Here is a 43665-nt window from a genome sequence, read left to right as displayed (position 1 = left end):
GATATTGCGGATTGAAAAAGTGAAGTAGGTTGCCGTTTAAAACCGAATAGTCGGCTCAGTCAATAAAAACACCCATTTACTGCGTTAAATTTTTGAGGGATAGCTTAGGCTATCCCTCAAAAATTTGCCTTGTAACTGGATATTTTTATTGATTTTGACTTTGTGATAACAATCGAACTCAGGTTAATAAAAAGTTTTTCAAATGTAGCATTTACATTTGAGGACATCCATGATGTCCAATAAAGTAATGGAGAATAGTAATTTGTCACTTCTTACCTGGTGTGTACCTTTTCTGTAATGTATTCAACAAAACAGGTCCTATCCTGTATGGAGCTATAGCGCCTACTTGGATTGAAAAACCATGATACAGCTTTCCGATTAATTCATAAAATACGAACTGTAATGCGTAATTGAGATAATTGGTAAATCTGTTGTTTGAAAGATATTCTGCTTGAGAAGCATAAATGTTCTCATTTAATCATTATCCAAATAAGGTGTAATTTCCAAACTGATCTGTCGGTGAAGTCTTTTTCAATACTGAAGGCGTATCATTCAGCACTTGATTGACCAAAGGGGAAACAGAGTAACTGAGCATTTCAGCAGCTTGGTATGGTTTGAGCATTTTGAGCAAATCCTCTTCGGAGGTATAGGGGTCTAGCCATTTTTTCTCGTTTTCTTTTGTTAAGATGACAGGCATCCTTTCATAGACATCTTTTACCAAGCCATTTGGTTCAGTTGTCAATATGAGGAAAGTATGGTTTAATTCCCCTTTTTCATTTTCAAACTCTTCCCATATCCCAGCAAAGGAAAAGAGACCTTCATCCAGCAAGGTAAATCTGTAGGGTGTTTTGGTCTTTTTCCCAATTCTTTTCCACTCAAAAAAGCCATCAGCAGGAATCAGACATCTTCTTTTTTCAAAGGAAGACTTAAAGGAAATTTTCTGGTTGATGGTTTCAACCCGGGCATTGATCAATTTCTGGGAAACAGGTTTGTTTTTTGCAAAGTCTGGTGTGATCCCCCAATAGAAAAAAGAAAAGCCTTTGGGGCTTTCTGAAGTCAAAACGGGCAAGAGTTGGGTGGGAGCTATATTATACCTTGGTTTGAAGTCACCGAGCATTTCTGCCTGGAACCTTTCTTCAAGTTCAGTTTTACTTTTATTGAGTGAGTATCTTTCGCACATGAATTTGATGTTTTGATAAATTTAAAGATCTGATGTTATAAATTCAAATGCCCTTTTTTCGGACCAATAGATTTCCTTGAGTTTTCTTGGGCTAAAACCGACATGGCCACCATGTTTGGGGAATTCCATCCATATGTTTGGCAATGAATTCCCAAGACTGGCAGGAAAGCATTCTTTGCTTAAAAACGGATCGTTTTGTGCATTTAAGATTAATGTAGGGATATTGATTTTGTCAAGGAAGTGCAGCGATGAATTTTGTTCGTAATAATCGTGTGCATCTTTGAATCCATGGATTGGTCCTGTGAAATGATCATCAAAATCTTTCAGTGTTTTTATTTTTCTAAGAAGATTGGCTTGGATTTCATTTGGGAATAAAAGGGATTTTTTGGCAATCTTTTCTTTTAGGGTTATCAGAAACCTTTTGGAATAAACCATATTTTCCCTGGAAGATATCTTCGTACATGAACTTTCTAGATGTAGGGGAACAGAAATGGCAACAGCTTTCTTTATTTTGGTCTTGCTTGTATGATTCTCCCCAAGATATTTGAGGGTGAGGTTCCCACCAAGACTAAACCCTATCAAATAGACTTCTTTGTATGCTCTATTGGCATGATTGATCACAGTATCAAGGTCATAGGTAGCTCCAGAGTGGTAAAAGATCGGTTTTTGGTTCATTTCTTCGCTGCATCCCCTGAAATTCCAGTTGACTACATCAAAACCTTTTCCGAAAAATTGATTGGCCATTCCCAGCATGTAGGGCCTCTTGCTATTTCCTTCCAGGCCATGGCTGATGATGAGTAGTTTGTCGTTCCCATTTTTCAGCCAGTCCAAGTCCAAAAAATCCCCATCTTCCGTCCTAATCCTTTCTCTTTCAAATGGTAATGAAACGACACTTCTAAATAGCCCAGGTACGATTGTTTGTAAATGACCATTGAATAACCATTTTGGATTGCTGTAATCTATCTTTTTAATTAAGGGCATTTTTATACTTTCTCGGTAATTTGATTTTTCTAATCATGAAAATACTATTATTAAATTTGAATAAAGACAATTTAAGAACTATTTTTGACCTGCTTAAAAATTGACTAGGATACTAAAAAGCTTATGGCCGAAATAATAAGAATGCCCAAGATGAGTGACACCATGGAAGAAGGGGTGATCGCAGCGTGGTTGAAGAAAGTAGGAGATGAAGTGAAACCAGGTGATATTTTAGCTGAAGTGGAGACTGACAAAGCTACAATGGAACTAGAATCTTATGAAGAAGGGGTTTTGCTTCACATCGGAGTAGAGGAAAAAGACGCAGTACCTGTAAATGGTGTGATTGCAATCATAGGTGAAAAAGGGGAAAATATCGATGACCTCTTGAAGGAAGCAAATGGAGAAGGAGGATCATCTTCCGCTCCAAAAGAGGAAAAGAAAGAAGAGAAAAAAGAAGAAGTAGCGGAGAAAGAGGATACGGAATCAAAAAGCACTCCAAAGGAAGAAGCTATCGATACCTCAAACATCAATGCCCAACTGATCACCATGCCAAAAATGTCTGACACGATGACAGAAGGTGTGATCGCTACTTGGTTGAAAAAAGTGGGTGATGAAATCAAAGCTGGAGATATCATTGCAGAAGTAGAGACTGACAAGGCTACAATGGAGCTTGAGTCTTACGATGACGGTATTCTTCTTCATATTGGTGTAGAAGCTGGTGAGGCGGTTGCCATCGATGGTGTGATCGCAGTGATTGGAGAAAAAGGAGCTGATTATGAGACTTTGATCAAAGCACACAAATCTGAAGGTGGCGCTTCCAAAGAAGCACCTAAGGAAGAAAAGAAAGAAGAGAAATCACCTGAAAAAGTTGAGGAAAAGAAATCTGAAGAGCCTGCAAAGTCCAGTGCCTCAAGTAATACCAGTACGGAAGAAGGCAGGTTGAAAGCTTCTCCACTTGCAAAGAAATTGGCTTCGGACAAAGGGGTGGATATCTCTTTGGTAAAAGGCTCTGGTGAAGGAGGGAGGATCGTGAAGAGAGACGTGGAAAACTTCGATCCAGCTTCAGTAAAAGCCCCAGCTGCTACACAAGCTACAGCCTCTTCGGCTCCTGCACTTGGTCAGGAATCTTTCAAAGAAGAGAAGGTTTCACAAATGCGTAAAGTGATTGCAAAAAGATTGGCTGAAAGTAAGTTCAATGCGCCGCATTTCTACCTTACCATGGAAATCAACATGGACAAGGCGATCGAAGCCAGAAAAAGCATGAACGAGATTGCTCCAGTGAAAATATCCTTCAATGATATGGTGATCAAAGCAGCTGCTGCAGCTTTGCGTCAGCATCCGAAAGTGAATTCTTCATGGTTGGGAGACAAGATCAGATACAATGACCATATCCATATCGGTATGGCTGTGGCTGTAGAAGAAGGTCTTTTGGTGCCAGTGATCAGGTTTGCTGATAGTAAATCACTTTCCCAGATATCCAATGAAGCCAAGTCTCTTGGTGGAAAAGCGAAAAACAAAGAATTGCAACCGAAAGATTGGGAAGGCAATACTTTCACCATTTCCAATTTGGGTATGTTTGGCATCGACGAGTTTACCGCAATCATCAATCCACCAGATGCCTGTATCATGGCAGTAGGAGGGATCAAAGAAACCGTGATAGTCAAAAACGGTCAAATGGTAGTTGGAAATCTGATGAAAGTAACCCTGTCCTGCGACCATAGGGTAGTAGATGGAGCTGTTGGTTCAGCATTCCTCCAGACTTTCAAAGGCCTCTTGGAAGATCCAGTAAGAATATTGATCTAATAAAATAGATAATCAATATATGTCAAAAAGTCCTGTTTCGCAGGACTTTTTGGTTTTTGTATGGTTATTGAAAGAAATACAATTGAAATAAAATCGAAATAAGATTGCTGCAAAACTGATAAACCACCATGAAGGAATGGTTTTCATTTTTATATTAGAAATCATGTTTCTTGATTTTCTAATCTTAAATCTTACTTCCTGTGTCTTACGTCTAAAAAAAATGGAAAAATTAAAATCAACCACCGTAGTGGCAATCAAGCATAATGGAGAAGTTGTGATCGGTGCCGATGGTCAGGCTACACTTGGAAATACTGTAGCCAAAAGTACAGTAAACAAAATCAGAAAACTCCAGGGAGGGAAAATTGTAACTGGATTTGCTGGTTCTACTGCGGATGCATTTACACTTTTGGAAAAATTTGAGGAGAAGCTGGGGGCTTTTGGAAACAATATGAAAAGGGCAGCAGTGGAACTCGCCAAAGAATGGAGAACAGACAGAATGCTTTCCAAATTGGAAGCCATGATGATCGTAGCAGATTCTCAGGATATATTGATCATCTCGGGAACAGGCGATGTGATTGAGCCTGATATGGAAATCGCCACGATAGGATCCGGAAGCATGTATGCACAGTCTGCTGCCAGGGCCTTGAAGAAGTTTGCTCCACAATTGACTGCAGAGGAAATGGTCAGGGAAAGTTTGGGGATCGCTGCAGATGTCTGCATCTATACGAACCATAACTTGGTGGTCGAGAAAGTCAATGGCTAACAATTGAAAGTCCCTTTGGGAAAAACAGCTTAGGTTTTTCCCAAAAGGACTTGTTCATATTAATGAGGTATTGTATTAAATCACTATATTTAATATCAAATCAAGAAAAATCATGAAAGTAGATTCACTCAAGCTTGGACTTATTGAAAGATTAATGAAGGTGCAAAAAACATCAACTCTCGTACGTATGGAAGAATTGATTACTAGAGCTGAGATGGAAGATAGGGCGGAGGAATCTTTAAATTCCATTTCTAATAAAGAAATAATTTCGATAGAGGAGTTCAAAAAAGAGAATCATAAATGGGTGAAGGAAAACCGTACAAAGTAGTGATTACGAAAGTTGCAATGCAGCAATATCAAAATCGAGTTTTACCTTATATTTTTGACAACTTTATTTTTGATCGTGCTCTAGAGATTGATGGAAAAATTATTGAAAAAGCAAGTACATTAAAAAATCATCCTAGTAGAGGTAGTCTTGAAAAATATTTAGCCGCATTTAAACAAGGGTTTAGATTTATCCTATTTAAAGAAAATAGAGATTTTGAGCTAAAAATTGTTTATTTCATTGATGAAACAGAAAATACAGTTTACATAACTGACTTTTTTCCTACCAAGATGCATCCTAAAAAGTTAATAAAATGATTTGTTTCATTTTCAAGTAGTTGATAATTTGAATTCCTTTTTGGTTTTGTTTAAAACCTATCAATTGCTCTTGAAGAGAATTGAAAATAAACTCTTTCGTCTTATTTTTAGAATTAACGTCTATTTGGTAAATTCCAGAAGGTAGGCTGAAATCAGTTTTAAAAATCTTTTGGTTATCCATTTAATTTTTCAGCCTTTTCAAAACTTCGTATCGCTTTTATAGGTTAACATGTTAGCAAACAAAAAGCATCATGGAAAAAGCAACTGCCAAGAAAACCACAAAAATAGATATCAAAAGTAAAATCGTATCGGGCTATGTTCATCATGTTTTGGAACATGGGCAAGAACCGGTATCTGTTTTCAAATTTGCAAAGGATCTCAAGATGAAAGAAGAAGATTTTTATAATTACTTCACATCTTTTGAAGTCATCAAAACAGCGGTTTGGATAAAGCTGTTTGACGATACTGTGGAAGGTGTTGAGGGGCAGGAAGTATACAGGGAATATTCTTCAAGAGAAAAGTTATTGGCCTTTCTGTTTACTTGGATTGAGGAATTGAAGAAAAATAGATCCTATCTATTGGCATTGTATGGGAATAAAAAGGATGTAAAAAGCCTACTTCCGACTGAGGTGAAAGCTTTCAAATCAAAGTTCAAAGATTTTGCCAATGGGATTATTCTGGAAGGAAAAGAGACCGAGGAAATAGCCAGCAGGCCAATTCTCAGTGACAAGTATGACGAAGCTTTGTGGTTTCAGGTGTGGTTTGTTTTTCAGTTTTGGCTGAATGACACATCACCATCATTTGAGAAGACGGATGCTGCTATAGAAAAGTCCGTGAACTTGGCTTTCGATCTGATGGGAAAAAGCGCCTTGGATACCTTTATAGATTTTGCAAAATTCATGTACCAAAACAAATAGTATGATTATCAGCAATTCTAAAATGAGGTTTAAGCATAGCCTATAGATTTGCTGGGAATCGTCAATTGAACACAGATGAAAATGTTGGTTTCGAAATGCTTAGCCTCTAGGTTTTGGCAAGTTTTGAAACAGCTTATACATAATCAATTTTAAAAGCATGGATAGCAAGTTAAAAGAGCAGCAGAGTATTCCTACATCAAAAGTACAGAGGGCTGCCAAGTTCATCAGTACGGGTGCCAAAGTAGGAGGCAATTATGTGAAGCATTATGCCAAAAAGGTGGTGAACCCATCCATGACTAAAGATGAGCTCCACAATAACAATGCAAATGATATTTATAACTCTTTGAGTGAACTCAAGGGATCGGCATTGAAAGTGGCGCAGATGATGTCTATGGACAAGAATATTTTGCCTAGGGCTTATCAAGATAAGTTCACCATGGCTCAATACAGTGCACCGCCATTATCCTATCCATTGGTAGTGAAGACCTTTCAAAAATACTTTGGCAAAACCCCAGAAGCTATTTTTGATACTTTTACAAAATCTGCCGTAAATGCAGCTTCGATAGGCCAAGTGCACCAGGCAACACAGGGTGATAAAAAGCTCGCCGTAAAGATCCAATATCCCGGAGTGGCAGATTCGGTAAGCTCGGATCTGAAGCTGGTGCGCCCATTTGCATTGAGATTGCTCAATATGAATGAAAAAGAACTCGATCACTATATGGAAGAGGTAGAGGAGAAGTTGTTGGAAGAGACGGATTATACCTTGGAAGTGCAACGCTCAAAGGAGATTTCAGAGGCATGTTCCCATATTGAAAACCTCAATTTTCCAAAATACTACGAGGAACTAAGTGCTGACAGGGTGATTACCATGGACTGGATCGATGGGAAGCATATCAAAGAATGGCTCGAAACCAATCCCACTCAGGAAGATAAAAATAGGATTGGACAGGCTTTGTGGGATTTCTATCACCATCAAGTGCATAACTTGATGCAAGTGCATGCAGATCCCCATCCTGGGAATTTTATTATCCAAAATGACGGAAAATTAGGCATTATAGATTTTGGGTGTGTCAAAGTCATTCCAGAAGATTTTTACAAAGGCTACTTTTCTCTGATCAAAAGGGAACTCCTGATCAATGAAGATGAACTCAACGAGATTTTCTATGGGTTGGAATTCATAAGTGATAAGGATACCGAGGAAGAAAAGGTATACTTTAAAGGCATGTTCAAAGAAATGATTTCCCTACTCGGTAAACCTTTCCATGTGGACACATTTGATTTTGCCAACAACAACTATTTCGAACAGATATTCCAACTGGGAGATAGGATTTCCAATGATAAGATGTTCCGAAAGTCAAGACAGGCACGAGGGTCTAGACATGGGCTATATATCAATCGGACATATTTCGGTATCTACAACTTGCTCAATCAACTCGAAGCGAATATTGTCACCACAAAACCTGCTTGGTTGGAGTAATTGGGATGGTTTGATTTGGGGGGAAATAGCGACCTCCCCAAACCTGCAACCCTTTTTTTGAAAAAAGAATCTGTGACCCTACACTTTCAAGAAATAGGGCAAAAGAGAAAGGTGAAAGTTTGCCCCTTTCACCTTTCTTTATACTGAATTGCTTTTTCAAATTACATTTGGCGATTTGCTTTTGGTATTGGCCATTCCGACAAATGCTGTATTTTATTGTACAAACCCTTCTTTTCTCAATTCTAGTTTGAGAACATCAACATATTCTTTTGCAAAAGCTTCAATGTCATTTGGATTGAGAGTCTTTGACTGGGCAGACCAAAGTAATTTTAGGGTTTCAGCATCATAGAGATTAGTTTCCATAAAGTACTTTTTGTCGGTCTTGTAGTAGCCCTGATTCCAACCTGCTCCATACCAATGGTTGAAATAGCCGCCAAAGTTACCATAATATCCAAATCTGCCTATAGGTGCAAACCCAGGTCCCATGGGACCTCCTTGAACAAACCTTTCTTCTTCCTCGATATCTATCAATGTAATGGTCAGGATTGCTTCTGAGTTGTATGCCTGTATGGCTTCAAGAATTTGGTCTTTACTGGGTTCGTTGGAATCAAAAAAATCAGGAGAGAGCGCTTCTATACTTCTGGTTGTCACAATATTCCTGTTTTGAAGCCTAGATGCAAATTCATTTTCAATATTTTGCCTGATCTGTAAATTCTCCGTGAGGGCGGCGACAAACAGACTCTTGTATTCTGAATGGGCTTCATCTGACCTCCAGCTTGCCGTGATTTGTGTAGTCGGAGAACAACCCCATATCAAAATCACATTTATAAGGGTAATGATAATTGGCTTTTTCATGATGTCTTTGATTGATGAAACATGTGTTTTTCAATAGTGGTGGTGCATTGAAAATTGCAAAAGCTGTTCCAAAGTGGAATAACGGTTTATTTGGTGTGAAAGTGATGAAGGTTCTCAATGGTCCATTCTTTGAATGTTCTTGGAGGAGTCCCTAGGATTTGCTCCACTGTATTAGTTACTGTATAACCCACTGAAGGAGTGTTGCCATACCATTCATAAAGATATTCCATGGTTTCTTTGGGAAGCCCCCAATCTTTCCAACGTTTCTTTGTTTGATGCTCGTCCAGTTCAATAAATTTTACTTCTTTATTCAAAGCAACTGCAATTTCCTGTACCTGCTTTTTGGGCGTAAGCGTATCAGGGCCGGTCAATGTGTAGATTTGCTTTGAATGACCTCCAGTTGTAAGGATTTTACACACGACCTCTCCAATATCAGTTTCATTCACGACAGCAGTAGGCCTATCTCCAAATGGCTCTTTGACCTCACTGGATTCTTTAATAGATTCAGCCCAACCCAAAGCATTTGCCATATACTCTTGTGGCTGCAGTATTGTCCATTCTAGATTGCTTTTCTTTACTTCCTGTTCAATTGAGCTTTCGTTCCCCTCGCCATTCCACAGAACTGTTACACGCTTCACACCTGCGTTTTCAACCATTTCTATTATTTGTTTTCCACTGGAAAGGGGATTGTAATTTTCATCACCAAATGAAATCAGATGGATTCCCGTTATACCAACGAGAGCTTCTTTCAAAGTGTGGGGTTTGTTCAAATCCCCCTCAAAAACCTCAATATTTTTGCTGTGTTCAGTAGCATTTCTTGTGAGGATTCGCACTCGTTTTCCCAAGCGAAGTAGTGCATGGACTACTTGCGTTCCTATGGTTCCTGTTGCTCCTGTTACCAAATAAGCTTCTTCTTTCATATGACAATTATATATAGGTTATACACCAAGCATTTTCAATCTTGAAATAGCAGAATTGATGTCTTTAAAATCATTTTGACTCAATAAACCAACTTATAGGAAACATCGAAAGTTCCTGTTGATATGGTGCAATTTACCTATGACTATCTATTCTAATGACGGGACTGAGGAGATCATTTAAATGTGATAAAACGTAAAAATTTCATAAATAATCCATCTATTTTTATTTTCTTGCCGAAATTATCTGTTGATTTGACCTTACTTTCACCCACATTGCAAGCTTAAACATTGAAGACACTCATCCTTAGTTACTTTTTCGTATTGATTTCGGCCTACGCTGTGTTGGCACATACACCAGAAGAAGAATTGAATAATCATTTGGCAAAATATGCCCAATATGCTGCCACAGATCCTGAAAAAGCATGGTTTCATGCCAGAAAAATGTTGGAATTAAGCCAAGAATACAATTTGCCTGTATTCACGGCAAAGGCATACTATGCAATGGGAAACCTGTATTTTAAACAGGGAAAATATGATTCCACTGTAATCAGATTGAAAGCTGCAATCCAGCTGTTGGATAGCTCCAATGTCCAAAATGGAAAGGCGGTGGCCTTCAGCTTGATGGGCTTGGCATACAAGTATAAAGGCGATCTAAGCAATTCCATGCACTACCTACAGGAAAGTCTGAAATGGGCTCAGGAACTCAAAGAGGAGAGACAAGAGGCTAATGCTTTCCAGAATATTGCTTTGGTCTATTTCCAGCAAAAAAAATACATGGAAGCAGCCAATAACCTGGATCTTGCTGTCCAAATCTACCATAGGTTGGATGATTATGCAGGCATAATATCGACCAGGTTCAATTTTGCCAATATTCTCAAAGAACAAGGAGAGTTTGAAAAAGCCAGAGGCTTCTATCAAGAGGCTTTAGAGTATTATTCAAAAACTGAAAACTTAACAAAACAAGCCCATATCGAAATGAACTTGGGGCAGATGCTGGTAGAAGAAGGAAGGCACAATGATGCATTCAATTTGTTGCTAGAGACAAGGGGAAAACTCATCACCCTAAATTACACTGCAGACCTTGCCATTGTACTCAACGATTTGGGACTTTGTGCCAAGGCTATGGGAAGAAATGAAATTGCCTTGGGTTACTTTCAACAAGCTCTTGCCAAAGCCAATGACGATCTTTATTTTAAAGCTGACCTTCTCCAAAATATTTCGAACCAATATTTGAAGATGGGAAATTATGAAGCAGCCTTGGATTACTATAGCCAAAGTGTTGACAGTAGGGAAGCCTATAACTCATTGGAAAAAGAAAAGCACTTGGCAGAAATCCAACTTCAATACGAGGACCAATTGAAAGAGAATAAAATATTGTTGCTTGAGCAGGAAAAGTCACTTCAGGAAGCTGAAATTCAGAAGTCAGCCCTCTCATTGAAAAGGCAAAGGGTTATCCGTAATTTCATGATTGCTGTTTTGATGTTGATCGTCATCGGGCTTTTGGTTCTAAGGTATTTTTACCGACAGAAGATTGTTGCCCAGCAAAGGTTGGCAGAGCAACAAGAGGAGAATACGAGAAGGAAAACATCTGAAATTATCAAGGATTTTAGATTGAAAGCCATAGAACGCTACCAGGAAGGGCAGCAAGAAGAAAGAAAAAGGATCGCACGTGAGATTCATGATGGTATCGGGAGTGATTTGGCCGGGATCAAAATGGCTTTGGAGCATCATCTTGATGGAGCTCCGGAAGATACCCGGACCCAAAGGATATTGTTGGGGCTTCAAGATGCCTGTAAGGCTGTGCGATCGATTTCGCATCAATTACACCCACCTGCATTTACCCAGACAGACTTCTGCCTGTATTTGTCTGATTTTGTAGATGGGTTAACCGAAAATCTGTCGATAGAAGTGGATAAGATTTTTTACCCAAAACATGAAATAGACAAGCTTCCTGATGAGCTGCTTGCAGAAGTATACAGGATTGTGCAGGAATTATTCAACAACAGCATCAAGCATGCACAAGCTTCAATGATAGAACTTCAGCTAAATTTGCATGAAGCCTACCTAAATATCTTTGTCAGTGACAATGGGGTGGGGATGATTCCGAAAGTTGGGCAAAAAGGCATCGGCATGAGAAATATTAGGGAAAGGGTAGAAATGCTGAAAGGTAAGGTTGAGATAGACAGTTCACCAGGAAATGGAACCTCAATAAATATAGATCTCCCAGTTAACAGATAGATTTCCAAAAGAAAAATGAAAGAGTCTTATAATATAATAATTGCGGATGACCATGTCATGTTTCTCGACGGACTGCATAACATCCTCACTGAAATCCCCCAGATCAAAACCATCCACGTGGCCACCGATGGATTGCAAGTCATGCGTCTTTTGGCTCATTTTGACGATATTGATTTGGTGATCAGCGATATCAATATGCCGAAAATGAATGGGTTGGAATTGCTGTCTACAGTAAAGGAGAAATATCCGCGGGTGAAGTTCTTTTTGCTCAGTATGTTGGATGATATCAGGACGATCAATAAGGCTATCAGAAAACAAGCAGATGGGTATCTCCTGAAATTTGCAGATAAAGAAGAACTGAAATCGGGAATTGCTGAAGTATTGTTGGGGCAGCAGTATTATTCACCTGCAGTGAAAGCAAAATACATGGAGGGGGTTTTCAACAACAAATCCAACCAGGAAATCAAATTATCCAAAAGGGAAAAGGAAATACTAAAACTGCTGGCAGATGAATTGACTTCCAATGAGGTTGGGGAGAAACTTTTTATCTCGGTCAATACAGTGGAAACACATAGAAAAAACATCTTGCTGAAAACAGGTTCTAAGACAACCATTGGAGCAGTTAAGTTTGCCATAGAAAATGGCTATTTTGATTGAGAAAATATAAAGCCAAATCCCCAAGCCAAGCAGGTAAGGTCACGGAATACCATGAGATTTAGAATTCACGGGACTCGGTTAGCTGGCAGATTTTAGTTTCCAATAAATTTGTTTCCATAATCTTAATAAATAATTTATGGGACTTCAGGAAAAAAAAGCTGCTCAAACCATCAAGGATGAATATCTTGGTGCGTATCAAAAAGAACTTAATGAGATCGTAGGCAAAGAATTGCCTATTGAAATCAATTGGGATTCATTCAATCTCAATGCAATCAAATTTATCCCAAGTGTTTGCCTACAGAGAACTGTGGATGCATTTAAGGGACTTTGTTCTGACACTTTTGGCAAAGAAGCTGTTCAGGAGAGTATCAATTCCATCTCGGTAGACAATATTCCAGAAGAAGGAGCCGATACGCAAAAAAGCCTAAAGCTTGAAGATGGTGTTTTCAAGATCAAAGCCAGCTATGGTGGTCATTATAGCGGATTTTATACCGATGATGATATCAGAAAATATTTAGAAAACACTTTGTAAGGGAAAAGAGCTTGTCTCAAAAATCAATTTCGGTATTTTCTTGCCCAATATTGTTTTATGAAGCATTCCGGGTAAGGAAAAAGAACGATGGAAAAGGTGAAAGAAGTTGCTTCTTTCACCTTTCTCGTTTTTCCCGGAAGTATAGATTCACAGAATATTGTTTAATTGAAAAAAAGTGGCGTCTACTTATGGTACTGCCCCTTTTTGCTTCAGTTTTTTGGGCTATTCAATCAATACTTGCTTGTCGATAGTCAGCTCTTTCACCTTAAACACAAAGTTTGTGCTGTTGCGATAGTTAACCCCTTTCATATAGCTTTCATCTATGTTTTGGATTTGTGCCTTTTTGAAAGCCAACGTTTTCACGACATTTCTTTTTTCCAAATCCGTCACGGTAATTTCTCCATTGAGAATATCAGGATCTTGTGCTACCCATGCAAGGAATTTGCCGTCAGCCAAGCTGAAAAGACTCGCAGAAATGATCACTTCTTTTTCGGATTTGATGCTGTCAGAAGTAGCTGTTGCGGTTGTGAAGTAATAGTTGAAATGGTTGAGTTCATACTCCAGTTTGTTGTTGCCTTTTTCGTCCTGTAGGCGAAGCATGATTTTCATGTTGATTTCTTGCTGTGCCCAAGCAGACTGTGCCGCCAATGCAAAGATAAGACAGGCAATCATTTTAATAGTTTTCATAATAAGGATTCGATTTTAGTTTGTAATTTATTTTGGATGGTGTCTGGTTTGTTGGGATTTTTGAAAGGTATATAAATTGACAGCTTTCTCCCTTCCAACACTATGTTTTCCGATTCTTTGGCTATGCCAATTTGGATGGTGTCTACACCCTCCGAAAGTGCCTCCATCCCCAATGGGTCTTTACAAATTTCCACTATGGTGTCAGCCATGAGTTCTAAGATTGCTTTGAGTTGAAATCTTTCCAATGCAGTGTGCTCTGGACTTTGCTCTAGGGTGATTTGTAGTGGTGTTTTGGCTTCTTGGGATAAAAGGCTGACCTTTTCCTGTACCAAGGCCTTCAATTCAAGGTTGCTCGGCGCCTGGTTGTTTTCCAGAAAGAAAGCCAAGTTTCCATCAGAGAGTGCCCAAAGGTATTTGGAAGATTGGTGGATGTTTAGGTTTTGGATTCCGGCAGTGCTGATATATTGTAAGCTCACTTCTGCATCTACAATTTCAGCAAGTATGAGCAACCCTTCATTTGGATTATACTTTACCAAATGGCCTGAGAAACTATTCCCGGCATGGTTGTAAATGGTAATGGATGGCAATTCTTGACTTTCGGTGATACTTTCCATCAGTTTTTTGAAAACCATGTCAAGAGATAGAATAGGTAAGTTTAACAAGTCGCTGTATTTCATATGGTCATGTTTTTTTTGTTGTCATATAGCCTGTATTGAGCAGGTCTGCCTTGGCCAGCAGGCAGGCTCTATTTCATCTTTTATATTTCTATAATCTACTCCACAAAGATGCTAAGCAAATAATGCTATAAGTTCACTGGATTCCGGTATATCCTGAATTCATGGTCAGCGGGTATGTATGCAAATTATGCCTTGATTAGATTTGGCATTCTGTTGCGAAATCGAGCAGATAAATTAAAAAATATAGGTATCCGCTAATTTGCCAGAAAATAAATAACAAAGGCATAATGTTGAGGATAATCGTCGACTCTTACGTGTCATGGCGTAGTTCTTCCGTTTAACTCCAGGCGTTATTTGTCTACTGGCTTCATTGCGTATAATCCTATAAAAACATATAAATCAGATGACTTACGGATATACAATTCTCGGCATGGTAGTCTCGATATTGATTGCGACATATGCATGGTTGATGTATGTGTTTATAGCCAGTGCTGGTAAAACTCCAATGAAAAGGTGGCATGGGCAGATCACCAACTCCGGGATTTATTCTATTCCTGTATCCGGTGTGGTTGCTGCCATTTTAACATATCTGTTTTTCAGGCAAAACTTTTCTTCTTTCGGATACCTGGCAGTCTTGCTTCCTGCGGCTGTTTTGGGGATGTATCTGGCTTTTCTTTTTTATTTGGAAAAATCCCGGTGAAGTGATCAAATGCTGTTTACTCACGGAATTCCGGTATATCTACAATTCACGGCCATCGGTTAAAAGTTAACAATATACTGTAGGTAGTTTTGTACCAACCAAATACATAGAAGACCATGGAAGAGAAAAAAATCAATAAACTGGTAGCCAATATTCTCAAAGCGAAAGGTTTGAGTGAAGAACAATTGGAGACTTTGGAAAATGTCGGTATTTATGGCAAAGAAGATTTTGAGATTGTCAGTGATGCAGGCACTTTGAGCGAGATTCTTTCTTTGGATATAGAAGTCAGTCAAAAAGTGATGGAGTGGGCAATGGGCAGATCCCTGACAATACAATCAGGTACGCAAGCCATACCTACCCAGCAGGAAGCAACTACCCCTATCATCGTGGAAGGTTCGGATGTGGTGAAGTGTGTGCATTGTGGTACACGCCAGCCCAAAGACTATAAGACCGGGGACTTGTGTCTTTCTTGTGGCAACCAAGCTGAACCGGTACTCAACTGTCATTGGTGCCTGTCTACTGGGCCGGGAAAATTCTGTCGCTCATGTGGATCTGAATTTGTAACCTCCTCAGATTATGAGATTGCTTTGTTGCTGAAGAGGGAAGGGGAATCCAAAAATAGTATTGTCAACATGATCAAATCACTCACACCTCAGGAAAAAGAGAATATGTGGGCTAAAATAAGGAAATCAAGATAAAATGGCATCAGCGATTTATTGCGATCAGTGTCAATGCAAGCAACCACATGATTGGCAGGCAGGTGATGCCTGTATTTCATGTGGAGGTGTGGTGAGAAAAGAAGTCCGCTGTACTTGGTGCGTACAGTTGACTCCCCATGCAAAGTTTTGTAAACACTGTGGTAGCGAAGTCCATGAAGATAGGTTTTTTGGGCCGGCAAGAATTCTAAAAAGTCTGGGAGTAGATCAGTTTGAGCTACCCGCAAAACTCAGGGCACTGGATGAAACCAAATTAAACCAGTACCAGCAACAGTACAATCAGCATTATGCACTTATTGAAAAAACTGTTCAAGAACTAGAGCATCTTGAAGATCTTTTATTGATAAAAGGTAGGGCTAAGTACCGCAGGGTAGAAGAGGAGTTGCTTGAGAAAATCCCGTTTAGCCAGGATCAGATCGATAAGTTCCATGAGTATGAAGGCAAATACTTGGATAAATCTCCTGACAAGCTAATGATCACGGCAGACCATCCATCCAGGTCGGGTGCAGAACTTTCTTTGGTTGCCGATTTGAGAAGGATGCCACCTTATGGAAACTATTATAGTTCACAGTTTTTTGTCGGAATAATCATAGAATATTCCATTTGGAACAAATCATGCCATCCCCAAGAATTCGCATTGGTGCTGTCGCATCCAAATTGTTTTTTCCATAATTTCAGATGGGATCTTTTTTTGGATCCGGACAACCATTTCTTAGAGCCAGGAAAAACCATTCTGGAGATGTTGGTTCCCTTGTTGGTGCAGGCAATGGAAACCTCCTATTTGCAACCTTATGCGGCAGTAGCACTTACAAATTTATTGATCAATACCAGAAATACAGATTGGCCTGAATTTGAAAGGTATGAGTATCTAGCAAAAGAGGCTTCAGATCATCCTGATGTAGCATTGCAACTTTCAGTAGCATTGCTGTATAACGACCTAGACAAGGTTTCTAAAATTGCCAAAATTGATTCTGATTGTGGTGGCTATGCTTTTGAGTGGTTGCTGGATAGACATAGACCGGAATTGGAAACTGTAGCAAATGATGCAGTATTAAATGATTTTCAGCTCAAGGTAATCGAGAAGAAGCAGAAAATAGATGTTTCAGAACATAACTATGACCTGCAGGTATGGGAATTTGACAAAAGCCAACTGATCAAGAAATGGAACAATAAATTTTCTAAATCTGTCCTTACCGGTGTCTCAAAAGAAAAAATCCGTGAATGGGAGACTCAAAAAGAGATGGAGTTTGCACAAATGGAAAGCAAGAAGCCATTTGATGCGAATTACGAGTCGGATTATAAAGTTTTGTCAGCTTTGTATGTCCAGCGCTTGTTGGATTATGGGAAGTTTTCCAATGATACATCTCTTGATGAAAATGATATCCCGTTGTATATTCGGTTGGTTTTGTTTGTTCTTCAGTATGGATCTTTTACGCAGGAGCAATTGGATACCCTTTTGGGTTATGGGGAAAAAATAGGCAGGAATGAACTTTCTGGAATCATTTTGTCCTATCCACCACAGAAGGATCTGAATTACTCCAAGCTATATGCCATCGTTTTTGATGATGTTTCCTGTTACTCAGACTATGTTGCAGGGTTTGACAGGATGACATCTTTGGGGGAAATAATTGATTCAGGACACTATCCACACCCACATACCATCAACAGGCTTTTTGGGTTTTTGGATATTCATATCTACCAGATTGTATCCAAGGACGGAGAAAACCGCAATAAGGTAATCGATTTCTTCAAAATCCTTTTTAAAGCAGAAAATATATTGTCATACACTGCGGCGAAATATTGGTTTGGGAAGACTTTTGACAACAGCAATGCCACTATGTCCGAATGGTTTGCATACACCGCCGTTGCAAAAGGTTTTTTTGCTACAAATTCGTTTTACTACCTCGAAGATTCTGGAAAACCTAAAAGTTTTGCCCTTGGAGATGGCTTGATTGAAGATTTCTTTGACAATAGTTGGAGAAAATTCATCGATACTTACCAGGAGTATTCTTGTGCCATAAGCCAGATGGGGTCAGGGCCGGTTGATTTGCTGGTGAATTGGGTAAATAGCAATCCTAAGTTGCTGGCTGACCAGTTCTCAAAGAACTTGGATTGGGCTATCGAAATGATTGCGTATCAGCGGGAAGCCTTCTTTTCCAATAGTCCAGTTATCATGGGTATCCAAGATAGTGCTGGGAATTTTCCCTTGATCGAAGCTTTGGGCCATATAGAATGGGGGATGGGGGAAGTTGGCCTGTACTCACTGCGTCCAGGAGTATATGAATATGAGCAGCCTGAAAAATGTCTCATCAGGTTTCATGATTGGCTCAGTGCAGAGAATGGCAAAAACCTTTATAGTCCAAATTTTGAAAAGTATGCCAAGCAATTTTTCAATTTCAGTGAGACCAAGAGGATTCCAGTATGTATGATCGGGTTTTGGATCAAAAACGGTGCGCCTACTTCTCATAATAAGGAAATACAGGATTTTCTCAACGAAAGGTTTGCGGCATTGGTTGCTAGCCATGGTGGTAAGGAATTCCCGAAAGTACTGAAAGATGGGAAGCTTTTCCAGTTGAGTGGACACTACATCATTGAAGAAGTCATGCAGGGATTTGAAAATACCATTTCCTATGCAATAGTGAATTTCAGATATGGTCTTGAAATAAAGGCCAACAGGTTTTTGATCCATGCCTTGTGTGATTACCTACATGGGCATCACAAAAAGGAGAAGCTGGAAGCAAAAGAATTGGAGCTGTTTGTGAATGTGTTGATCTATATGGTAAGGCATACTGACAACAAGCCCCAGACATTGGATAACTGGGCCAGCTATGTACTGAAGGTACTGGTCTCTATTGGAGGATACATCAAGGATAAAAACAGCCTGTTGAATGCCTTGCTGGAATTTCAGGATATCCACTACAGTGTACAGGAATTGTTGTATGATAGTTCCAAGAATGCAATGACCCAATACTTGGAAGACGAACCCGAGAATGCTTGCATTACCTATTATCATTATGTGGAAACAGCCATTTTGGAAAACAAAAAGGCTTTGTATTGGGTGTTTGAGATGCTGGAGGAAAGAAAATCCCTACTCTTGGATGCCATATCCCTCAACCAACAACATACTATAGTGTTTGTTGAAAAGGTTGTCAGGCTCATGTCACTTCCTTCAGTGCTTTTCAAAGACAACAGCATTCTGAATGGCAAAATCCAAAAGAAGCTTGATTTGCACCTGCTAGATTTGCTGGACTGTTTACCACAGGATAGCGCAAGTGAATACCTAGTTGATCTATTGAATACAGCCAAGGAAGATGGGGTTTTCAGTGGGTCGGTTCGCATAAAAGTCAATGATTGGATCGAAAATTCAGGACAACCTGATGATTTGGAAGAAGAGGAGGTAGTAGAGACCTCAGCAAATGTATGGGACTCTGGACATACCCCTGATTATGCGGGTGAAGAAGTTGAAGAAATGCACTTTGGCGTAGAGCAAATAAGTTCTTTTATGGCAACCTTTAGCGCAACTTCAGAAAAATTGAATTCCCTGATCGACCACTTGCCATATTATAAAAAAGACAAATCCAATAACCCTATTTTCCTTTCCGTGCTGATAATGAAGCAGGCCGAAATTATGGAGTTTATCGGCAAAGACATGGCATTGGGGTTGAAGCTGTATCAGAAAATTTATGAAATGCTTTTGGATCCTGTATGTGCTCCTGATGGTCCATTTTCGACTTATAGTCAATTGGGGGCGATCATCTTCCAGCAATACCTACAAGGTTCAATCTTTTCATTCCAATACGAAATGGCAATCCAGGCAATGTTGGAAGCAGGAAATTACTCCCCAGCACATTCTGAATTGCTCAAGGGAATAGTCGAACAGCTTCGCCAAAACCAGACTTCCAACACATGAAAGCGAACCTGCCTTCCCGAAGCAGACAGGTTCGGGACAGGCTATCCCGTATCCTTCGTCACGGGAAAAGTTATGACCATTGAAAAACAATTATAATCATATGAATCAAGAAACGCTAGAAAAGAAATTGTATCAAGGGTTAAGCCTTTCAGCATTGATGCTCAACGCACTCGGTGGTCAAAGTGACCTTTCATTGTCGGGGTTTGAAAATCCTGATCGGGCGGTTTTCAACCATTTGATGCGGTTTCTGAACAGCAAGGGGATCTTTCATGAACAAAGTGCCAGAAAAGTATTGATAGAAATATTGAATGACAATGGTCCAAACAATAAGTTCATGGATCAACTTCGTGTTTATGATACTTTTTCCGAAGCGGATTTTATGACTTATATCGAAGCTACTCGGGACTCATTTTCCAGCAAAAGTGCACAGATCGTATGGATCAATAGGGTGAAGCTGAGAAAGGTTGGCATCAGGGGGTATGACATCAGTTTGTACATTTTGCTCAGCAGACTCTCTTTTACCTGTGGGTTGATTTCAGACAAGGAGCTGACCAGGAGAGTACTGCACATTCTTCCCATTGCCGCTTCCCTGTTTTCGAATTGGCAGGAATACAATGACAATGTCATCTTGGGCAACCATTACACTACCCCTACCATGCAGCTGGATTCAATGGAAATATTGCCCTCCAACAACCTTTATGCTGCTTGGCACAGAATGATGCAACAGGAAGGAATAGTGCATCCATTTAAATTTTGAAAATTAATAGCAAAACCATGTTCAACAACTATATCGCCTTGGCTTATAAAGCTTTCGAAAAATCAGATTATGGAGCTATGAGGCATGCTTTGGAAGATGCAGAAAACCATGTGCAGGAACAGGATGCAAGCCAAGAGGTTCTTTTGTCCCGTGCCTGGCTGAAATGGATCGGAAAGCAATGCAAAGGCCAAGAACTTTTGGATAGCTCCAGGATTCAGATCAATAGATTATTGACACATGATGCCTTAGAGGGTGATGATTTCCTTTTTTTGATAAACGAAGCTTGTGAAATATCCCTTGAGCTGATTGATCAGGGTTTGCAATACGCCCCTGATCATGTTGGATTGACTAAATGCCTTGGGGATTATTATGTGCAAAGCCTAGATTATGCCAATGCCATAAGTTGTTTCCAAAAAGCACTGCTTTGTATTCCTGATGATACTACTACAATCTTAAAATTGCAAAAATGTTGGTATATCCGCATTCAGGAGCTAGAGAATTTGTTCTTGGAGGATGAAAGTAAATCGGTGTTTTTTGAATTGCTCCCCTTGTACAAGCAGACTTACCAACCTGATAAGATATCCAAATTGATCACAGAGATGGAAAGCCATGCTTGGTTGTCAGACAATGAAGTATCGGACCTTTGGGCGATCTGTAATCTGCAGCAAAACAGGATGGATCAAGCCATGAAAATATGGGGAGTTCTGGAGAAGCAAAAATCAATCAAGCAAGAAAGTGCATTGATCCTTTCCAAGATATATTTACAGACAGGGAATCCCAAAAAAGCTTTGGATTTACTTGGTTTATTTGCTTGGGAATTTGGACAAAACAATGTAAAGACATTGGATAAGGTTATGCCTTTGGATCATGAAGCTATAGCGAAGCAGACTTTTGTTTTGAATGCGGGGATATTGATGGCGACCGTATTGATAAATACAAAAAGCATAGGGGAGGCTGATGCCATCATTGATGACATGCTGAAAACTTTCCCGAATGAACCTAGGCTCTGGTTGCTGAAAGCCGAAATCCAAAGTGAGTCACAAAACCATGAAAAGATTTTTGACAGCTTCGCACAAAGCAAACTGAATAGTGGAAGTCCTCTCCAAATAGATGAGATGAAGGCATTGCATTTTTTCAGAATGGGAGAATTCCAAAAAACCGTTGATGTGATGGAAAGCCTCAAAAGATCCAGTCAGCCCAGTGCCCAAGGTAACTACATCTTAGGTTTGGCATATGAAGAGCTTGGGGAAAAAGAAAAGGCAATAGTGCCTTTGAATAGCTGTATCGGACAATTTACCACTAGAGTAGATCGCTTGCAGGCATTACATTCCCTGCTTTTGATTTATTTGGACAAAAAATCTTTCGATGATGCCATCAGGATTCTTCAGGCAATGATAGCATATTTCGAGGATGGATCGGAGAATCATATAAAATTCTCCTTAATGCTCGCCGAAATTTACTATCATAACAAGGAGGCTACCAATGCTTCCAAACTATTGATTTCCCTTCACAAAAAGGAACCCTTGCAACGGCCTTATTTGAGTTATTTGGAAGTATTGTTTGCGCATGATTTTGGAAAAGAGTCTGGTGTGGAAATGGAGCCCGTAAGTGAAAAATCACTGATTGAAGACCCAAAGGATGCCTTTAAGCACTATCATAATGGTATGGTATACTCCTCGCTGGAAAATAATATCAAAGCCTCTAAAAGCTTTGAATTGGCTGCCGATGGAGATGTGGCTTTGAAGTCATACTATAGGGTGTCAATGCATAAGGCCTATCTTGAATCCTCATTTGATGATTGTATCAGGATCTATCACAAGCTAAAAACTGCATTCCCCATGGACTTTGAAGACCATTATGATGCTATTTACACCTTTGCCATTTTTATGATGGAGCAAAATGAGCAAGTCATTCAAGAGTATAACAAGCTGCTTTATACCTACCCAAAATTGTATTCGGGTAAAGACCTTGTCAAAATATGGTCAAATACCCTGAGTAAAGCTTACTTCAAACTTGGGCAGTTTGAAAAGGCCAAAAGGTATATCGGGATGAATTTAGGCAGGTTGGAATCTTTGGATGAGTATTTTATGATCATGCTGAAAGACATTGCTGCAAATACTTCTGAAGACAAGAAATTGGAGTACTACTTTTTGCTCGACATACTCCATACTTGGAATTACAAGTTGACAGATCAGGAAAAATTGGATTATAGCCGGATCAAAGCTGAACTTCAAGCCGCTGTTGTTTCCCCTAATTGATATGTGTTTATTTTTTATATTCAAAAGAAACAGGCCAATCAAACTCATTTTTCATGGGTGATTGGCCTGTACTTTTAATCTGCCGCAAACTTATTTTTCGATTGAACCTGAATAGATGGTCACACCATTTTCATTGATTGCATCAAACTTCAGTTGGTTTTGCGCTATTGAAAACAGCATAAATCCCGCTTGGGAAGCTGAGAACTGGGTGTAGGGGAGCTTTTCACTGGGGGTGACCTCCGAGCCGGAACCCGATATGACTTGGTGGATTCCATCTTCAATAAGGTATTGGAGACTATGGTCATGTCCACTCAGGTATAGATCCACGTCCATTTCCTTTAAGTACTCTTTGAGTGATCTCCTGATAGCCAAGGTATCATAATTTTTCACCCTTCCGCCACTGTACATCGGATGATGGCCGATGACAATGACCCATCTGGCAGAATCCCCTGCGGATTCCACCTCCTGTTTCATCCATTTTTTCTGCGCCAATGAATCTGTTTTAGCAACATTCGGGCCGTAGATAGGGTTGGAATAAAACTCCGGGATAAAGCTGTTGGTGTCAATGAACAAGAGCAATGCATACTCCTTGGAATCCCTGATAGGTACTTTTTTGGAATAATACCTGGCAGGCATATTCCATCTTCGCGAAATGGATGAGTAGGCTACCTGTGCATCCGGATCTCCCAAATAGTCATGGTTGCCCAAGATGGAATACCAATCCAACTGAAAGTGGTAGTTCTTGTACACATCCTCCAAAGTATGTTTCCAAAGTGGATCATGGATACTCCGTACCCCGTTTGGATAGAAATTGTCTCCTGTGGATATCAAAAATGCAGGTTTGTGCTTTTTGATTTGATGCAGAAGTTGATCCGCTACAGTGAGCTGGTGATCGTCTCCATTTCTCCCCCAATCTCCAATGGCGAGAAATTTCACAGTTTTCGAATCAGTCCTGATTTCCTGCGCTTGGAGTGGCAAGCACAATGCAAATAATAAGACCGATATCAATAGCCCAAGCAAGTTGGTTTTCAATGTTTTAATATCAATACCCATCGTTTTGGACTAATTTTGGATTGGAAGCCAATTCATTCTGCGGAATTGGGAACACCCTTCTGTATACTTCATTGTTGGTTTTGACCGGAAGGCCCGTGGCGGCATCCCTTCCCCAAGGAGATTCCCATTTTCCGAATCTGATGAGGTCATTTCTTCTCCATGTTTCATGGGCCATTTCCCGGCTACGTTCTTCGAATAGGGATTCGATGTTTACAGTATTGTATGGTTCTGTTTTTCTGATCGTCCGAACTTGGTTGACCAAATCCAAGGCGCTTTCCCCCAGTGGATCAGATCCGCCACTGAGGATTGCTTCAGCTTTTATCAAAACGAAATCTGCATATCTGAAGAGGACGAAATCATTTCTTGAATCCCTGCTTGAAGTCCAAGTGCCATCTGGAGTATATTTTACATTTCTGGCACCTTGGGCAATCTGCTGTGGGCTTCTGCCTCTATCGAAGGTCTCTATGTTGACAAATGCGATCTCCGGGTCCAGGTCGACATGGTAGGTGCCATCCATGACTGGACTCCCATCCAGGTAGTATTGAAGTCCTGCCAACCAAGTGTCCTGTCTGGTGTCGGATTCTTCATCGTATAGGTAATAGAAATCAGCCCAAGTACTCAGGCAATTTCCCACACTGATCGTGGTAGGAAGCCCATAGTTTACCCTCAAAAGTGGGTGCAGCGGAAATCTGCCCAATCTCATGCCGTTGGCACCAAAATTCTGGTCAAAAGGTACTGCAAAGATGATTTCCCTGATATGCGGTCCGTTGTCCACATCGAAGATCTTCATGAAATTTTCTTCCAATGCAAAACCTACAGGCGCTCCATTTGATTGTGAATTGAGTATTTCGTTGCAGGCTGCGATTGCTTCTGTGTATCTCGCTGACCCTGTATATACTTCAGCGTTGATATACAGCTTTGCCAAAAGCGCTTGCGCCATCCAATAGGTGGGTTTCCCATAATTGCTCATCGTGTTGTCCTTGGTAAGGTGTGGGATGGCTTCCTTGATTTCATTTTCGATGTAGTTGAAAACTTCAGCTCTTGGGCTTTGGCTTGGAAGTTCTACCATTCCATAGGGAGGTGCGATGGGAACGTTCCCAAAATTATCCATTGCATAGAAGTAGAAAAGCGCTCTCATGGCTTTGATCTCTGCGATTGTTTTTTCTTTGAATGCACTTTCAGGTGCATTGGACAATGCTTCCAGAATTTCTCCACAAAGGCTAATCCCTCTATAGCTCCACCACCAAATCCCTCCCAAAAATGGGTGTGTTTCATCCCATGTATGTAGGTTTAGTTGAAGATACCTGCCACCATCATAGTAATCGGCACCACGTGCTGTAAGTACCGCCTCGTCAGTGGTAAGTTCTTGCATATAGAAATGCTCAAGTGCTACATTGCTTCGTAAATGGACATAAACTGGACCGGTGACGGCAGCAAACTCTGATTCTGTTCTTGGAAATACATCTGAAGTATAGCTTGAGGCAATGGGTACATCAAGATCAGTACAGCTGAAAGCCAACAGAAGCATTGGAAGTATGAATAGTAAGTTGATTGATTTTTTCATGATTTTCAGATTTTAGAAGTCAAGTGTTAGTCCCAAAAGAAACCCTCGAGTTCTTGGATAGAAATTATTGTTGTCAAATCCCGGAGTAAGTCCGCCCAAATTGACCTCTGGATCGATCCCCGAGTATTTGGTCAATACAAAAAGGTTTGTCCCAGTCAGGTAGACATTCAGGTTTTTTACCTGGGTTCCTTTGATTGGGAAGTTATAGGCGAGGGTGGCATTGTCCATTCTTAAGAAAGAACCGGATTCTAGGTATCTATCCGAATAGAAATTGTTGTTGACATCAGACATTGGTTCATTCTCTGCTGAAACAGGAATATTTCGTAGGTATGCCTGGCTGGTAGAGCTAAGGACAGCCCTGGTAGAATTCAGGATTTGGTTGCCATAGACCCCCCTTAGGAAAACGTTGAGTGACCAATTGCCATAAGTGAATGTATTGCCGATTCCGTAAGTGAATTTTGGCTGGGCATTTCCCATGAGCCTTGCGTCTGCCGGTGACCTTGGCGCAGCAGTAGTGCCTCCATCAGCCGTATAATAGGTAGATACCCCATTTTCATTTCTTCCGGCAAATTCAAAAAGGTTATATTGCCCTATTGGGTAGCCTTCTTTGATGATCTGTGTGAATACCCCACTTACACCTGCACCAGATCCTGGAGCGGTAGCTATGGAATCAAGCTGGTATTCAAAATTCGAAAGCTTTTCGACTTTGTTCTTGTTGTGGGCAATATTGGCATTGATATTCCAAGAAAATTTCCCGCTTTCAACAGCTGTTGTCTGAAGGGCGAACTCAATTCCTTTGTTGGATATTGCCCCAACATTTGCAGTCATGGTAGAGTGGACAAATAGGGTAGTGGATACCGGGTAGTAGAAGATCAAATCTGAAGTGTATTTTTCATAGACATCCAAGCTACCCGTGATTTTGTTGTTCAATATCCCGAATTCTGCACCTATGTTCAACATGGAGGTTTTTTCCCACTTCAAGTCTGTATTGATATTGGCTACAGAGCCCAATGCTTGCTCATAGTTTCCATTGTTGTAATATGTGCCTGTACTTCCATATCTGAAAACCGACAACAATGGATCAAAACCCAGTGAATTTCCCGTAACACCATATCCTGCCCTCAATTTCAGGCTCTGGACAAAAGATTGGTTCTTGAAGAATTCTTCCTCATGTAGCAACCAGCCTACAGATGCTGCGGGGAAATTTCCCCAACGGTTATCGGGACTGAAAGCAGATGAACCATCTCTTCTGATAGATACCTGAAACATGTATTTATCCAAATAAGAATAATTAACCCGGGAGTAAAATGAGATAATCCTCAATGGCAATTGGCTGAAGTTACCGAAGTCAACTCTCAGGGTATTTGTTCCCAAAGCTAGGTTGTCAGCTCCAGTTACATTGGAGACAAAGCCATTGTTGGTAGCTTGGAATCCATCGTTGTTTTCATCATTTTGCCATGAATATCCACCCAATATTTTCAATTCATGCGCCATGTTGCTGATAGGGGTGTAGTCAAAGAATGATTCCAAGACCTTTCTATTGTTTTGGGCACTGTATCTTCTTGCCAATCCACCTACCTGTTCACCAGTATAGGAAGTTTGTAGATAGCCTATGGGAAGGATAGATTCACTGTTTTGGTACAGTTTCCCTTCGAACTTCTCCAATTGGTAAGATCCGGTAAGGTTGATGTTCAGTTTTTTGCTGATGTCGAACCTTGCACCCAAATACCCCATCAAGGTATTGATCTGCTTTTCTTCCTGGTTTTGTTTGATGATAGCCAGTGGGTTGAAATAGTTGGAAGTATGGTCAATCGTATTTTCCTTGAATGTTCCGTCTTCGTTTCTGATCGTCACCGTAGGGAGGTAAGAAATCATCTGTCTATAAAGCTGATCATTGACAAGGTCTTGTTTTTCAAGGGAATTGGTTACTTGGAAGTTCAATTTCAAGCGGTCATTGATCCCTTTTTGTTCCAAGGAGAATTGGGCGATGACCCTCTCCCTAGCGGTACCCAAAATAATCCCTTCATTTTCGAAGTAATTCAGACTGGCATTGAAAGATGCCCTGTCTGTTCCGCCACCATAGCTCAAGGTATGGTTTTGGCTTAGGCCTTGGCGCATGACCACGTCCTGCCAATTGGTGTTGACAAAGGAAGTATCGCCGTTGTTGAGTGTATAGTTGTTGTCATTCGGGAAAAGTTGTTGTCCGTTTTTTTTCAAATAAGCCCTCAGTTGGTCTCCGGTCATCATTTGAAGCTTGTTTGAGGCATTTTCGATTCCTGCATAGGCATTGTATGAAAATCCATAATTGGGTTGGGCACGTTTGGTGGTGACGATGATGACCCCATTTGCTGCCCTGCTACCATAGATAGCGGTGGCGGAGGCATCTTTCAAGACCTCGATCGAAATGATATTGTCAGGAGCGACAAGGTTGATAGATGCGCCAGGTACTCCATCGATCACATAAAACGGCTGCTGTGCCGCACCTTCCCTCAAGGTGGAAGCTCCCCTCAATACGACGGAGGCATTTGAATTGGGATTGCCATCTCTGGAGATAACCAATCCCGGTACTTTGCCCTGCAACAGCTGATCTGGATTTCCCAATACCCCTCTGTTGAATTCCTTTGGGGAAACACTGCTGATCGAGCTGGTTAGCTTTTCCCTACTTACCTCACCATAGCCAATGACAACAGCTTCGCTTAGTACATTGTCTTTGGGCTGGAGGGCGATTGTCCAATTATTTCTGGTACCAACTTCCACTTCCAACCTGTCATATCCTAGCATGGAAAATACCAGTATATCAGTATCGGAAAGGTCGGTGAAGTTGAAGTTTCCATCAAGGTCAGAGACTTGTCCACGGTCTTTGTTTTTGACCAAGATATTCACTCCAAACAATGGTTCCCCAGTCAATGCATCCTGTACTTTTCCACTGATGTTTTTGATGGCTTTGGTGATGGGAGCGACAGTTTTTGATGCTGCTTTTGCAGGTTTGATCAAGTAGATGTCATTCTTTTTTTCCAACACCAAATCATGCTGCATGAGGAGGTTTTTGATGACTTCTTCGGAATCTTCACCATCCAGCTGGGTAGATGATGCCATTTTTCCCCTCAATAAATTGGCATCATAAATTATGTTCAGGTTGTTTTTTCGCTGAATAGATTTCAACAGTTCAATCAGGGGAACTTCTTTGTTGGTGTTTTGTGCGATTTCCAATGGAGCACCCTGTCCAAATAGTTGGATTGACTGGCAACATAGGAATATGCACGTGATTCGGATGATCAAAGAGGATCGCATGACGTTTTTCCTCTTTATGAAATTTTTCATTAGTTTAGCGTTTATATAGTGTGTAATAAGATGATTGGGAATAGCTTGTCTATCCAAAGATTTCTTTCCCTATACCCGGGCCAACGGGTATAGGGTTATTGGATTCGGTAGCTGTTTTCTCCTGTTTTTACGATAGTTGATTGGTGGTTTTTCAATAGCTCATTCAGTGCGGTGATGATAGCTTCATAGGCAAGTTTGCTGTTTAGGGTTGCGGAAATTTTTATGTTTTTGTCCAAATCGCATTTTATTTCTATTGGGTAGTAGTTTGATAGGATTTCGGCTATTTGTTTGGGACTGGCATCTTCGAAGACCAATTGTTTGTATTGCAAATCCTCGAATGATGAGGAGGTAGCGGTAATGAATGATTGCGTTTGGCGGTTATAAGTGAGCTGATCTGAGGTCCGCAACAATGCCAATTGCCTCTTGCCTTCCGACACAGCTACGAGTCCGGTAGCTACAGTCACTTTCGATTCATCAGAATCATGAAATGACAGGATGTCAAATGATGTTCCCAAGACTTTGATTTCCAAAGCTCCCGAATGGACCAAAAAGGGTGATTTAGGATTTTTCCTGACATCAAAAAATGCATTTCCTTCAAGTTCCACCAATCTGTTTTTGTCAAATGATGAGAGGTATTTGATAGTTGAATTGGGTTTGAGGAGGATTCTGCTGCTGTCCGGCAAATAGAATTCCTTGAATTCACCAAAAGTGGTGGAGGTTTCGATCCAAGATTCCTCTTGGTTGAAATATAGCCAAGCCATAGAAAGCATCAGAAAAGGGATCAATCCGGCAGCGATTTTCCATGCCCAATTGTTCTTTTTCTTTTCGGTCCGTGAAATTGAATCTTGTTCAATTTGGTTCAGGAATTTTTGCCTTGCCTTTATCTTGGCGAGGTCTAGGTTTGGGTGTATTGCAGGGTTGTCTCCAGCCAAGTTGTCCAGCCATTTCTCTATAAGCTTACTGTCTTCAGCTGAAGTCTTACCATCCAGGTATTGGGAGATGATCTTTTTTAGTTTTGGAGTTTCCAAGGGTTTCGCTTTTGTAGGGAAGTACCACTTGGCTTGAAAAATAACTATGCAAAAAAACGAATTAACAATTGTTTAGCATTGGGGAAGATTTGTTCTCAGGGAATTAACAGTTTGATAACAGCAGAGCCTATTTTCTTGCTTGCAGAGGCGATTTGATTCCGGACTGTCTGTTCCGAAACGGTAAAAATATTGGAGATTTCCTTTACTGAATACCCTTGGATTTCATGGAGGATGTATACTTCCTTTTCCTTGTTTGGAAGATGGCCTAAGGTCTTGATGATGGATCCCATCAGTTCGTCATGCAAGAGTTCCTTGATCGGGCTCTCAGATTTGCTGGTGAGGCGGTACAGGCTTTCGATGTGTTTTTTTCTGATCCCCTGATCCCTGAATATTCTGAGGATTTTCTTCTTGATACAGGAAAACAAAAACACATCTAGGCTATTTGTGATGTGAAAGTTCTCGTGTTTATCCCAGATCTCCAAGAAAAGCTCCTGCACGATATCCTCTGATGCTTGGCGGTCTTCCAAAAGCTTGTAGCCATAATTCACCAAGTCTTCCCAGTAGGTATCAAAAAGCTCCTCAAATGCCCTTGGGTTGCCCTGTTGAATTTGATGGATAAATAGGGGTGTCGTTTTCATTTTGACTTTGGAATCCCTCAAATTTAGGCATTAATAGCACTGAATTTATTTGGAGGAATGCGAAGTCATGATTATTTGATCTGGGATTAACATTGAAATAACCTTCTAATTTTGTAGCAGTCCCATTCTTTTGATTTCAGTCTGTCCTAGGCAAAAACTGTTGATTTTAAAGTCCGCAATGTCAAATTCCGCTTCCGGGTTTTCATTGGTAAAGGCAATTACCGTCATTCCTGCATTTTTTGCGGCCAACATCCCTGAATGGGAGTCTTCGATCACAATACAATCTGCCGGATCTGTATTCAATTTTTTAGCTGCATTGAAATAGATTGTGGGATCTGGTTTTCCTTTTATTTCGAATTCCGCAGAAAGTACCGCATCAAACAAACCTTCAATCCCCAGTTTTTTCAATACTGTGGGGATGATTCTCTGTGGTGAATTTGTAGCCAATCCGATTTTATAATGCTTCTCTTTGAGCAATTCTATAAAATCCTTAACACCTTCAATCTGGCAATCCTCTGTTTCAATCAACTCGATGACCCTTGAGATGACCATCTGTTCTACATCCTTATGATCTTTCCCCTCCCATGGGGATATGTGATACCAAAAATTTGTGACTTCGGATGTAGTCATCGATTTTGTCAAGGCTGATTCTACTGCTGTCACATTGACACCCAATGAAGTGAATACTTCATACTCTGCCTGTTTCCAAAACATTTCGGAGTTGATTATAACTCCATCCATATCAAATATAACTGCTTTAAAATGTGTCATTTATTGGGGTTTAAAATATTCCATTGCCTCCGGGCCTTGTGCATAAGCGATAACGAAACCAATTATTATTCCAACGATAATTATGGCGATATATCCCAAAAGTATCAGAATCATAGAAATGCATACTTTCCAAATGATATTCCTGAATGGTCTGTTTGGGTAAAATCCTTTATAGAACCAAATTAGTATAAAAGGCATAATCAACATTTGTAGGCTGGAAACCAGCACTATATTTTCGGGATCTATTTTATATATAAAAATTATTGGGAAGACAACAATGATGCTGAATATTGTGAAATATGAAAGGATATAAGAATTCATGACTATATGCTCATAATAATTTTGCCCCCATTTTTTGAATGCGATTTTTGTGAAAACGGCAAAAATGGGAAGGAGCAATAGCATTATAAGCGAATTGTAACTCGAAAAGAACGAGAGGTAGTCGTTCATGAACTCCGAGTTCATATTAGGTGTAGCGCTATAATACACCCTTAACTTATCCATCAATCCAAGGATTCTGAGTGAAATAAAAGCATTAATACCACTCAGGACAAATGCCAACATGAGAGGTTTGTAATGCTTGACTCTTTTGCCATCCAAAAATTCCCTGGCAGTTTTTCCGGGGTTTTTGATGATTTCAAATATTGAATACAAAAAGCCCTTGTTTGTATGGAGGATAGTTTCTTGTATTTCTGTCCAGATGTATTGTCCATCAATTCTTTGGTATTGTTTCTGTCCACAATTACTACAGAAATTTCCCGTCATGGGTATGTCACAGTTATGGCAATTGTTTTCAGTTTCCATAGTTTTTTGAATGATGGTAAATTGGATACTTGATTTTTTAGATTTGAACTTTGCAAAGAAATGGCAAGTAAAAAGAATAAGCAAGCCAAAACTAAAATGGTGATGGCATAATATCGGATAATCTTAGATTTTCACCTAAGCGTGCGAAAATGTACTGGAATCGGTAATTTTTTTTTTGATATTATAGATTTATACCCAATATTTAAACCGCCAAGTGCAGCATATATACAATTAAGTTTTATGTCAGGTCAGGAAGAAAAAGCAAAGACTTTGTGGGAAGAAATCAAAAAGGACAACAAATTGGCTTTATCGACCCTGTATGACGAAAATTTTCAGATACTATACGAGTATGGTTATAGGATTTGTCATAAAAAGGAGCTCGTTGAAGACACCATACAGGAACTTTTTATACGGCTATGGGCAAAACGACATGAAATTGTTATGTCCGGATCAGTCAAATCCTATCTTTTGGTGTCACTCAGAAATTCGATTTTCAATGAATTAAAAAAGGAAAAGAAACTCCCTTATGTTTCTTTTGGGGAAATTGAGTTTGATTTTAAGGTCGATTATACTGTGGACAGTGAATTTTTCAGGGACAACATTCATGATGAGCAAGTAGCGCTGCTGTTGGAAGGGTTCAACAAATTGACGGGAAGACAAAAAGAAATATTGTATTTGAAATTTTTTCAGGGATTGGGACAGGAAGAGATTGCCAATATTATGGGGATCACTGTCAAAGCCTCTTATAAGCTATCTGCCAGAGCCTTGTCTACGCTGAAAAACCTGATGGGTGTTTCCGTTCCAATATTGATTGCAATACTCGAAAACTGGAAGCGTATTTGATTTGCAAAAGTCTCTTTTTTCAGTAACTTAAAGAGCTATTTTTAAAAAATACAAAACCGTAAAAATGTATTGTGTAGGTTAGTTATTGGATCATTGGATTTATATAAAATGTAATATGATTATCCGCAATGGCACCAGTAGTTTAAATTATGCATATGTAATCATGCGGATAATTGTCAACTACGCCACGGCGCACGAGTGTCGACGGTTGACAGTCAACTTGCCCTGGAAACAATATGGATACATTATTTTAAATGGCTACTGGTAAGAAAGCGGATATACATTTAAAATATTTTTAAAAATAAATTTATCCAATATTTCAGTATAATATACTGAATTGAAAATTTATATTGCATGTAATTTTGATTAAATATAAATTTTCATAATAATATTTTATATAACCAGATAAAATTAGTCTTATATTTTTTAGATTTTAGAATAACATAAGTTTTCATGGGGTAATTTTGAAAGATTGATTGTCCTATAGATGAAAATAACCAAAACACCCAGTTCACGTGAGCAAAGACTTTAATACATATACTTTTCAGGATTTTATTGATGATCCGACATTCGTCGCGTGGGTAATCGATCCAAGTGGGAAAGAAGGGGAGATTTGGGATTTATGGTTTCAGGGAGATCCAACTAATTTGCCTGAAATGGAGCGTGCAAAAAGAATGGTTTTGGGAGCCAATTCATTTAGGAGGATTGAGGCTGATAATCGTGCTAAAAGCAAAATCTGGGAAAATATAAGATATACGACTTGGACAGAGGACCAGAAAATTGCCCGAAGGAAAGACCAAGTAAATCGTTGGATGCGTGTTGCAGCGGGATTGGTGATAGGCATGGTATGTCTATTCTTGGCCCGAAACATTGCGGAGCAATACACTAAAGTGGAGATAAGGACTGGCTATGGGGAGTTGAAGACCATCTATTTGCCTGATTCATCCTCGATTATGATGAATGCGAATACAGTGGTTTCCTATTATAAAAAATGGAATCCAAGGAGGGTGAGGGAGGTTTGGGTAGAAGGAGAGGCTTTCTTGGATGTTGTTCATTTTCATGATGGGATAGCTGAGACAAAAAGCGCAGACAGGTTTGTCACACACATGCCATCGATCGATGTAGAAGTACTCGGTACCTCTTTCAATGTAAAGGAAAGGAAATCAATCGCCGAAGTGAGTTTGAAAGAAGGCTCGGTGGCAGTATCACAAGCAGGGGGAAGAGAGTCTGGAATGAATTTCATCCTCAAGCCAGGGGAAACAGTTTATTTCAACAAAGAGACAGCTGTATTCGAAAAAGGAAAAACAGAATTGCAGCGGAATTTGGCTTGGAGGGAAAGGCTGATCAAACTAGAAAATACACCTGTGAGAGAGCTGATTTCCCAATTGGAGGATTTCTATGGGATTGATTTCCTTGTGCTGGACAAAACTATTCTTGAAAGGAAGGTGGATGGAGAATTTCCCCTTACAGATACTACGGATATAAGGTTTATTCTTTCGAGCATTCTTGAAAAAGAGGTTGCAGTGCGAGGAAACCAAATTATAATCAGATAAAAATTAATCACCACTAACTAATACACTATGAGGAAAATTTACACAATTTGGCTTTTGTTGCTATGCCTATGTACCGTATCCAACGGAGCGATAGGGCAAGTGAAGACGGTGCCGCTCGAAGCTGCACTGAAGGAAATAGGGAATAATTATGGGACGAGGTTTGTCTATGAAAACGAGCTGATCCAAGGGAAACAGGTCAGCCTACCGGATTTTGAAGGCAAAGATGTAGAGGAAGTGTTGAAGCAGGTGCTCTATCCTTTGGACTTGGTATTTCTTTATGTAGAAAAAAACCATTACACCATCGTCCGCAAGAATGAAAAAAACCTTGCTTCCCCAAAAAGAAGGGGAAAGGATGATAATCTCAATCAATTCAATTCGAATGAGCCTCGAGCAGCATTGAAGGAAGATGAGTATTACATTTCCGGAAGGGTGAGCGACGAAAATGGAGAGAGCCTTCCAGGTGCCACCGTAGTGGTCAAGGAGACTGGAAAGGGAGTTGCTACAGATGTCAATGGACACTTTTCTTTGATCGTACCCAAAAGGGATGTACAATTGATAGCCTCTTTTATTGGCTACAAATCCTATGAGACCAAAATAGGAAACCAGACAAGTTTTGACATCAAGCTGGTGCCGTCTGAGAGCCAGCTTGACCAAGTGATCGTCATTGGTTATGGTCAAAGTACCAAAAAGGAATTGACTGGATCGGTAGGTAAAATCACCGCAGAGGAAATTGGGAGACAACCTGTCTCCAACCCATTGGAAGCATTGCAAGGGAGGGTAGCAGGTGTGCAGGTGACTCCAAGAAGTGGTTTTGGGGGAGGCAATTTTGATATTGTCATCAGGGGACAGAATTCCCTCTTGTCAGGAAGTGTGCCTTTGTATGTGGTGGATGGCGTGCCATTCTCTCCTAGTACACTGAACCAGTTTGGGGTTTTTGGAGCATTGCCTCCTGCGGCAGGATCAGAAAGTCCGCTGAACAGTATCAACCCAGCTGATATTTTGAGTATTGAAATTTTGAAGGATGCAGATGCCACTGCCATCTACGGCTCCCGTGGTGCCAATGGTGTGGTTCTGATCACTACCAAAAGGGGGAAAGTGGGCAAAACCACATTTGAAGCCAACGTATACCAAGGAGCTGGAGAGGTGACTAGAAGGTTTGATATGCTCAACACTTCCCAGTACCTGGAGATGCGCCGGGAGGCTTTTGCCAATGATGGCATAGAACCTACGATTGCCAATGCACCGGATTTACTCGTATGGGATCAAAACCACCATACAAATTGGCAAGACCTCTTGATCGGAGGTACTGCAAATATTACAGATGTACAGGGCACACTTTCCGGGGGAAATTCCCAAACCCAGTTTTCGATCAATGGGGGGTATAGAAATGAAGGGACAGTATATCCTGGAGACTTTGGGATGAAAAGGGGAAGTGCAAGAATGGGAATCAACCATACTTCCATCAACGAAAAGTTCAACATCAATGCAACGGGGGCTTACAATTACTTGGTCAATACCCAAGTGCCTTCCGATATGACTACCAATATTTTCTTGCCTCCAAATTATAATCCCTACAATGAAGATGGGTCGCTCAATTGGACTGCCGGGGTAACCAATCCACTTGCTGTATTCAACAGGAGGATGACCAATACCACCAGAAACCTGATGGGGAATGCCGTAATCAGTTACGAATTGTTGCCAAGTTTGATTTTGAAATCAAGTATTGGATACAACCATATGAATATGGATCAAGTATCCATCAATCCACTTTCTGCAAGAAACCCAAATTTGACAAACCAGCGTGGGAGTGCAGAGTTTGGAAACAGCACATTTGAAAGCTACATAGTAGAACCCCAGGTTTCTTACTCGAAAGCAATCGGTCAGGGCCAGATGCAGCTCTTGTTGGGAAGTACTTTCCAGCAAAATGTGAATGATGGAAGTTATATCAGCGGGACGGATTACTTCAGTGAGGAATTGTTGGAAAACCTTTCGGCAGCAGCTACTAGGACTTTTTGGAGTGATGATTACAGCGAGTACAGATACAGCTCGGCATTTGGAAGGATCAATTACAATTTCAAAGGACGATACATCATCAATGGTACTTTCCGGAGGGATGGCAGTTCTAAGTTTGGTCCGAACAACCGCTTCGGTAATTTTGGGGCGATAGGTGGAGCTTGGATTTTTTCGGAAGAAGGGTTTATGTCCAATTCAGGACCGCTCAGCTTTGGTAAGTTGAGGGGGAGTTTTGGGACAACGGGAAGTGATACTGGTATCGGCACCTATCAATATATGGCTCGATGGTCAAGTATAACCAGGCTTTCCTATGGTGGGCAGAATGGGATCTCTCCATCAAATATCGGCAATGCCTCATTTCAGTGGGAAAGGGTGAAAAAAGGTGAAATTGCTTTGGAGCTAGGTTTCTTTAATGACAAGCTGATGTTTGACATGAGTTATTACAGAAATATTTCTGACAATCAGTTGGTCGGTTTTTCCCTAGCTTCCCAGACAGGTTTTACCAATGTAACTGCCAACCTGCCTGCCAAGGTATTGAATAGTGGATTTGAATTTGGCCTGAGCAGTACCAATGTACAAACAGCATCTCTTCGCTGGACAACTTCTTTGAATTTGACACTCCCATACAATGAGTTGTTGGAATTTCCGGATTTGGAAAATTCATCTTACAGTGGAACATACCTCTTAGGGCAACCAGTCACTTCGATTAGGGGATACAAATACAATGGGGTAAATCCCGAAACAGGATTGGCCCAATCGGATTACGTGAGTCCGGAAGGGCAGTTTGTCGGTAATTTTGCTACAAGGCCGGCTATTGCCAGTGGGTATCCAGATTTCTTCGGAGGCATCAACAATGCCATCAATTTCAAAAACTGGGATATCAATATCTTCTTTCAGTTTACCAAACAAGAGAGGAGCCAAATCCCCATGTATTCTATGCCTGGAGCACTTTCCAACCAAGGTCTAGCTGTACTCGACAGATGGCAGTCTCCAGGAGATGAGACCTATTTCCCGAAATTGAGCACCCAAAATTCAACGGTTGCCCGACTGACATTCTACAATTATACCGCCTCAGATGCCATGATATCGGATGCCTCTTTCTTAAGGTTGAAGAATCTTTCCATCGGTTACTCATTCAACCAAGCGATGTTGTCAAGGTTGAAGCTGCAGAATTTGAGATGGTATGTACAGGGGCAAAACCTCCTGACCTTCACCAATTATTATGGATTGGATCCTGAAGTAGGCAGTCTTATATTACCTCCTATGAGGGTCATTACTACAGGGGTTCAGTTGTCATTCTAAATACCAATCATCATGAAAAATAGTCAAACAAAAAAAATATATATAAAAGTGGCTTTAGCTGCCTGCCTTGTGCTAACATTGGCATCTTGTGAGGGTTTTTTGGAATTGGATCCGCCGAAGACGAGTGTGGTAGATGAAAATGTGTTCCAATCAGCCAATACCGCCGATGCAGCAATCAGGGGGATTTATATCAGCATGTACAGCAGTACCTTCACAGCTAACCTGATCAACGGCGCTTTTCTTTCACCGGTGCTGGGGATTTCAGCTGATGAACTGGATTTCTTTGGGACGGAATTCGATAATTTTAAAAACAACAGACTGATAGTTTCTGACAATAACATTCTGAGTGTTTGGAATTCTGGTTATAGGATTGTTTATCTGACAAATGCCTGTGTCCAAGGCTTGAGGGGCAATTCCAACTTTGGAGCTGCCCAACGGGATCGGATGCTGGGCGAAGCACTCTTTCTTCGGGGCTTGCATTATTATTATATGGTGAACTTGTGGGGAGCTGTTCCATTGGTTTTGTCCACTGATTATCAGACGACAGGGAGTCTCCCAAGAGCTTCAGTCGATGATGTGTATGGACAAATTATTGCGGATCTTTTGGAGGCAGAGGAGCTTTTGGGTGTTGAATACTTTGGTACTGGTAAGATCAGAGCCAATCGCCATGCGGTATCAGCACTGCTGGCCAGGGTTTACCTGTATAGGGGCGAATGGCAGGCAGCCAATGACAAAGCAACACAAGTAATCGGTGGAGATTACAGTTTGCCAGATGCTGAGGATGTCTTCCTCGTGGGTAGCGAAGAAGCTATCTGGCAGCTCCAGAATTCGGCTACACCGACCTCAAATTCTATTGAGACTTCGAGGTTTGTTCCCAATAACTTGCCGCTGTTCTATGTCAACCAGGACTTGGCGGTCATGTTTGGGGAAGATGATGCCAGGGCATCTTGGTTGGGGTCGTTTGAATACTTGGGAGAGGAATATATCTATCCATACAAGTATAAAGTGGCTGTGAATACGCCTACCGGGACTCAGGAGCACCTTGTTATGCTCAGACTTGCTGAACAGTATTTGATCAGGGCTGAGGCAAGGGCGATGTTGAATGATTTTTCTGGTTCATTGGAAGATTTGAATATGGTGAGGAAAAGGGCTGGTGTTGCCGAAATAGCCAATGTTTCTGGACAGGAAGCCTTGCTTGGATTGATCGCAAGAGAAAGAAGGTTGGAATTGTTCTCGGAGCAAGGCCATAGATGGTTTGACCTGAAAAGAACCGGCAGAATAGCCCAGGTATTGGAGGCATACAAAGAAATTTCATGGGATAGCAATAGTGAGTTGTGGCCAATCCCACAAGCACAGCTTCTTGCCAACCCAAATTTGGAACAAAACCCAGGATATGGGCAGTAATTGGTTTTACAATTATGATACAATGTCGTTTAGATAGGACCTGCCAGGTTTTTATTGATAAAATATAAGAACGAACAGGTATCTTATTTGACAAGGAAGACCATTAAAAGATTTAAACCTGGCAGGTCTTTTTACAGACAATTTGGGAATAAAATATACTGAAAAATAAAACTATGAGTAAGAAATTATCAAACCCTTTAGTGGGCTATTTACTGATTGTAGCAGGCATCTTATGGATGAACTCCTGTGATTCCAAGAAGGATGGAGAATCAGAACATAAAACCTTAAGTATCGGCGGTGAGGTACTGTCCTCTGAGGATTCCCTGAAAGTGTATCTAGTCAAGATGGGGAAAGAGTTTGAAACCATGGATTCTGCTTGGGTGGAATCTGGGAAATTTCATTTTGAACATGAAGGGATCGTTCCGGGGATGTATATGCTTCGAATACCAAAAATCAACCAGTACAAAGCATTGGCCATAGACAGTGAACCCATAGCCATCATGGTTGGTGAAGATGGTGTAGAAGCAAGTGGAGGGGAATCGCAAGATCAGATGAATGAATGGGGAGTCCAATGGGGGGAAATCACAAAAAAGGCAGGAGAGTATTATCAGAAGATAGACAAAGCCAATAAGGAAAATAACGAGGAGGACTTGAAAAATGCACAAGATGCACTTCAAGGACTTAATGAAGTAGTAGAGAATGAGGTAAAATCATTTATTAGCAAATACCCTCATTCTCCAGTGAGTGCCTATGTGATTTATGACAGGTATAGCCAGTATGCCAATATCGAAAAAGAGGGGGAACTCTTCGAGCTGTTGGATTCCAAGGCCAAGGCCTCAGAGTTTGGGCTGTTGATTACGGAAAGCCAAGCTTTGGCAGTGAAATCTGCCATTGGGGTAACCCCTGAATTTTCCATGGAGGATACAGAAGGCAATATGGTTTCATTTGAGGACTATAAAGGCAAGTATGTCTTGGTAGACTTTTGGGCCAGCTGGTGTGGTCCATGCAGAAAAGAAAACCCAAACCTTGTGGCTGCCTATAAAAAGTACAATGCAAAGGGTTTTGATATCATCGGTGTGTCATTGGACGAAAAGAAAGATCCCTGGCTGGCAGCCATCAAAAAAGATGGGTTGGAATGGACAAACCTGTCCGACCTCAAAGGTTGGAACAGTGGTGCTGTAGCATCCTTTGGGATCAAGGTGGTCCCCACTAGCTTCCTGCTTGGTCCGGATGGTAAAATCATTGCCAAAAACCTTCGTGGAGAAGCATTGGAGGAAAAACTCGAAGAATTGCTGGGATCCTGATTTTCTGGTTTGATAAACCGAAAACCGGATGAGCGGAAAGTGCAAGGAAATCGCTTTCAGCCAAAAAATCTTCAGGGGGGTAAATTTAATGCCTCACTCTGGGTGAAAATCCTCTGCCTTAAGGCGAAGACTTTAGTGTTTTTACTTTGTGATCTTGTTGGTAAAAATTATAACCACAAAGATCACCAAGTTTTTCACAAAGGAACACTAAGGCTCGGATGCACTTTAGTCACCTTGGTCTGTAGGGACACATACCAAGGTGACTAAAGTGGACAGTCCCCGAGGTTTTCTCGCTTTGAACTTGTTAAAAATGATTTCCCTGAAGGTTTTAGCCTTCTATCGGAAATGTAGCTATCCATAAACTTTATAAAAACCAACATTGCCACCTGCGAAAAATCAGGTGGCATAAAACCCTATTGCCATGATTGCAGAACCATTATTGAGAAATGCTTGCCTGACTACAGGCCTGAAAGAAAAATTCTCCTACCTGTGGCAGCTTGTGGGCAACACCCCCATGCTGGAAATCAATTTCGATTATAAGGGAAGGAAGCGGAAAATCTATGTGAAATGTGAGCAGTTCAACCTTACCGGAAGTATCAAGGATAGGATGGCGCTCTATACCTTGCACCAATCCTACAACAATTGCCTGATCAGGCCGGAGGATACGATTGTGGAGGCTACGTCTGGAAATACGGGGATTGCTTTTTCGGCCATCGGACGAACCTTGGGACACCATGTGGAGATCATCATGCCCAACTGGCTGAGCAAGGAGCGGGTTGATATCATCAAAAGCCTTGGTGCCAAGATCCGTCTAGTCACCAAAGAGGAAGGTGGTTTTTTGGGAAGCATCGCCATGGCAGAGGCGGATTTGAATTCCAGGCCGGGAATATTCTTGCCCAGGCAATTTGAAAACCAATTCAACATAGAGGCCCATGAGGTGACTACCGGAGCGGAGATTATTGTCCAACTGGAGAAGGTTGGACTGGAGGCGGATGCATTTGTAGCAGGGGTAGGTACAGGAGGGACGGTGATGGGGGTAGGCAGAAAACTCAAATCAGTGAACCCCAAGGTAAAGATCCATCCGCTTGAGCCATTTGAATCACCTACTTTGTCTACAGGATACAAGGTGGGAAGCCATAGGATCCAGGGGATTTCGGATGAGTTTATTCCAAACATCGTCAAATTGGACCAGATGGATCCTGTGGTCAAAGCCCATGACGGGGATGCCATCATAGTAGCCCAAAAGCTGGCTTCCGAATTGGGGCTTGCTGTAGGGATTTCCTCAGGAGCCAATTTTATAGGGGCATTGCGCCTGCTGGAGCAGTTGGGAGAGGATGCAACCGTCGTGACTATTTTCCCTGATTGCAACAAAAAGTATCTGAGTACGGATCTGATGAAGGTGGAACCAGCCCGAGAGGAATATATCAGTACTGATTTGAAATTTGAAGGCTTCAAAAGTTTGGGACGGATCACAGAATCAGACGGTTTTCAAATCGGACTTTCATAAATTTACTTGGTGATTATTGAAGTTTTTTTGTTGATACTTTAGGGGTATTGCCTATGGTTTTTACATATTTAATAGAAAAGCAAAAATGGAAAAGATGAATATAAGCAAGACTTTAATGGTGATGCTCTGTTGGATTTTGTATAGCGCCGGGGCAATGGCCCAGATGCACAATCCTGTAAAATGGGAGTTTTATCTCAAAGAAGAAAACCCACAGCAAGGCACTGTAGTTTTGGCCTTCAAGGCCAAAATAGAGCAGGGTTGGCATATCTATGGCCAAGATATAGAAGCGGGTGGCCCAGTGCCTACTACATTTCATTTTGAAGAAAATGGGAAATTCCAGTTGGTAGGTGCGGTGGTGGAGCAGTCCAAGTCGTTTGAGAAATATGAGGAAATGTTTGATATGGAGATTTCCTATTTCGATGGAGAAGCCCTTTTCGAACAGGAAATCAAGTTGGAATCCAATGAGGTGGTTGTCAAGGGGAGTGTAGCGTTTATGGTCTGCAATGATGAAAATTGTCTGCCACCCAGTGAAGTTCCATTTAGTTTTGAAATAGGGTATACCGGTAAAAGCCCAAGCGACCTATTGGGGGAAAACGCTGTTCCCAGCGACAATACAAGTTCATCAGAAAATGGTTTGGGTGAGCTTACCCCCGAAAAGGAATCCAAAAGATCACTGTTGAGCATTCTGATAGCGGGCTTTTTGGGAGGACTTGCGGCATTGCTGATGCCCTGTATCTTTCCGATGTTGCCCTTGACGGTAAGTTATTTTACCAAAAGCAATGACAAGGGCTCCGCTGTAGGCAAAGCCCTGATCTATGGGGCATCGATCGTGGTGATCTATGTACTCTTGGGGTTGGCGATCACGGTGGTATTCGGAGCGGATGCGCTGAATGCACTGTCGACCAACGGGGTATTCAATTTCTTCTTTTTCCTGCTTTTGGTGGTGTTTGCGGCATCCTTCTTCGGGGCTTTTGAATTGACCCTGCCACATTCCTGGGGCAATAAACTGGACCAAAAATCCGATAAAAGCGGTTTGGCAGGACTGTTCTTTATGGCGGCAACCTTGGCGATCGTATCATTTTCCTGTACAGGTCCCATCATCGGGACATTGCTGGTGCAGGCCGCAAGCATGGGGGAATACCTCGGTCCTGCAGTGGGGATGCTGGGATTTTCGGTGGCTTTGGCAGCACCTTTTGCATTGTTTGCCCTGTTTCCTTCTTGGCTGCAATCCCTTCCCAAGTCTGGGGGATGGCTGAACAGCGTGAAGGTAGTCCTGGGCTTTCTGGAGTTGGCGCTAGCGCTGAAGTTCCTTTCCAATGTGGACTTGGCCTACCATTGGGACTGGTTCGATAGGGAGGTGTTTTTGGTACTTTGGATTTCGATTTTCGGATTGTTGGGCATGTACCTGTTGGGCAAGATCAGGTTTGCACATGACAGCCCGGTGGAGTATGTCTCTACGCCCAGGATATTTCTGGGTATCATAGTAGTCGCATTTACGATCTATATGGTTCCCGGGCTCTGGGGAGCACCGCTCAAGTCCATATCGGCATTTTTGCCACCCCAGCATACACAGGACTTTGACCTGTATACACCGACGGTAGGGGGGATCCCTGCGGGCCAGGCACATTCGGGGACATCTGGTCCCCAGAGAAAATATGCCGGGCTGTTTCATGCCCCGCTGAACCTGGATCCATTCTTCGACTATGAGGAGGGGATGGAATATGCCAGGCAGGTGGGCAAACCTGTTTTGATAGACTTTACGGGCCATGCCTGTGTCAACTGCCGGAAGATGGAGGCCAGCATCTGGCCTGATCCGCAGGTGCTAAAGCTTATCAGGGATGAGTATGTGTTGATCCAGCTATATGTGGATGACAAAACCACCCTGCCGGAAGT

34 protein-coding genes are annotated in these 43665 nt (G+C 41.1%); 21 read left to right on the top strand and 13 right to left on the bottom strand.

What is annotated here, in order from left to right:
* Positions 1–481: 481 nt before the first annotated feature.
* Both ACFSKL_RS22580 and ACFSKL_RS22575 read right to left on the bottom strand, forming a co-directional pair.
* Positions 482–1180, bottom strand: a complete 699-nt coding sequence (locus ACFSKL_RS22580; protein WP_376889605.1) for an SOS response-associated peptidase — start codon at positions 1178–1180, stop codon at positions 482–484.
* A 21-nt stretch (positions 1181–1201) separates the two neighbouring features.
* Positions 1202–2161 carry a YheT family hydrolase gene (locus tag ACFSKL_RS22575; RefSeq protein ID WP_376889603.1) on the bottom strand — a complete coding sequence of 320 codons (960 nt, stop codon included), beginning with the start codon at positions 2159–2161 and terminating at the stop codon, positions 1202–1204.
* Between the two features lie 123 nt (positions 2162–2284).
* Between ACFSKL_RS22575 and ACFSKL_RS22570 the strand changes: the two genes are divergently transcribed.
* From ACFSKL_RS22570 to ACFSKL_RS22545, 6 genes are all read left to right on the top strand, one after another.
* Entirely contained in the window at positions 2285–3961 is a 1677-nt protein-coding gene (locus ACFSKL_RS22570; RefSeq protein WP_376889602.1) for a pyruvate dehydrogenase complex dihydrolipoamide acetyltransferase, read from the top strand.
* Positions 3962–4181: 220 nt separating this feature from the next.
* On the top strand, positions 4182–4724 hold the full coding sequence (gene hslV, locus ACFSKL_RS22565) for an ATP-dependent protease subunit HslV (RefSeq protein ID WP_376889600.1): 543 nt from the start codon (positions 4182–4184) through the stop codon (positions 4722–4724).
* Between the two features lie 112 nt (positions 4725–4836).
* Complete coding sequence (locus ACFSKL_RS22560; protein WP_376889599.1) at positions 4837–5052, top strand: hypothetical protein; 216 nt, start codon at positions 4837–4839, stop codon at positions 5050–5052.
* Positions 5025–5366 (top strand): type II toxin-antitoxin system RelE/ParE family toxin, encoded by a 342-nt coding sequence (locus tag ACFSKL_RS22555; protein ID WP_376889597.1) that lies wholly within the window; start codon positions 5025–5027, stop codon positions 5364–5366. Before ACFSKL_RS22560 ends, ACFSKL_RS22555 begins: the two co-directional genes overlap by 28 nt.
* Positions 5367–5617: 251 nt before the next feature.
* Complete coding sequence (locus ACFSKL_RS22550) at positions 5618–6283, top strand: TetR/AcrR family transcriptional regulator (protein WP_376889595.1); 666 nt, start codon at positions 5618–5620, stop codon at positions 6281–6283.
* Positions 6284–6440: 157 nt separating this feature from the next.
* Complete coding sequence (locus tag ACFSKL_RS22545) at positions 6441–7760, top strand: ABC1 kinase family protein (RefSeq protein WP_376889594.1); 1320 nt, start codon at positions 6441–6443, stop codon at positions 7758–7760.
* Between the two features lie 213 nt (positions 7761–7973).
* Here ACFSKL_RS22545 and ACFSKL_RS22540 read toward each other — a convergent pair whose 3' ends face one another.
* Together ACFSKL_RS22540 and ACFSKL_RS22535 are read right to left on the bottom strand one after the other, a co-directional pair.
* A complete protein-coding gene (locus ACFSKL_RS22540; protein ID WP_376889592.1) occupies positions 7974–8615 on the bottom strand; it encodes a hypothetical protein in 642 nt (213 codons plus the stop codon).
* A gap of 86 nt (positions 8616–8701) precedes the next feature.
* A complete protein-coding gene (locus ACFSKL_RS22535; RefSeq protein WP_376889590.1) occupies positions 8702–9535 on the bottom strand; it encodes an NmrA family NAD(P)-binding protein in 834 nt (277 codons plus the stop codon).
* A 288-nt stretch (positions 9536–9823) separates the two neighbouring features.
* Here ACFSKL_RS22535 and ACFSKL_RS22530 point away from each other — a divergent pair, with 288 nt between their 5' ends.
* The 3 genes from ACFSKL_RS22530 (at position 9824) to ACFSKL_RS22520 (ending at position 12962) form a co-directional block, all read left to right on the top strand.
* On the top strand, positions 9824–11773 hold the full coding sequence (locus tag ACFSKL_RS22530; protein WP_376889588.1) for a tetratricopeptide repeat-containing sensor histidine kinase: 1950 nt from the start codon (positions 9824–9826) through the stop codon (positions 11771–11773).
* 15 nt (positions 11774–11788) lie between these two features.
* Positions 11789–12430 carry a response regulator gene (locus ACFSKL_RS22525; protein WP_376889586.1) on the top strand — a complete coding sequence of 214 codons (642 nt, stop codon included), beginning with the start codon at positions 11789–11791 and terminating at the stop codon, positions 12428–12430.
* Between the two features lie 136 nt (positions 12431–12566).
* On the top strand, positions 12567–12962 hold the full coding sequence (locus tag ACFSKL_RS22520; RefSeq protein ID WP_376889585.1) for a hypothetical protein: 396 nt from the start codon (positions 12567–12569) through the stop codon (positions 12960–12962).
* A 222-nt stretch (positions 12963–13184) separates the two neighbouring features.
* On the opposite strand, the gene tssD is transcribed toward ACFSKL_RS22520, so the two are convergent.
* Both tssD and ACFSKL_RS22510 read right to left on the bottom strand, forming a co-directional pair.
* Positions 13185–13649, bottom strand: coding sequence for a type VI secretion system tube protein TssD (gene tssD, locus ACFSKL_RS22515; protein WP_376889583.1), 465 nt, complete (start codon positions 13647–13649; stop codon positions 13185–13187).
* Complete coding sequence (locus ACFSKL_RS22510; RefSeq protein ID WP_376889581.1) at positions 13646–14326, bottom strand: hypothetical protein; 681 nt, start codon at positions 14324–14326, stop codon at positions 13646–13648. Before ACFSKL_RS22510 ends, tssD begins: the two co-directional genes overlap by 4 nt.
* A 403-nt stretch (positions 14327–14729) precedes the next feature.
* On the opposite strand from ACFSKL_RS22510, the gene ACFSKL_RS22505 reads away from it, so the two are divergent.
* The 5 genes from ACFSKL_RS22505 to ACFSKL_RS22485 all read left to right on the top strand — a co-directional run bounded on the left by ACFSKL_RS22505 (position 14730) and on the right by ACFSKL_RS22485 (position 22667).
* Complete coding sequence (locus ACFSKL_RS22505) at positions 14730–15026, top strand: hypothetical protein (protein WP_376889579.1); 297 nt, start codon at positions 14730–14732, stop codon at positions 15024–15026.
* A 116-nt stretch (positions 15027–15142) separates the two neighbouring features.
* Positions 15143–15724 (top strand): hypothetical protein, encoded by a 582-nt coding sequence (locus ACFSKL_RS22500; RefSeq protein WP_376889577.1) that lies wholly within the window; start codon positions 15143–15145, stop codon positions 15722–15724.
* A 1-nt stretch (position 15725) separates the two neighbouring features.
* Complete coding sequence (locus ACFSKL_RS22495) at positions 15726–19652, top strand: hypothetical protein (RefSeq protein WP_376889576.1); 3927 nt, start codon at positions 15726–15728, stop codon at positions 19650–19652.
* 100 nt (positions 19653–19752) lie between these two features.
* Positions 19753–20409 carry a DUF1266 domain-containing protein gene (locus ACFSKL_RS22490; RefSeq protein WP_376889574.1) on the top strand — a complete coding sequence of 219 codons (657 nt, stop codon included), beginning with the start codon at positions 19753–19755 and terminating at the stop codon, positions 20407–20409.
* Positions 20406–22667 (top strand): tetratricopeptide repeat protein, encoded by a 2262-nt coding sequence (locus ACFSKL_RS22485; protein WP_376889572.1) that lies wholly within the window; start codon positions 20406–20408, stop codon positions 22665–22667. Before ACFSKL_RS22490 ends, ACFSKL_RS22485 begins: the two co-directional genes overlap by 4 nt.
* A 90-nt stretch (positions 22668–22757) precedes the next feature.
* On the opposite strand, the gene ACFSKL_RS22480 is transcribed toward ACFSKL_RS22485, so the two are convergent.
* The 7 genes from ACFSKL_RS22480 to ACFSKL_RS22450 all read right to left on the bottom strand — a co-directional run bounded on the left by ACFSKL_RS22480 (position 22758) and on the right by ACFSKL_RS22450 (position 31846).
* Positions 22758–23720, bottom strand: coding sequence for a metallophosphoesterase (locus ACFSKL_RS22480; protein ID WP_376889570.1), 963 nt, complete (start codon positions 23718–23720; stop codon positions 22758–22760).
* On the bottom strand, positions 23710–25284 hold the full coding sequence (locus tag ACFSKL_RS22475; RefSeq protein WP_376889569.1) for a RagB/SusD family nutrient uptake outer membrane protein: 1575 nt from the start codon (positions 25282–25284) through the stop codon (positions 23710–23712). Before ACFSKL_RS22475 ends, ACFSKL_RS22480 begins: the two co-directional genes overlap by 11 nt.
* 12 nt (positions 25285–25296) lie before the next feature.
* Positions 25297–28605, bottom strand: a complete 3309-nt coding sequence (locus ACFSKL_RS22470) for a SusC/RagA family TonB-linked outer membrane protein (RefSeq protein WP_376889567.1) — start codon at positions 28603–28605, stop codon at positions 25297–25299.
* A gap of 95 nt (positions 28606–28700) precedes the next feature.
* On the bottom strand, positions 28701–29633 hold the full coding sequence (locus tag ACFSKL_RS22465) for a FecR family protein (protein WP_376889566.1): 933 nt from the start codon (positions 29631–29633) through the stop codon (positions 28701–28703).
* 95 nt (positions 29634–29728) lie between these two features.
* Entirely contained in the window at positions 29729–30271 is a 543-nt protein-coding gene (locus ACFSKL_RS22460) for an RNA polymerase sigma factor (protein WP_376889564.1), read from the bottom strand.
* A gap of 105 nt (positions 30272–30376) precedes the next feature.
* Positions 30377–31042 (bottom strand): hexitol phosphatase HxpB, encoded by a 666-nt coding sequence (hxpB, locus tag ACFSKL_RS22455; RefSeq protein WP_376889562.1) that lies wholly within the window; start codon positions 31040–31042, stop codon positions 30377–30379.
* Complete coding sequence (locus ACFSKL_RS22450) at positions 31043–31846, bottom strand: DUF3667 domain-containing protein (RefSeq protein ID WP_376889561.1); 804 nt, start codon at positions 31844–31846, stop codon at positions 31043–31045.
* Between the two features lie 240 nt (positions 31847–32086).
* Here ACFSKL_RS22450 and ACFSKL_RS22445 point away from each other — a divergent pair, with 240 nt between their 5' ends.
* The 7 genes from ACFSKL_RS22445 to ACFSKL_RS22415 form a co-directional block, all read left to right on the top strand.
* Positions 32087–32689 carry an RNA polymerase sigma factor gene (locus ACFSKL_RS22445; protein ID WP_376889559.1) on the top strand — a complete coding sequence of 201 codons (603 nt, stop codon included), beginning with the start codon at positions 32087–32089 and terminating at the stop codon, positions 32687–32689.
* Positions 32690–33204: 515 nt separating this feature from the next.
* Complete coding sequence (locus ACFSKL_RS22440) at positions 33205–34242, top strand: FecR family protein (RefSeq protein ID WP_376889557.1); 1038 nt, start codon at positions 33205–33207, stop codon at positions 34240–34242.
* 27 nt (positions 34243–34269) lie between these two features.
* A complete protein-coding gene (locus ACFSKL_RS22435; RefSeq protein WP_376889555.1) occupies positions 34270–37557 on the top strand; it encodes a SusC/RagA family TonB-linked outer membrane protein in 3288 nt (1095 codons plus the stop codon).
* 12 nt (positions 37558–37569) lie between these two features.
* Positions 37570–38961, top strand: a complete 1392-nt coding sequence (locus tag ACFSKL_RS22430; protein WP_376889553.1) for a RagB/SusD family nutrient uptake outer membrane protein — start codon at positions 37570–37572, stop codon at positions 38959–38961.
* Between the two features lie 173 nt (positions 38962–39134).
* Positions 39135–40265 carry a redoxin domain-containing protein gene (locus tag ACFSKL_RS22425; protein ID WP_376889551.1) on the top strand — a complete coding sequence of 377 codons (1131 nt, stop codon included), beginning with the start codon at positions 39135–39137 and terminating at the stop codon, positions 40263–40265.
* Positions 40266–40686: 421 nt separating this feature from the next.
* A complete protein-coding gene (locus tag ACFSKL_RS22420; protein ID WP_376889549.1) occupies positions 40687–41772 on the top strand; it encodes a PLP-dependent cysteine synthase family protein in 1086 nt (361 codons plus the stop codon).
* A 94-nt stretch (positions 41773–41866) separates the two neighbouring features.
* Positions 41867–43665: protein-disulfide reductase DsbD family protein (locus ACFSKL_RS22415; protein ID WP_376889548.1), on the top strand; the 1799-nt coding region annotated here is incomplete at its 3' end.

Source organism: Belliella marina (assembly GCF_042682445.1).
GTDB classification, from domain to species: domain Bacteria; phylum Bacteroidota; class Bacteroidia; order Cytophagales; family Cyclobacteriaceae; genus Belliella; species Belliella marina.
Note: the sequence above shows the minus strand (reverse complement) of the source record. Positions and strands in the feature narration are given on the sequence as shown.

What these genes read in the sequence shown, in the direction of transcription:
- ACFSKL_RS22550 (WP_376889595.1), top strand. Translation starts at nt 5,618, where the DNA reads ATGGAAAAAGCAACTGCCAAGAAAACCACAAAAATAGATATCAAAAGT.
- ACFSKL_RS22560 (WP_376889599.1), top strand. Translation starts at nt 4,837, where the DNA reads ATGAAAGTAGATTCACTCAAGCTTGGACTTATTGAAAGATTAATGAAG.
- hslV (WP_376889600.1), top strand. Translation starts at nt 4,182, where the DNA reads ATGGAAAAATTAAAATCAACCACCGTAGTGGCAATCAAGCATAATGGA.
- ACFSKL_RS22460 (WP_376889564.1), bottom strand. Translation starts at nt 30,271, where the DNA reads ATGAAAACGACACCCCTATTTATCCATCAAATTCAACAGGGCAACCCA.
- ACFSKL_RS22495 (WP_376889576.1), top strand. Translation starts at nt 15,726, where the DNA reads ATGGCATCAGCGATTTATTGCGATCAGTGTCAATGCAAGCAACCACAT.
- ACFSKL_RS22570 (WP_376889602.1), top strand. Translation starts at nt 2,285, where the DNA reads ATGGCCGAAATAATAAGAATGCCCAAGATGAGTGACACCATGGAAGAA.
- ACFSKL_RS22445 (WP_376889559.1), top strand. Translation starts at nt 32,087, where the DNA reads ATGTCAGGTCAGGAAGAAAAAGCAAAGACTTTGTGGGAAGAAATCAAA.
- ACFSKL_RS22545 (WP_376889594.1), top strand. Translation starts at nt 6,441, where the DNA reads ATGGATAGCAAGTTAAAAGAGCAGCAGAGTATTCCTACATCAAAAGTA.
- ACFSKL_RS22525 (WP_376889586.1), top strand. Translation starts at nt 11,789, where the DNA reads ATGAAAGAGTCTTATAATATAATAATTGCGGATGACCATGTCATGTTT.
- ACFSKL_RS22540 (WP_376889592.1), bottom strand. Translation starts at nt 8,615, where the DNA reads ATGAAAAAGCCAATTATCATTACCCTTATAAATGTGATTTTGATATGG.
- ACFSKL_RS22430 (WP_376889553.1), top strand. Translation starts at nt 37,570, where the DNA reads ATGAAAAATAGTCAAACAAAAAAAATATATATAAAAGTGGCTTTAGCT.
- ACFSKL_RS22575 (WP_376889603.1), bottom strand. Translation starts at nt 2,161, where the DNA reads ATGCCCTTAATTAAAAAGATAGATTACAGCAATCCAAAATGGTTATTC.
- ACFSKL_RS22505 (WP_376889579.1), top strand. Translation starts at nt 14,730, where the DNA reads ATGACTTACGGATATACAATTCTCGGCATGGTAGTCTCGATATTGATT.
- ACFSKL_RS22520 (WP_376889585.1), top strand. Translation starts at nt 12,567, where the DNA reads ATGGGACTTCAGGAAAAAAAAGCTGCTCAAACCATCAAGGATGAATAT.
- ACFSKL_RS22555 (WP_376889597.1), top strand. Translation starts at nt 5,025, where the DNA reads ATGGGTGAAGGAAAACCGTACAAAGTAGTGATTACGAAAGTTGCAATG.
- ACFSKL_RS22490 (WP_376889574.1), top strand. Translation starts at nt 19,753, where the DNA reads ATGAATCAAGAAACGCTAGAAAAGAAATTGTATCAAGGGTTAAGCCTT.
- tssD (WP_376889583.1), bottom strand. Translation starts at nt 13,649, where the DNA reads ATGAAAACTATTAAAATGATTGCCTGTCTTATCTTTGCATTGGCGGCA.
- ACFSKL_RS22435 (WP_376889555.1), top strand. Translation starts at nt 34,270, where the DNA reads ATGAGGAAAATTTACACAATTTGGCTTTTGTTGCTATGCCTATGTACC.
- ACFSKL_RS22500 (WP_376889577.1), top strand. Translation starts at nt 15,143, where the DNA reads ATGGAAGAGAAAAAAATCAATAAACTGGTAGCCAATATTCTCAAAGCG.
- ACFSKL_RS22580 (WP_376889605.1), bottom strand. Translation starts at nt 1,180, where the DNA reads ATGTGCGAAAGATACTCACTCAATAAAAGTAAAACTGAACTTGAAGAA.
- hxpB (WP_376889562.1), bottom strand. Translation starts at nt 31,042, where the DNA reads ATGACACATTTTAAAGCAGTTATATTTGATATGGATGGAGTTATAATC.
- ACFSKL_RS22475 (WP_376889569.1), bottom strand. Translation starts at nt 25,284, where the DNA reads ATGAAAAAATCAATCAACTTACTATTCATACTTCCAATGCTTCTGTTG.
- ACFSKL_RS22535 (WP_376889590.1), bottom strand. Translation starts at nt 9,535, where the DNA reads ATGAAAGAAGAAGCTTATTTGGTAACAGGAGCAACAGGAACCATAGGA.
- ACFSKL_RS22425 (WP_376889551.1), top strand. Translation starts at nt 39,135, where the DNA reads ATGAGTAAGAAATTATCAAACCCTTTAGTGGGCTATTTACTGATTGTA.
- ACFSKL_RS22510 (WP_376889581.1), bottom strand. Translation starts at nt 14,326, where the DNA reads ATGAAATACAGCGACTTGTTAAACTTACCTATTCTATCTCTTGACATG.
- ACFSKL_RS22470 (WP_376889567.1), bottom strand. Translation starts at nt 28,605, where the DNA reads ATGAAAAATTTCATAAAGAGGAAAAACGTCATGCGATCCTCTTTGATC.
- ACFSKL_RS22420 (WP_376889549.1), top strand. Translation starts at nt 40,687, where the DNA reads ATGATTGCAGAACCATTATTGAGAAATGCTTGCCTGACTACAGGCCTG.
- ACFSKL_RS22450 (WP_376889561.1), bottom strand. Translation starts at nt 31,846, where the DNA reads ATGGAAACTGAAAACAATTGCCATAACTGTGACATACCCATGACGGGA.
- ACFSKL_RS22480 (WP_376889570.1), bottom strand. Translation starts at nt 23,720, where the DNA reads ATGGGTATTGATATTAAAACATTGAAAACCAACTTGCTTGGGCTATTG.